This is a genomic window from Deltaproteobacteria bacterium, assembly GCA_026388545.1.
In the GTDB taxonomy this organism is placed as follows: domain Bacteria; phylum Desulfobacterota; class Syntrophia; order Syntrophales; family UBA2185; genus JAPLJS01.
On sequence record JAPLJS010000114.1, the window covers coordinates 1 to 56,729 of the forward strand.

68 protein-coding genes, 6 tRNA genes and 1 pseudogene (1 of these 75 running past the window's edge) are annotated in these 56,729 nt (G+C 44.1%); 66 read left to right on the forward strand and 9 right to left on the reverse strand.

Annotated features, from left to right (window positions below; genetic code table 11):
• From NTW12_13900 to NTW12_13925, 6 genes are all read left to right on the forward strand, one after another.
• Positions 1-340, forward strand: a 340-nt coding sequence (locus tag NTW12_13900; protein ID MCX5847429.1) for a DUF1732 domain-containing protein, incomplete at its 5' end; no start/stop codon positions are given.
• A gap of 25 nt (positions 341-365) precedes the next feature.
• The gene (gmk, locus tag NTW12_13905) at positions 366-956 is read left to right on the forward strand and encodes a guanylate kinase (GenBank protein ID MCX5847430.1); all 591 of its coding nucleotides are present in this window, start codon (positions 366-368) and stop codon (positions 954-956) included.
• A gap of 16 nt (positions 957-972) precedes the next feature.
• Positions 973-1,248, forward strand: coding sequence for a DNA-directed RNA polymerase subunit omega (gene rpoZ / locus NTW12_13910; GenBank protein ID MCX5847431.1), 276 nt, complete (start codon positions 973-975; stop codon positions 1,246-1,248).
• Positions 1,226-1,990, forward strand: a complete 765-nt coding sequence (pyrF, locus tag NTW12_13915) for an orotidine-5'-phosphate decarboxylase (protein ID MCX5847432.1) — start codon at positions 1,226-1,228, stop codon at positions 1,988-1,990. Before rpoZ ends, pyrF begins: the two co-directional genes overlap by 23 nt.
• Positions 1,991-2,066: 76 nt before the next feature.
• Positions 2,067-2,804, forward strand: coding sequence for a 23S rRNA (guanosine(2251)-2'-O)-methyltransferase RlmB (gene rlmB / locus NTW12_13920; GenBank protein ID MCX5847433.1), 738 nt, complete (start codon positions 2,067-2,069; stop codon positions 2,802-2,804).
• Positions 2,805-2,828: 24 nt separating this feature from the next.
• Positions 2,829-4,040 (forward strand): type II secretion system F family protein, encoded by a 1,212-nt coding sequence (locus tag NTW12_13925; GenBank protein ID MCX5847434.1) that lies wholly within the window; start codon positions 2,829-2,831, stop codon positions 4,038-4,040.
• 31 nt (positions 4,041-4,071) lie between these two features.
• On the opposite strand, the gene NTW12_13930 is transcribed toward NTW12_13925, so the two are convergent.
• A tRNA-Pro gene (locus NTW12_13930) sits at positions 4,072-4,148 on the reverse strand.
• 87 nt (positions 4,149-4,235) lie between these two features.
• On the opposite strand from NTW12_13930, the gene NTW12_13935 reads away from it, so the two are divergent.
• The 60 genes and pseudogenes from NTW12_13935 to cysS (NTW12_14230) all read left to right on the forward strand — a co-directional run bounded on the left by NTW12_13935 (position 4,236) and on the right by cysS (NTW12_14230) (position 50,164).
• The gene (locus tag NTW12_13935) at positions 4,236-4,652 is read left to right on the forward strand and encodes a DUF1178 family protein (GenBank protein ID MCX5847435.1); all 417 of its coding nucleotides are present in this window, start codon (positions 4,236-4,238) and stop codon (positions 4,650-4,652) included.
• Between the two features lie 265 nt (positions 4,653-4,917).
• Positions 4,918-7,227 carry a cysteine--tRNA ligase gene (gene cysS, locus NTW12_13940; protein MCX5847436.1) on the forward strand — a complete coding sequence of 770 codons (2,310 nt, stop codon included), beginning with the start codon at positions 4,918-4,920 and terminating at the stop codon, positions 7,225-7,227.
• Positions 7,228-7,318: 91 nt separating this feature from the next.
• Positions 7,319-8,155 (forward strand): AmmeMemoRadiSam system protein B, encoded by an 837-nt coding sequence (amrB, locus tag NTW12_13945; protein ID MCX5847437.1) that lies wholly within the window; start codon positions 7,319-7,321, stop codon positions 8,153-8,155.
• A gap of 39 nt (positions 8,156-8,194) precedes the next feature.
• The gene (gene amrA, locus NTW12_13950) at positions 8,195-8,752 is read left to right on the forward strand and encodes an AmmeMemoRadiSam system protein A (protein ID MCX5847438.1); all 558 of its coding nucleotides are present in this window, start codon (positions 8,195-8,197) and stop codon (positions 8,750-8,752) included.
• Positions 8,753-9,088: 336 nt separating this feature from the next.
• Positions 9,089-9,164, forward strand: a tRNA-Thr gene (locus tag NTW12_13955).
• 19 nt (positions 9,165-9,183) lie between these two features.
• Positions 9,184-9,268: transfer RNA gene (locus NTW12_13960), tRNA-Tyr, on the forward strand.
• A gap of 62 nt (positions 9,269-9,330) precedes the next feature.
• A tRNA-Gly gene (locus tag NTW12_13965) sits at positions 9,331-9,406 on the forward strand.
• Between the two features lie 117 nt (positions 9,407-9,523).
• Positions 9,524-9,599 (forward strand) — tRNA-Thr (locus NTW12_13970).
• 22 nt (positions 9,600-9,621) lie between these two features.
• Positions 9,622-9,771: a 50S ribosomal protein L33 gene (gene rpmG / locus NTW12_13975; GenBank protein MCX5847439.1), complete on the forward strand. Its 150-nt coding sequence runs from the start codon at positions 9,622-9,624 to the stop codon at positions 9,769-9,771.
• Between the two features lie 40 nt (positions 9,772-9,811).
• Positions 9,812-9,888: transfer RNA gene (locus tag NTW12_13980), tRNA-Trp, on the forward strand.
• 35 nt (positions 9,889-9,923) lie between these two features.
• Positions 9,924-10,127, forward strand: a complete 204-nt coding sequence (gene secE, locus NTW12_13985; GenBank protein ID MCX5847440.1) for a preprotein translocase subunit SecE — start codon at positions 9,924-9,926, stop codon at positions 10,125-10,127.
• 5 nt (positions 10,128-10,132) lie between these two features.
• Positions 10,133-10,660: a transcription termination/antitermination protein NusG gene (nusG, locus tag NTW12_13990; protein ID MCX5847441.1), complete on the forward strand. Its 528-nt coding sequence runs from the start codon at positions 10,133-10,135 to the stop codon at positions 10,658-10,660.
• Positions 10,661-10,706: 46 nt separating this feature from the next.
• Positions 10,707-11,132 carry a 50S ribosomal protein L11 gene (gene rplK / locus NTW12_13995; GenBank protein ID MCX5847442.1) on the forward strand — a complete coding sequence of 142 codons (426 nt, stop codon included), beginning with the start codon at positions 10,707-10,709 and terminating at the stop codon, positions 11,130-11,132.
• A gap of 117 nt (positions 11,133-11,249) precedes the next feature.
• Positions 11,250-11,948 (forward strand): 50S ribosomal protein L1, encoded by a 699-nt coding sequence (gene rplA, locus NTW12_14000; protein MCX5847443.1) that lies wholly within the window; start codon positions 11,250-11,252, stop codon positions 11,946-11,948.
• A 389-nt stretch (positions 11,949-12,337) separates the two neighbouring features.
• Positions 12,338-12,862 (forward strand): 50S ribosomal protein L10, encoded by a 525-nt coding sequence (gene rplJ / locus NTW12_14005; protein MCX5847444.1) that lies wholly within the window; start codon positions 12,338-12,340, stop codon positions 12,860-12,862.
• Between the two features lie 19 nt (positions 12,863-12,881).
• Complete coding sequence (rplL, locus tag NTW12_14010) at positions 12,882-13,268, forward strand: 50S ribosomal protein L7/L12 (protein ID MCX5847445.1); 387 nt, start codon at positions 12,882-12,884, stop codon at positions 13,266-13,268.
• A 132-nt stretch (positions 13,269-13,400) separates the two neighbouring features.
• Complete coding sequence (gene rpoB / locus NTW12_14015) at positions 13,401-17,492, forward strand: DNA-directed RNA polymerase subunit beta (protein ID MCX5847446.1); 4,092 nt, start codon at positions 13,401-13,403, stop codon at positions 17,490-17,492.
• A gap of 99 nt (positions 17,493-17,591) precedes the next feature.
• Positions 17,592-21,746 carry a DNA-directed RNA polymerase subunit beta' gene (rpoC, locus tag NTW12_14020; GenBank protein MCX5847447.1) on the forward strand — a complete coding sequence of 1,385 codons (4,155 nt, stop codon included), beginning with the start codon at positions 17,592-17,594 and terminating at the stop codon, positions 21,744-21,746.
• A 61-nt stretch (positions 21,747-21,807) separates the two neighbouring features.
• Positions 21,808-22,179: a 30S ribosomal protein S12 gene (gene rpsL, locus NTW12_14025; GenBank protein ID MCX5847448.1), complete on the forward strand. Its 372-nt coding sequence runs from the start codon at positions 21,808-21,810 to the stop codon at positions 22,177-22,179.
• Positions 22,180-22,193: 14 nt separating this feature from the next.
• Positions 22,194-22,664, forward strand: coding sequence for a 30S ribosomal protein S7 (rpsG, locus tag NTW12_14030; protein ID MCX5847449.1), 471 nt, complete (start codon positions 22,194-22,196; stop codon positions 22,662-22,664).
• Positions 22,665-22,692: 28 nt separating this feature from the next.
• The gene (gene fusA, locus NTW12_14035) at positions 22,693-24,783 is read left to right on the forward strand and encodes an elongation factor G (protein ID MCX5847450.1); all 2,091 of its coding nucleotides are present in this window, start codon (positions 22,693-22,695) and stop codon (positions 24,781-24,783) included.
• A gap of 42 nt (positions 24,784-24,825) precedes the next feature.
• A complete protein-coding gene (tuf, locus tag NTW12_14040) occupies positions 24,826-26,019 on the forward strand; it encodes an elongation factor Tu (GenBank protein MCX5847451.1) in 1,194 nt (397 codons plus the stop codon).
• A 26-nt stretch (positions 26,020-26,045) separates the two neighbouring features.
• The gene (gene rpsJ, locus NTW12_14045) at positions 26,046-26,366 is read left to right on the forward strand and encodes a 30S ribosomal protein S10 (GenBank protein ID MCX5847452.1); all 321 of its coding nucleotides are present in this window, start codon (positions 26,046-26,048) and stop codon (positions 26,364-26,366) included.
• A 100-nt stretch (positions 26,367-26,466) separates the two neighbouring features.
• Positions 26,467-27,099: a 50S ribosomal protein L3 gene (rplC, locus tag NTW12_14050; protein ID MCX5847453.1), complete on the forward strand. Its 633-nt coding sequence runs from the start codon at positions 26,467-26,469 to the stop codon at positions 27,097-27,099.
• 21 nt (positions 27,100-27,120) lie between these two features.
• Positions 27,121-27,744 carry a 50S ribosomal protein L4 gene (gene rplD / locus NTW12_14055; protein ID MCX5847454.1) on the forward strand — a complete coding sequence of 208 codons (624 nt, stop codon included), beginning with the start codon at positions 27,121-27,123 and terminating at the stop codon, positions 27,742-27,744.
• Positions 27,744-28,031 (forward strand): 50S ribosomal protein L23, encoded by a 288-nt coding sequence (gene rplW / locus NTW12_14060; GenBank protein MCX5847455.1) that lies wholly within the window; start codon positions 27,744-27,746, stop codon positions 28,029-28,031. Before rplD ends, rplW begins: the two co-directional genes overlap by 1 nt.
• A gap of 21 nt (positions 28,032-28,052) precedes the next feature.
• Positions 28,053-28,874 carry a 50S ribosomal protein L2 gene (rplB, locus tag NTW12_14065; GenBank protein MCX5847456.1) on the forward strand — a complete coding sequence of 274 codons (822 nt, stop codon included), beginning with the start codon at positions 28,053-28,055 and terminating at the stop codon, positions 28,872-28,874.
• Between the two features lie 3 nt (positions 28,875-28,877).
• Positions 28,878-29,159 carry a 30S ribosomal protein S19 gene (rpsS, locus tag NTW12_14070; GenBank protein MCX5847457.1) on the forward strand — a complete coding sequence of 94 codons (282 nt, stop codon included), beginning with the start codon at positions 28,878-28,880 and terminating at the stop codon, positions 29,157-29,159.
• A 39-nt stretch (positions 29,160-29,198) separates the two neighbouring features.
• Positions 29,199-29,531, forward strand: coding sequence for a 50S ribosomal protein L22 (rplV, locus tag NTW12_14075; GenBank protein MCX5847458.1), 333 nt, complete (start codon positions 29,199-29,201; stop codon positions 29,529-29,531).
• A 19-nt stretch (positions 29,532-29,550) separates the two neighbouring features.
• Complete coding sequence (gene rpsC / locus NTW12_14080) at positions 29,551-30,204, forward strand: 30S ribosomal protein S3 (GenBank protein MCX5847459.1); 654 nt, start codon at positions 29,551-29,553, stop codon at positions 30,202-30,204.
• Between the two features lie 157 nt (positions 30,205-30,361).
• Positions 30,362-30,778 (forward strand): 50S ribosomal protein L16, encoded by a 417-nt coding sequence (gene rplP / locus NTW12_14085; GenBank protein MCX5847460.1) that lies wholly within the window; start codon positions 30,362-30,364, stop codon positions 30,776-30,778.
• Positions 30,775-30,972, forward strand: a complete 198-nt coding sequence (rpmC, locus tag NTW12_14090) for a 50S ribosomal protein L29 (GenBank protein MCX5847461.1) — start codon at positions 30,775-30,777, stop codon at positions 30,970-30,972. Before rplP ends, rpmC begins: the two co-directional genes overlap by 4 nt.
• Positions 30,969-31,226 carry a 30S ribosomal protein S17 gene (rpsQ, locus tag NTW12_14095; protein MCX5847462.1) on the forward strand — a complete coding sequence of 86 codons (258 nt, stop codon included), beginning with the start codon at positions 30,969-30,971 and terminating at the stop codon, positions 31,224-31,226. Before rpmC ends, rpsQ begins: the two co-directional genes overlap by 4 nt.
• Before the next feature lie 71 nt (positions 31,227-31,297).
• Entirely contained in the window at positions 31,298-31,666 is a 369-nt protein-coding gene (gene rplN, locus NTW12_14100) for a 50S ribosomal protein L14 (protein ID MCX5847463.1), read from the forward strand.
• A gap of 23 nt (positions 31,667-31,689) precedes the next feature.
• Positions 31,690-32,010 (forward strand): 50S ribosomal protein L24, encoded by a 321-nt coding sequence (rplX, locus tag NTW12_14105; protein MCX5847464.1) that lies wholly within the window; start codon positions 31,690-31,692, stop codon positions 32,008-32,010.
• Between the two features lie 11 nt (positions 32,011-32,021).
• Positions 32,022-32,561 (forward strand): 50S ribosomal protein L5, encoded by a 540-nt coding sequence (gene rplE, locus NTW12_14110; protein MCX5847465.1) that lies wholly within the window; start codon positions 32,022-32,024, stop codon positions 32,559-32,561.
• Between the two features lie 34 nt (positions 32,562-32,595).
• Positions 32,596-32,781, forward strand: a complete 186-nt coding sequence (locus NTW12_14115) for a type Z 30S ribosomal protein S14 (protein MCX5847466.1) — start codon at positions 32,596-32,598, stop codon at positions 32,779-32,781.
• Positions 32,782-32,801: 20 nt separating this feature from the next.
• Complete coding sequence (gene rpsH, locus NTW12_14120; GenBank protein MCX5847467.1) at positions 32,802-33,203, forward strand: 30S ribosomal protein S8; 402 nt, start codon at positions 32,802-32,804, stop codon at positions 33,201-33,203.
• 44 nt (positions 33,204-33,247) lie between these two features.
• Positions 33,248-33,787, forward strand: coding sequence for a 50S ribosomal protein L6 (gene rplF / locus NTW12_14125; protein ID MCX5847468.1), 540 nt, complete (start codon positions 33,248-33,250; stop codon positions 33,785-33,787).
• A gap of 54 nt (positions 33,788-33,841) precedes the next feature.
• Positions 33,842-34,207, forward strand: coding sequence for a 50S ribosomal protein L18 (rplR, locus tag NTW12_14130; protein ID MCX5847469.1), 366 nt, complete (start codon positions 33,842-33,844; stop codon positions 34,205-34,207).
• Between the two features lie 30 nt (positions 34,208-34,237).
• On the forward strand, positions 34,238-34,732 hold the full coding sequence (gene rpsE, locus NTW12_14135) for a 30S ribosomal protein S5 (protein ID MCX5847470.1): 495 nt from the start codon (positions 34,238-34,240) through the stop codon (positions 34,730-34,732).
• An 89-nt stretch (positions 34,733-34,821) separates the two neighbouring features.
• Positions 34,822-35,019, forward strand: a complete 198-nt coding sequence (gene rpmD / locus NTW12_14140) for a 50S ribosomal protein L30 (GenBank protein ID MCX5847471.1) — start codon at positions 34,822-34,824, stop codon at positions 35,017-35,019.
• Positions 35,016-35,459, forward strand: coding sequence for a 50S ribosomal protein L15 (rplO, locus tag NTW12_14145; GenBank protein ID MCX5847472.1), 444 nt, complete (start codon positions 35,016-35,018; stop codon positions 35,457-35,459). The genes rpmD and rplO overlap by 4 nt, the downstream gene beginning before the upstream one ends.
• A gap of 1 nt (position 35,460) precedes the next feature.
• Positions 35,461-36,768 carry a preprotein translocase subunit SecY gene (gene secY / locus NTW12_14150; GenBank protein ID MCX5847473.1) on the forward strand — a complete coding sequence of 436 codons (1,308 nt, stop codon included), beginning with the start codon at positions 35,461-35,463 and terminating at the stop codon, positions 36,766-36,768.
• Positions 36,769-36,787: 19 nt separating this feature from the next.
• On the forward strand, positions 36,788-37,537 hold the full coding sequence (gene map / locus NTW12_14155) for a type I methionyl aminopeptidase (GenBank protein MCX5847474.1): 750 nt from the start codon (positions 36,788-36,790) through the stop codon (positions 37,535-37,537).
• A gap of 210 nt (positions 37,538-37,747) precedes the next feature.
• Positions 37,748-37,966, forward strand: coding sequence for a translation initiation factor IF-1 (gene infA / locus NTW12_14160; GenBank protein MCX5847475.1), 219 nt, complete (start codon positions 37,748-37,750; stop codon positions 37,964-37,966).
• A 106-nt stretch (positions 37,967-38,072) separates the two neighbouring features.
• Positions 38,073-38,186: a 50S ribosomal protein L36 gene (rpmJ, locus tag NTW12_14165; GenBank protein ID MCX5847476.1), complete on the forward strand. Its 114-nt coding sequence runs from the start codon at positions 38,073-38,075 to the stop codon at positions 38,184-38,186.
• A gap of 37 nt (positions 38,187-38,223) precedes the next feature.
• Positions 38,224-38,592, forward strand: a complete 369-nt coding sequence (rpsM, locus tag NTW12_14170) for a 30S ribosomal protein S13 (protein ID MCX5847477.1) — start codon at positions 38,224-38,226, stop codon at positions 38,590-38,592.
• Between the two features lie 22 nt (positions 38,593-38,614).
• On the forward strand, positions 38,615-39,007 hold the full coding sequence (rpsK, locus tag NTW12_14175) for a 30S ribosomal protein S11 (GenBank protein MCX5847478.1): 393 nt from the start codon (positions 38,615-38,617) through the stop codon (positions 39,005-39,007).
• A gap of 113 nt (positions 39,008-39,120) precedes the next feature.
• Complete coding sequence (rpsD, locus tag NTW12_14180) at positions 39,121-39,747, forward strand: 30S ribosomal protein S4 (protein ID MCX5847479.1); 627 nt, start codon at positions 39,121-39,123, stop codon at positions 39,745-39,747.
• 46 nt (positions 39,748-39,793) lie between these two features.
• Positions 39,794-40,813: a DNA-directed RNA polymerase subunit alpha gene (locus NTW12_14185; protein ID MCX5847480.1), complete on the forward strand. Its 1,020-nt coding sequence runs from the start codon at positions 39,794-39,796 to the stop codon at positions 40,811-40,813.
• Between the two features lie 35 nt (positions 40,814-40,848).
• Positions 40,849-41,229: pseudogene (rplQ, locus tag NTW12_14190) on the forward strand (50S ribosomal protein L17).
• Between the two features lie 212 nt (positions 41,230-41,441).
• Positions 41,442-41,702 carry a translation elongation factor-like protein gene (locus NTW12_14195; protein MCX5847481.1) on the forward strand — a complete coding sequence of 87 codons (261 nt, stop codon included), beginning with the start codon at positions 41,442-41,444 and terminating at the stop codon, positions 41,700-41,702.
• A gap of 238 nt (positions 41,703-41,940) precedes the next feature.
• Positions 41,941-42,708, forward strand: a complete 768-nt coding sequence (locus NTW12_14200; GenBank protein MCX5847482.1) for a 3',5'-cyclic-nucleotide phosphodiesterase — start codon at positions 41,941-41,943, stop codon at positions 42,706-42,708.
• Between the two features lie 40 nt (positions 42,709-42,748).
• Positions 42,749-44,008 (forward strand): bifunctional folylpolyglutamate synthase/dihydrofolate synthase, encoded by a 1,260-nt coding sequence (locus NTW12_14205; GenBank protein ID MCX5847483.1) that lies wholly within the window; start codon positions 42,749-42,751, stop codon positions 44,006-44,008.
• Positions 44,009-44,049: 41 nt separating this feature from the next.
• Entirely contained in the window at positions 44,050-46,296 is a 2,247-nt protein-coding gene (gene lptD, locus NTW12_14210; GenBank protein ID MCX5847484.1) for an LPS assembly protein LptD, read from the forward strand.
• An 88-nt stretch (positions 46,297-46,384) separates the two neighbouring features.
• Positions 46,385-46,813 carry a 50S ribosomal protein L13 gene (gene rplM / locus NTW12_14215; protein ID MCX5847485.1) on the forward strand — a complete coding sequence of 143 codons (429 nt, stop codon included), beginning with the start codon at positions 46,385-46,387 and terminating at the stop codon, positions 46,811-46,813.
• An 83-nt stretch (positions 46,814-46,896) separates the two neighbouring features.
• Positions 46,897-47,289: a 30S ribosomal protein S9 gene (gene rpsI, locus NTW12_14220; GenBank protein ID MCX5847486.1), complete on the forward strand. Its 393-nt coding sequence runs from the start codon at positions 46,897-46,899 to the stop codon at positions 47,287-47,289.
• Between the two features lie 278 nt (positions 47,290-47,567).
• A complete protein-coding gene (argC, locus tag NTW12_14225; protein MCX5847487.1) occupies positions 47,568-48,605 on the forward strand; it encodes an N-acetyl-gamma-glutamyl-phosphate reductase in 1,038 nt (345 codons plus the stop codon).
• A 77-nt stretch (positions 48,606-48,682) separates the two neighbouring features.
• Positions 48,683-50,164 (forward strand): cysteine--tRNA ligase, encoded by a 1,482-nt coding sequence (gene cysS, locus NTW12_14230; protein MCX5847488.1) that lies wholly within the window; start codon positions 48,683-48,685, stop codon positions 50,162-50,164.
• A gap of 64 nt (positions 50,165-50,228) precedes the next feature.
• Here cysS (NTW12_14230) and NTW12_14235 read toward each other — a convergent pair whose 3' ends face one another.
• The 8 genes from NTW12_14235 to NTW12_14270 all read right to left on the reverse strand — a co-directional run.
• A complete protein-coding gene (locus NTW12_14235; GenBank protein MCX5847489.1) occupies positions 50,229-51,026 on the reverse strand; it encodes a PhzF family phenazine biosynthesis protein in 798 nt (265 codons plus the stop codon).
• 72 nt (positions 51,027-51,098) lie between these two features.
• Positions 51,099-52,034 carry an iron transporter gene (locus NTW12_14240; protein ID MCX5847490.1) on the reverse strand — a complete coding sequence of 312 codons (936 nt, stop codon included), beginning with the start codon at positions 52,032-52,034 and terminating at the stop codon, positions 51,099-51,101.
• A gap of 29 nt (positions 52,035-52,063) precedes the next feature.
• On the reverse strand, positions 52,064-53,206 hold the full coding sequence (locus NTW12_14245; GenBank protein MCX5847491.1) for a glycosyltransferase: 1,143 nt from the start codon (positions 53,204-53,206) through the stop codon (positions 52,064-52,066).
• A gap of 38 nt (positions 53,207-53,244) precedes the next feature.
• Entirely contained in the window at positions 53,245-53,754 is a 510-nt protein-coding gene (locus NTW12_14250) for a hypothetical protein (GenBank protein MCX5847492.1), read from the reverse strand.
• Positions 53,755-53,789: 35 nt separating this feature from the next.
• Entirely contained in the window at positions 53,790-54,029 is a 240-nt protein-coding gene (locus NTW12_14255) for a hypothetical protein (protein ID MCX5847493.1), read from the reverse strand.
• 41 nt (positions 54,030-54,070) lie between these two features.
• Positions 54,071-54,958 carry a glycosyltransferase family 2 protein gene (locus NTW12_14260; protein MCX5847494.1) on the reverse strand — a complete coding sequence of 296 codons (888 nt, stop codon included), beginning with the start codon at positions 54,956-54,958 and terminating at the stop codon, positions 54,071-54,073.
• Between the two features lie 5 nt (positions 54,959-54,963).
• On the reverse strand, positions 54,964-56,106 hold the full coding sequence (locus NTW12_14265) for a glycosyltransferase family 4 protein (protein ID MCX5847495.1): 1,143 nt from the start codon (positions 56,104-56,106) through the stop codon (positions 54,964-54,966).
• Between the two features lie 37 nt (positions 56,107-56,143).
• A protein-coding gene (locus NTW12_14270) for an O-antigen ligase family protein (GenBank protein MCX5847496.1) crosses the window boundary here: on the reverse strand, positions 56,144-56,729 show its 3' portion. Its footprint extends 419 nt past the window's final position; 586 of the gene's 1,005 nt are visible here — the last part of the coding sequence; its start codon lies off the right edge, out of view; its stop codon occupies positions 56,144-56,146.

Sequence of the window (56,729 nt, forward strand, 5' to 3'; positions counted from 1 at the left end):
TACCGTAGAGTATCAAAAACGACTTAGTGAGCGGGTAAAAGAGCTTACGGGAGGGATGGTACTCGATGATCTGCGATTATGCCAGGAGGTAGCCATCATGGCTGAAAAAAGTGATATAACGGAGGAGATTGTCCGTTTTAAGAGCCATATACATCAGTTTGGGGATCTATTAAAGAGTATTGATGCCGCCGGAAGGAACATTGACTTCATAATTCAGGAGATGATCAGAGAGATTAATACAATAGGTTCCAAAAGCAGTGATGCGGATATATCCCGCAAGGTCATTGAGATCAAAAGTGAGCTTGCCAGAATAAGAGAACAGGTACAGAACATTGAATAAAAGCGATTTCAAGGATTCGGACGGATTGTACATTGTTGTTTCTGCACCTTCAGGTACCGGTAAGACTTCTATTTTGCGAGAGGTCTTAAAAATGTGCCCGAATATGCTTTTTTCCGTTTCCTATACTACCAGGCTTCCCCGTCCCGGAGAGGAGGACGGAAAGGATTATTATTTTATTTCCGATGAGGCGTTTAGAGACCGAATAACTCAGGGAGAATTTGCTGAGTGGGAAGAATATTCCGGCAACCTTTACGGGACATCGGCGAAAACAATGAAGGCGTTTTTAGAGAAGGGCCTTGATCTTATCCTGGATGTTGAGACGCGAGGTGCAAAGGCATTAAAAAACAAATACTCGGGCGGAGTATTTGTTTTTATCCTGCCCCCATCGATAGGGGAGTTAAAAAAAAGGTTGAACAAAAGAGGGTTTGAAAGCGAACAAATGATGAATAAACGCACGGATAAGGCTTTAGATGAAATAAAGGAAAGTATATGGTATGATTATGTGATTTTTAATGATCGAATAGAGACTGCCATTGATACTCTAAGGGCAATATATGTGGCAGAAAAAAGTAGAAGGGAAAGATCAGCAAATAAAATAAAGTGTTTTCTTGTATGAGGAGGTTATTGAATATATGGCAAGGATTACTGTTGAAGATTCATTGAAGGCGGCTAAAAACAGATTTGCTCTGGTTGTGCTGACGGCAAGAAGGACAAGACAATTATTGAAGGGTGTGAAACCTCTGACGGATACTAAAAATAACAGGGAAATCGTATCAGCCCTCAGAGAAATAGCCGCCGGAAAAGTGACGTATGTCAATCCTGAATATTTACAGGGCATCAAAATTGATTATAAACCCATCTTGGATGATACTGAATTTATTGATGATGATGAAGAGTACCTTGAATAGAAATCCACGGGAGATGCTTATTTTTGCCCTTGACGTTGGGGAAGGGATAGAAGAAGCAACTTCGTGGGTCGAACGCCTCAGGGATCATGTAGGAATATTTAAGGTAGGCAAGGAATCCTTTACCCGACATGGTCCCCGTATCCTAGAAATGATACGGGATAGAGGCAAGAAAGTCTTTCTTGATCTGAAGTTTCATGACATTCCGAATACAGTCGCTGGAGCCGCTGTCGGGGCTGTAGAGCACGGGGTTTACATGTTTAACGTTCATGCCCTCGGCGGGAGAGAGATGATGGAGGGAACCGTTGCCGCTGTCAATCGGGTAGTGCAAGAAAGCGGCTTGTCCATGCCCATAATCCTTGCTGTAACCGTATTAACGAGTTTGAACGACGGGGATCTCAAGCAGATGGGATTTAACTGCTCAGCGGGTGAACTTACATTCCATCTTGCAAAAATTGCACAGGAGTCCGGCGTTTCCGGTGTAGTAGCATCGGCCCGTGATATTGATACTATTCGGAGTACCTGTGGACGTGATTTTATCATTGTAACACCTGGTATGAGAGAGGCGACAGCGGCGGATGATGATCAGAAAAGGACATCTACAGTCAAAAATGCCATAATGCGGGGCGCTGATTACATTGTTGTCGGCAGACCCATCAGGAACGCCGCGGATCCGGTTCATAAGGTCGAAGAGATTGTAAACGAGATCACCGAAGGTCTTGCAATGCGAGAAAAAGTAGTATAATATCATAGCGCTTTTAATCAAAAAGCTCATTGTCATATTCAGGGTTCCTTAAAACGGAGATTAATGGAGCGAGAGTGTGCAGCTAATCTTTGGTATTAATCCCCTGCTGGAGGCTCTCAAGAGTCAGAATGGGAGGATTAAGAAAATCGTTATTGCCCAAGGAAGGGGAGGAGAGGCTGTTCAGAAAATTCTGAATCTCGCGACACTGAGGGGGATTCCTATAGAGTTCAGAGAAAGGGGCTATTTAGACAGACAGGCGCCTCAGAAAGTTCATCAGGGTGTTTTTGGTCTTTGTGAAACCTTTGATTATTCCAGCGTGGATGACATTATTGCAAATCGCCGTGACGATTTTAAAAAAAATTTGATCCTCATTCTCGATAGTATTACCGATCCTCAAAACCTGGGCTCCCTGATAAGGACAGCTCATTGTTGCGGGGCTAATGGAGTTATTATACCTGAGAATCGTTCGGCATCTGTAACAGCATCTGTGATGAAAGCATCCGCAGGGGCTGCCCACCATATACCCGTTGCTGTGGTGGTAAACTTGTCTAATACTCTTCTCTATTTGAAAGAAAAAGGGTTCTGGATATACGGTACGGATCCTGTATCAGGTAAATACGTTAGTACCCTTGATTATGAGGGTCATATCGGCCTTGTGATGGGGAGCGAGGGAAAGGGTATGAGGCCACTCATCAAAAAAAAATGTGATTTTCTTCTTTCGATTCCCATAATGGGCAAAATAGACTCACTAAATGTTTCGGTAGCGGCGGGAATTATCCTTTATGAGATATTGAGAGCGTGGGGAAAAGTTTAAGGGTTTGAAGGAGGAATGGATGTTATGGCGGTGTTCATATGGGAAGCAGCGACAAAAAGGGGTGAGGTAAAAAAAGGAGAGATGGATGCTGCTGATGAGTCTGTAGTCAGGGGATTTCTTCGTCGGCAGGGTTTCAAATCGATCACCGTAAAGAAAAAGCCAAAGGATATTAAGGAATATCTGCCCTTTCTCAAACAGAGGGTTAAGCAGAAGGACGTTGTTGTCTTTGCTCGAATATTTTCCACCATGATCAATGCAGGTCTTCCCCTTATCCAGTGTCTCGATTTATTGGCCCAACAGGAGCAGAACAAGACCTTTGCTAACATCATAACATCAGTAAAGGAAGATATTGAAGGTGGCTCGACCTTGCACGATGCCTTGAATAAGCACCCTGCGGTCTTTGATGAACTTTTTGTCAATCTTGTTGCTGCGGGGGAAAGTGGCGGTATTCTTGACGTTGTTCTCAATCGTCTTTCAAATTATATGGAAAAAGCTATGAAATTAAAGAGCAAGGTCAAGGGTGCGATGACCTACCCTGCCAGCGTACTCGTTATCTCCATAGCTGTCGTTGCACTTCTGTTGATGAAGGTTATTCCTGTTTTTAAGAAGATGTTTGAAGGCATGGGCGGTGAATTACCGGGTCCCACACAATTTCTTGTCAATGCAAGCGAATTTATGCAAAGTTATTTCCTTATTATGCTTGCCGGTGTTGCCTTGGCTATATATGCATTCCGAAGATTTTACCTCACGGAAAAGGGGAGGTTCACCGTTGATGCTCTTGTGTTGAAGTCACCGGTATTCGGACCGTTGCTTAAGAAAGTTGCTGTGGCGAAATTTACGCGAACCCTTTCAACTATGATGGGAAGTGGTGTTCCGATTCTCGAGGGACTTAATATTGTTAGTAAAACCGCTGGAAATGTAATTGTAGAAAACGCTATAATGAAAACAAGACAGAGTATCAGCGAGGGAAGAACCATTGCAGAACCCCTTGCGGAAACTAAAATCTTTCCTTCCATGGTGGTTCAGATGATCGCCGTTGGTGAAGCTACAGGCGCCCTCGATGCGATGCTGGAAAAAATTGCGGATTTTTATGATGATGAGGTGGACGTGGCGGTGGAAGCCATGACTGCCTTGCTTGAACCGTTTATGATGGTTTTTCTCGGGGGAGTTGTGGGAGGAATGATCATTGCGATGTACCTTCCGATCTTTAAGATGGCTTCAGTGGTCGGTGGTTAAGAACATCGCCCGCCGCAGGAGGGATTGATAATGGTCGGGATGGCGCGATTTGAACGCGCGACTCCTGCGTCCCGAACGCAGTGCCCTACCGGACTGGGCCACATCCCGACATTTGGCGAACGATATATAATTTACCTGCAAATGTCCATAATTATTTTTTGTGAAGTTTTTGTCGAATTGGGGGGAACATAACCCTTGATAATATATGATCTAAAATGTGAAAAGAACCATAAGTTTGAGGGATGGTTTAAGGACAGACATGCATTTGAAAACCAGAAGTCACAAAAGCATATAAACTGTCCCGTTTGCGGAAGTTTTGATATAGCGATGGTACCCTCTACAATTTCCATCATGGGAAGAGACATCAAGACATCGAACAGAAAAAACGTCGAGGAATTATCACTGCCGAAGGCCCTACAATTATTTCATGAATACATCAATAAGCATTTCGATGACGTCGGCGACAAATTTGCCGAGGCAGCCATGAAGATACATCATGGAGAGGAAGAAAAGAGAAATCTCAGAGGGACCACAACGGAAAGTGAAGAAGAAACCCTGAAGGAAGAAGGTGTTCAATTCTTCAAGATTCCCGTGCCCAAACTTGACAGTTAAGGTGTTGAATGATCTTTGATGATTTTGTAAAAAAAAGTTGTAAACCGGTTGAATAATGGCGGTTTGGTGAAAAGCCCCGAGGCAAGATGGGTGAGTCCTGAGCAATTGAGTGGACAGCGACGTAAGCTGAAGTGGCAAAGGATGCAGCATAACTCAGGCGGGCGCCTGCCCATGCGAAGGCAGGGGGACTTATTACGAAGCCGTCATCTTTTACGTTGTAAAATCTGCCATATCTATCCATTTGTTTGTATCAGTTAGTTTAATCATGAAAAGAATATATAAGAGCATTATAGATACTATCGGGAATACCCCCCTCGTAGAAATCCGCAGGCTGAATCCAAACGAGAAGGTTAAAATTTATGCAAAACTTGAGAGTTTCAATCCTGGTGGGTCTATAAAAGATAGAATAGCACTTTATATGATCAACAGGGCCGAAGAGAGGGGTGAGTTGTCGAAGGACAAGATCATCCTGGAGGCCACCAGTGGCAATACAGGTATCGGCCTTGCGCTTATTGCTGCTGCAAAGGGTTACAGGCTGTGTTTGGCCATGTCTGAGTCGGCCAGTGAAGAGAGGAAGAAAATCCTTAAGGCCATGGGCGCAGAACTATACTTTACCCCGGCGAGCCTCGGTACAGACGGCGCCATTGAGGTGGCATATAACATGATGCTGCAGAATCCGGGAAAGTATTTTGGGACCGACCAGTTTAATAATCCCGATAATATGTTGGCTCATTATTATGGTACCGGTGAAGAAATCTGGCAACAGACTGGCGGGGCTGTGACGATGGTAGTGGCAACCCTCGGGACGACAGGTACCGCTATGGGGATTTCGAAGCGGCTAAAAGAATATAATCCTGATATTAGAATTGTCGGGGTCGAGCCCTACCTGAAGCACAAAATTCAGGGGTTAAAGAATATGAAGGAATCCTACCGGCCGGGTATTTATGATAAAAACCAGCTGGATGAGAAGATCAATATCCTCGACGAAGACGCATTTGAAATGGCAAGGAGACTTACCCGGGAAGAGGGTATCCTGGTTGGGATGAGTTCCGGTGCTGCCATGCATGTAGCTATCCGGAAAGCCAGGGAGATGGAAGATGGAATCATTGTTGTGATATTACCTGATGGAGGAGAGCGGTATCTCAGTACCGAACTCTTTACCGATAAGGAACAATCTACACTGCGTCTGTATAATACATCGACGAGAGAAAAGGAATTCTTCAAACCAATCAATCCGGAAGAAATCCTGATGCACTCGTGTGGACCTACCGTTCATGAAGTTCCCCACATAGGGAACTATCGCCGTTTTGTTGTTTCTGACATGATCCGACGCTACCTTGAGTTTAAAGAATATAAAGTCAGGCATGTAATGAACATCATTGATTTGGATGACAGGTCCATCAAGGAAGCTGAACGGGCCAATATGGAACTGCCCCTGTATACGGAAAGGTGTACAACGGAATTTCTTCGCGATATCAAAAAGTTGAATATTAAAGAGGAAGATGCTTATCCACGGGCCAGTGAAAATATCGAGGCCATGGTAAAGCTTGTTGAGAAACTCGTGGAAAAGGGTCATGCCTATGAAAAATTGAGGTCTGTTTACTTTGATATATCAAAAATCGATGACTACGGTTGCCTGTCCAACATTGACCTGAAAAAAGTTAAGTCCGGCAAGACGATTGATTTGGATGATTATGAAAAAGACAGCCCTGTGGATTTTACACTTCTCAAAAGATCTACGTTGAATGAATTAAAGAGGGGAATTTATGTCAAAACCCGTTGGGGAAATGTAAGACCGAGCTGGCACCTCGAATGTGCAGCTATTTCCCTTAAATATTTATCTGATACTTTTGATATCCATGCGAGCGGAACTGATGTCGTCTTTCCGCACTGTGAAAATGTAATGGCAATAGGGAGGGCTGCAACGGGGAAACGATTAGCCAACTACTGGATCAATACGGAATTGGTTATGGTGGGTGGCAAGAAAATGTCCCGCTCTTTGAACAATGCAGAGACTATAGAAGATATGGAGCAGAAGGGATATGGCGGTAAAGAAATCAGATTTTTTCTCTTGAACACTCATTACCGCAAGCCTCTCAATTTTTCTTTTGGCGCCCTGGAGACATCAAAAAATACCGTGAGAAAGTTGGATAGATTTATTCAAAGGCTGATCCGTTTTGCCCCCGGAAGCGGATATCCCGACGCTGATCAACTTATATATGACGTTAAACAAGGATTTTCCTCTGCCATGGATGATGATTTTAATATATCCGGAGCACTGGCTTCTCTTTTTGAATTTGTGGGAAAGATCAGCCCCTCTGTCTCTCAGGGGCTATTGAGTGAAAAGGAAAGGGATAATGTGCTCGACATAATGAAAAATATTGACACTGTGCTCGGTGTTATGAATTTTACGGAGGAGACATTGAGCGAAGAGGCATTACTGCTTCTGGAGGAAAGAAAAGTTTTGAGAAATGCCGGCAATTGGAAAACTTCCGACGAGATCAGGGAAAAGCTCCTTGATTTGGGAATTGAGGTTTCAGATACCGCACAAGGAATGACATGGAGATTGAAATAGATTTTGCGTTTATCTGAAACTCAATCGCCGGTAGATCATTGGGGATATATGCCGGCAGTCGATAACTGACAGGATTGAAAGGAGGGGTGTCGTGGATAAAGACATTAGAAAGTCAGTTATTGCCGGGACCTGGTATCCTGGCAGTCCAAAGATTTTACGGGCGGACATTGAAAACTATTTTCATAATGTACCTGATGGGAAAATAGACGGAAGGATTATAGGTCTTATTGTTCCCCATGCGGGTTATGTTTATTCAGGCCAGATTGCCGCACATGCATATAAAATCATAAGGGGAGAAGACTTTGATGCGGTTATCGTTGTGGGACCGAGCCATAGAACATTTTTCCACGGTGTTTCCATATATAACAGGGGTGGATATGAAACACCATTGGGTGTTGTTCCTGTAGATGTGGCATTAGCGAACGATATAATGGCTCAGAGTGAAATGATCTCCTCCATGCCTGCTGCTCATTATCAGGAACATTCCCTTGAGATACAGATTCCCTTTCTCCAGGTTGCCCTCGGAGAATTTCGCCTCGTTCCTCTTGTCATGGGGGAGCAGGACCATCAAACCTGCGAGAACCTCGCCAAGAGCATCTTCAGTGCTATTGGTGATCGGAAAGTCCTTATTGTGGGAAGCTCCGATCTTTCACATTTCCATTCTTATGAGAAGGCAGTGAAACTTGATTCTGTCGTGCTGAAGCACATAGAAAAGATGGATGGCAGGGGGCTCTTGAAAGATCTGGAAAATAATACATGTGAGGCCTGTGGCGGTGGACCGGCTGTTGTAACCATGATGGTTTCAGAAAAATTAGGTGCAAATAGGGCAAAACTTTTGAAATATGCTCATTCAGGGGATGTGACGGGAGATACAAGAAGCGTTGTAGGGTATGCTTCTGCAGTTTTTTATAAGATCCACACATCATAGGGCATATTAATGAAGAGATATGTCGGGGAGGGAACTGTTATGGTGCTGACGGAGGTGGAAAAGAAGACACTTATTGATATTGTAAAAGCAACAATAGAATGCAAACTAACGGGCAAGAATATTCCCGAGTTTCATATTGCTTCGGAAATTCTGAAGGAAAAGAAGGGGGCATTTGTAACGCTTAAGAAACGTGGACACCTCAGAGGCTGTATCGGTTATATCGAGGCAAGAAAAGCCCTTTACAAAACTGTGGCAGAAATGGCAATAGCAGCAGCCTTCAATGATCCACGATTTCCTCCTCTAAGCGCTGACGAGGTAAAAGATGTAACTCTTGAGATATCCGTTCTCAGCCCACTGAAAGAAATAAAGGATATCAAGGAAATAGAAGTAGGTGTCCACGGCCTTTACATTACGAAAGGCTTTCATTCCGGCCTTCTCCTTCCTCAGGTGGCAGCTGAACATAAATGGGATAAATTGACTTTTCTCGAGGAAACCTGTTATAAGGCCGGGCTTCATCCGGATGCATGGAAAGATAATGATACAAAAATATTCATATTTTCCGCAGATGTTTTTGATCAGCATTCATTGATTTCGTAAATTAATAGTAATTATGACGAGGAACATTTATTTCATTGCATAAAATGATAATGGGGGAAGAAATTGACCGGGAGCGTATCCCGGAAGCCCCGGTATGACTTCGGGGAGTTTTACAAATTTATGAATATATGAGCTTTGCAAGAAAGAGGTTATCGTAGCTCAAAGACTTTTTTCCTATCAGAAAAACTTATGCACAACTTTCACTATAAAAAATGAAATAAAAAAATCTATTGACAAATTATATTATTAAAATTAAAATTAGCAGTTCGTGTTATGGAAGGTGTACGGTTCTTTTGTCAGGGACATAGTAAATTTGAGATTCTGGCTAGTAAGTCTGCTGGCGTAGCTCAACAGGTAGAGCAGCTGATTTGTAATCAGCAGGTTGCGGGTTCGAGTCCCATCGCCAGCTCCAGCTTTTGATGATATTATATGGAGGGGTGCCCGAGCGGCCAATGGGAGCAGACTGTAAATCTGCCGGCGAAGCCTACGGAGGTTCGAATCCTCCCCCCTCCACCAGAATATTGTATCGAAAAGTAATCTATCTATGAATGATAGACTTCAGGATCTTGTTTCAATGAGCGGGAATAGCTCAGGGGCTAGAGCGTCAGCCTTCCAAGCTGAGGGTCGCGGGTTCGAATCCCGTTTCCCGCTCCATAGTTTAATTTACTGCCTAAATCTCCCTATGTGCTTAGCTTTTAAACAATAGTGATCGATTGGCAGAGATTAAGACATGTGACTAGAGTATTGGTGGCTGTTATTAACAACATGTTGGCCCACGTAGCTCAGTCGGTAGAGCACATCCTTGGTAAGGATGAGGTCACCAGTTCAATCCTGGTCGTGGGCTCCATTACGGTGGAAGTAGGTTAATCATGAGAAATATCATTACCTTGGCCTGTACGGAATGTAAGCAAAGAAATTATACTACGACGAAAAATAAGCGTACCATGCAAAATCGTCTTGAATTAAAAAAATATTGTAAGTTTTGTCGGGCTCATAAGATTCACAGAGAGACAAAATAAAATTCTTTATTTTATATAAAGAATATGCAGCCAAACGAACAGGCCAGTAGCTCTAATGGATAGAGCGCCGGACTCCAAATCCGGATGCTGGGGGTTCAAGTCCCTCCTGGCCTGCCATTTTTTTTATTCATGATCAAATAGGGATTGCATTGATGGATAGAATAAAATTAATTACAGAAAAAATAATACGCTTTTTAAAAGAAGCAAAAATTGAATTGAAAAAAGTGACATGGCCGACTCCCAGGCAAACCCTTGCTTCCACATCGGTAGTGATCATTGTTGTGATAATTGTGTCCATATATCTCGGTATCGTAGATTTCGGAGTGGCCAAAGCAATAAGGCTGGTTTTAGGTTAAAAAATATGGCTAAATGGTATGTCGTTCATACGTATTCCGGATTTGAGAACAGAGTTAAACTCTCCCTTCAGGAAAGGATAGAAGCATCGGGAATGCAAGAGTACTTTTCCGATATTCTTATTCCGGAAGAAGATATCGTTGAACTGGTTTCTGGTGAGAAGAAGACATCCAAAAGGAAGTTCTTCCCTGGCTACATCCTCGTTAAAATGGAAATGAATGACGATACATGGCATATCGTCAAGGGGACACCCAAGGTGACAGGATTTATCGGAGGTAAGGATAAACCATCACCAATTCCTGATAAAGATGTCGAAAACCTGAAGACCAGGATTAATGAAGGAACCTTAAAACCCAAACCAAAATTCAGGTTTGAAGTAGGGGATCATGTAAGGATAATAGATGGTCCGTTTACAAACTTTGATGGGGTTGTCGATGAGGTTAAACCGGAGAAGGGGAAATTAAGGGTTATTGTTAGTATATTTGGCAGGTCAACACCGGTTGAACTGGATTTTATCCAGGTTGTTCAAAATTGATAAAAAAACGGGTTACGAATAAAAAAATGTAATTAGGGTGATCACAATGGCAAAAAAGGTTATAGCGAATATAAAACTTCAGATTAAGGCAGGAAAAGCAACTCCATCACCTCCAATAGGGCCTGCGCTGGGTCAGCACGGGGTTAATATAATGGAGTTCTGTAAGGCATACAATGCCATGACACAAAACCAGGAAGGGATGGTTATCCCTGTCGTTATAACGGTATATGCTGATCGGTCATTTACCTTTGTTACCAAAACTCCACCGGCTTCCGTGCTTCTCAAACAGGCTGCCAAGATTGCAAAAGGTTCTGGAGATCCACGGCGAGAGAAGGTTGGTACGGTAACGGCTCGGCAGGTGAGGGAAATTGCTGAATTAAAATATAATGATCTCAATGCCGTTGATATGGGGGGAGCAATTAAAATCATTGAGGGAACAGCACGGTCGATGGGAATTGAAATAGCGGGATAAATTAATGTGGGATGTTTCCAATAAGTCCACTCTGCGGTGACAAGTGTGAAACTTAACATTTTCCCTCACGGGAAGCCCAGTACTATGAGAGGGTAGTGTCAATTAGGGGTTTTTAACATGGTTGAAAGAGGCAAAATTTTTACAGAAGCAAAAAAGAAGGTTGAGTCGGGGAAGCGATATGCTCTAAAGGATGCGGTAGAAATACTTGTAAGCACGGCGAGAACTAAATTTGACGAAACCGTCGATGCAGCAATCCGGCTGGGTGTGAATCCTCAGCATGCTGACCAGATGGTCAGAGGGAGTGTTGTCCTGCCGAATGGATTGGGAAAAACAGTCAGAGTGTTGGTTTTTGCAAAAGGAGAAAAAGAAAAAGAGGCACTCGATGCAGGGGCAGATGTGGTCGGTTCCGACGATATCATTGAAAAGATAAAAGGAGGATGGCTAGACTTTGATCGGGTAATTGCTACACCGGACATGATGGGCAATGTTGGAAAACTGGGGAAGATTTTGGGGCCCCGCGGATTGATGCCCAATCCCAAAGTTGGTACAGTCACTTTCGATGTGGCAAGGGCTGTTAATGAACTAAAAGCCGGCAAGGTCGAATTTCGCGTGGAAAAAGCAGGCATCGTCCACTCACCCGTTGGAAAGGTTTCATTCGGAGCTGATAAATTATGTGAAAATATTAGTGCCCTTTTGGAAGCCATTATAAAGCTGAAACCGGCATCGAGTAAGGGGACTTACCTTAAAGGAATATCGCTTTCCACAACCATGGGTCCGGGGGTAAAAGTTGATCCCTTAGAGGTCAGAAACATTTGATCTTAGTACTATATAAAAATTTCCGAATTAATCGGTAAAATATATTTTTAATATGTTGATTTGGAGAAATCGGAGGAGAGTTCCTTTAAAGAAAGATCTTACGTAAAGGTCTCAAGCATATAAACCTGTCCCTGCAGCTTTTAGGTGGGTACAGAATGGATATTTGATGATGCAATAAAAGTCTGAGACAGCAGGTAACAGGGGTTTAAACGATGTGAGTCGGCCTGCCGAGACCAATGGGTGCTTCAAGGCACCTTATCTATGGCCATGTACATCAAGTTTATCGAATTTTCCTGTATGATGCATAGTTCTCTGACTTTCAATAACATTCTTGCTTGTACAAAGGGATTGTAGTTTTAGAAAATCATAGGGTGAAAGGAGGTTAAGGATTGGATCGGAGAACTAAGGAGAAGGTTGTAGCTGAGCTTCATGAAAAACTTAAAGATACCAAGTTGGCTGTTCTTGCCGGTTATACTGGTATGAATGTTGAGAAGATGACTGCCTTGAGGAATGCTTTGCGCAAATCGGGTACCGAATTTCGGGTGGTAAAAAACACACTTCTTGAAATTGCATCGAAGAATACCGATTTTAGTGGGTTAGAAGAGTATTTCAAGGGACCCTTGGCTATTCTTATGAATCGTGGCGATGTGGTTGGGCCGACGAAGGTATTAGTAGAATTTGCCAAAAAGAACGCCGAACTGGAAATCAGGGTTGGTATGCTGAGTGGTAAGTTATTGAGCAAAGATCGGCTCAGTGCGCTGGCAGAATTGCCGGGTAGGGAAGTCCTTCTTGGGAAACTCCTTTCTGTTATGATTGGGGTTCAGACTTCACTCGTTAATGTATTAAGTGGGGTACCCAGAAGTTTTGTTTGTGTTCTCGACGCTTATCGAGCCAAAAAGGAATCAGGAAATTAAAATACAGGAGAGGAAAAAAATGGCCAGTCAGATTACAAAGGAAGATGTTGTAAAATTTATTGAAGGGATGACGGTTCTTGAGCTATCTGAGTTAGTAAAGGAACTGGAGGAAAGATTTGGTGTATCCGCAGCCGTACCTATGGCTGTGGCTCAAGTTTCAGCAGGCTCTGAACAGGCAGCCCCGGCAGAAGAGAAAACAGAATTCGATGCGATACTGACCGGGTATGGTGAGCAGAAAATTCAGGTGATCAAGGTTGTAAGGGCTCTCACCAGTTTGGGACTTAAAGAAGCCAAAGACCTGGTGGATGGTGTGCCAAAGCCGGTTAAAGAAGGTGTTTCGAAAGAAGAGGCGGCAGATATAAAGAAAAAAATAGAGGAAGTTGGAGGTACAGTGGAAATTAAGTAGAACGCAGGCGAGACTAAAAAGCTTTTATAAAAGTTTACGGTTGAGCCGATTGAAAGATTACCACTCTTAAGGTGATAAGAATAATTGATGATGTGATTGTAAGTATATGCTTTCGTAACACAAAAGGATACTATGAGCGAATTTAGAAAATATTTTGGCCGTATAAAAAAGATCCTGGAAATACCCAATCTGATAGATATCCAGAAGAAGTCCTACGAGAAATTTCTTCAGAAGGATATTCATCCATTGAAACGAGGCGCCTTTGGACTTCAGGGTGCATTCAGGAGCGTTTTCCCAATCTCTGACTTTAGCGGGAAATGTTCCCTCGAATTCGTAAGTTACAAGATTGGGAACGTGAGATATGACGTGAAGGAATGTATCCAAAAGGGTATGACCTATGCGGCGCCTCTGAAGATTGTGGTGAGGCTGGTTGTCTTTGATACCGATCGAGGTTCCGGGCATAAAACAATCCGGGATATCAAGGAACAGGAAATCTACTTCGGAGAAATCCCATTGATGACGGATAATGGTACCTTCATAATGAACGGTACGGAAAGGGTCATCGTCAGTCAGCTTCATAGATCGCCGGGTATATTCTTTGATCATGATAAAGGAAAAACTCTTGCCAGTGGGAAACTCATTTATTCGGCAAGGATTATACCAATAAGGGGTTCCTGGCTGGATTTTGAGTTTGATTCCAAAGACCTCCTCTATGTCAGGATTGACAGGCGTAGAAAGATGCCTGTGACGATCCTTTTTAAGGCTATGGGAAACTCTATGGATTCCCTCCTCAGTTATTTTTACAACATAGAGAAAGTGTTCATACAGGATAAAAAGATTTTTATTGTGGTGGAAGAATCCCTCATAGGAGAGAAAGCCCCGGAAGATGTCAAAGATCCTGGAACCGGTGAAGTGATAATTAAAAAGGCCAGAAAATTGACCAAAGGCCATATTAAAAAGATGGTCGAACTGAACATCAATCGGATACAGGTTAAGGACGACGATATCATTGGAAAAGTTCTTGCTTCAAATGTAATGGATCCGGAAACAGGCGAGGTATTACTCCGGTGTAATGAAGAATTAACGCTTGATGGTCTGGAGCGGGTGCGCGAAAAAGGGATTCAGGAACTTCAATTTATTTCCATCGATGAGGAAAGGGCCAATGCCTCCATCAGGGATACGCTCCTGATTGACAAGATTGAAAATGCCGAAGAGGCCATAATAGAGATATACAGAAGGCTACGACCAAGTAACCCTCCCACACCAGAGACGGCGCACAAGTTTTTCAACGGTCTCTTTTTTGATCCCACGAGTTACGACCTTTCCGATGTAGGAAGGGCAAAGATGAATTACAAGCTTCGCCTTGACACTCCCATAGATATGACGGTCCTGCGAAAGGAGGATATCCTGGCTGCCGTTAAATACCTGATTGATCTTAAAAACGGTTTCGGTGACTGCAGTGTCGATGATATTGATCATCTAGGTAACCGCAGAATCCGATCGGTGGGAGAACTTATTGAAAATCAATATAGAATAGGGTTGGTTAGAATTGAGAGGGCCATTAAGGAGAGAATGAGTCTCCAGGACATCGAAACTATGATGCCCCACGAGCTTATCAATGCCAAGCCGGTATCTGCTGTCGTAAATGAGTTTCTTGGGAGCAGTCAGCTTTCTCAGTTTATGGATCAGACAAATCCACTTTCCGAAATTACCCATAAGAGAAGGCTTTCCGCTCTTGGTCCTGGTGGTCTCACCCGTGAAAGAGCTGGATTCGAGGTCAGGGATGTGCACCCCACCCACTACGGTCGTATCTGCCCCGTTGAGACACCGGAGGGGCCTAATATTGGTCTTATTGTTTCTCTCAGCACATATGCAAGGGTGAATGCCTTTGGTTTTATAGAAACACCCTACAGGCTGGTTCGAGATGGGAAGGTCCTTGATGAAGTTCGTTATCTGACAGCTATTGAAGAAGAAAAGTCCATAATTGCACCGGCAGACATCCCCCTTGATGGAGAAGGAAGATTTATCGGAGAACTTGTTTCTGCAAGAAAGGGCAGTGATTTCATCTCTGTTCCACCAGCTGAGATCAATTTGATGGATGTATCGCCGGATCAGCTTGTCAGTGTTGCAGCTGCTTCAATTCCATTTTTGGAGCATGATGATGCCAACCGAGCTCTTATGGGGTCCAATATGCAGCGGCAGGCGGTTCCTCTCTTAAGACCTGAGGCGCCCCTTGTGGGTACAGGGATGGAGGCTATTGTTGCGAGGGATTCAGGCGCAGTCGTTTTGGCGAGACGGGCAGGAGTTGTTGAACACGTTGACGCTTCACGGATTGTGATCAAGTGTGATGGAGACGGGCAGGACGAAAGTGATACAGGTGTTGATATCTATAACCTTGTAAAATATCAACGTTCAAACCAGGATACGTGCTTTAACCAGAAGCCCATTATCAAAAAGGGAGATTGGGTCAATAAGCTTGACATTATCGCTGATGGTCCTGCTACCGATACCGGTGAGCTTGCATTAGGACGAAATGTAATGGTCGCTTTCATGTCTTGGGGAGGATACAACTATGAAGATTCCATACTGGTTAGTGAAAGGCTCATAAAAGATGATATCTATACGTCGATTCACATTGAAGAATTCGAGACCATGGCGAGGGACACGAAACTAGGAAAAGAGGAAATCACAAGAGATATTCCTAATGTAGGAGAGGAAGCCCTCAGAAATCTTGATGAAAGCGGGATTGTCAGGATGGGCGTGTTTGTAAAATCCGGGGATATTCTTGTTGGGAAGATCACTCCGAAAGGTGAGACTCAATTATCGCCGGAGGAAAAATTGCTTCGTGCAATATTTGGTGAAAAGGCAAGCGATGTAAGGGACACATCTCTCCGAGTTCCCCCTGGTGTTGAAGGTACCGTGATAGACGCTAAAGTATTTACCAGAAAAGGCGCCGAAAGAGACCACAGATCGCAATTTATTGAAGACGAAGCTATGAAGGATTTATGCAAAGACCGGGATGATGAAATCAGGATAATTACCGAAAGTGTGAAAAACAATATTGCCGGTATGCTTATTGGAAAGACGTCTGCATCGAAGCTGGTCGATCCGAAGAAGAAAAAGATATTATTGAAAAAAGGAGACGCTATTGAGGGGGATGACCTGGAGAAGATACCCTTTAGCTTCTGGAAGGAAATTTCGCTAGTCGATGGGGAGGCCACGGAAGAAAAAATAAACTCTCTCTTTGCAAATTATGAGAGAAAAAAAGAGATCGTTGAAGCGTATTTTGAAGAGAAAATCGATAAACTGAAAGCAGGTGATGAGCTTCCTCCCGGTGTGATCAAAATGGTAAAAGTTTATATTGCCATTAAGAGAGGGCTCTCCGTCGGTGACAAGATGGCTGGCCGCCACGGTAATAAGGGAGTATTGTCAAGGATACTTCCGGACGAAGATATGCCGTATTTTAAGGACGGAACACCCGTTGATATTATTTTAAATCCTCTGGGGGTTCCTTCACGTATGAATGTCGGGCAGCTTCTTGAGACACATTTAGGCTGGGCTGCCAAGGGTTTAGGTGAAAAAATCAGTGCTATGTTAGAAAAACATTACAGCACCGATAAGTTGAAACAAGAATTAAAAAACATCTATTCTTCCTCTGATTTTGATAGTTTTATCGATGGTTTATCCGAGGATAAGCTGAAAGCCTTTGTCCGTAAATTAAAAAGAGGTGTTCTGGTAGCTACTCCAGTTTTCGATGGTGCAGATGAAAGCGAAATCAGAAATATACTAAAAATGGTGGACCTTCCGGAAAATGGACAGACTATTCTTTTCGATGGGAGGACCGGTGAGCCTTTTAGTCAGGAGGTCACGGTCGGCATGATTTATATGTTGAAGCTCCACCACCTTGTGGATGACAAAATTCACGCTCGGTCAATAGGTCCTTATTCTTTAGTGACACAACAACCTCTTGGTGGAAAAGCACAATTTGGTGGTCAGAGACTTGGTGAAATGGAAGTATGGGCCATGGAAGCTTATGGAGCCGCTTATGCGCTACAGGAGTTCCTGACAGTTAAGTCCGATGACGTAGCAGGGAGAACGAGGATATACGAAGCTATTGTGAAGGGTGAGCATACATTTGAACCAGGGCTTCCAGAATCTTTCAATGTTCTTGTTAAGGAACTGCAGAGTCTCTGCCTTGATGTTGAATTGATTGAAGAAGAGTAACAATTGTCTCCCGCCGAAGGCGGGATAAAAGGAAAATATAATTAGATGGTACACTATTACTCGCCGGATGCGGGTGATAATAATCAGGAGATATAAATAGTGGAAGACATTTTCAGTTATTTTGAAAAACCGAAAGACCCCATCAGGTTTAGTGCAATTAAAATGTCAATTGCTTCGCCGGATAAGATCCTTTTGTGGTCCCATGGTGAGGTTAAAAAACCTGAGACGATCAATTACAGGACATTCAAGCCGGAAAGAGATGGGCTTTTTTGTGCAAAAATATTCGGTCCTGTAAAGGATTATGAGTGTCTCTGCGGCCGGTATAAGCGGATGAAATATCGAGGGGTTGTATGTGAAAAATGCGGTGTGGAAGTTATCCAGTCAAAAGTCCGTAGAGAAAGACTCGGTCATATTACTTTGGCAACACCGGTGGCTCACATCTGGTTTCTCAAGAGTCTTCCAAGCCGAATTGGAAATGTCCTCGATTTAAGCCTCAAAGAACTTGAAAAGGTCCTCTATTTTGAGTCTTGGATTGTTATAGATCCGAAGAATACACCGTTGAGGAAAAAGGAACTCCTTTCTGAGGAAGAGGTAAGTGAATTAAAAGAGCAGTATGGTGAAGATGCTTTTGAAGTTGGAATTGGAGCCGAAGCTGTCAGAAAACTTCTTGAAGAAATTGATTTGGTAAAAACCGATGAAGAACTCCGCGCGGAGTTAAAATCAACCATTTCTGATACCAAAAGGAAAAAGATTGTTAAAAGATTGAAGGTAATTGAATCCCTAAAAAAATCCAAGACAAACAGACCTGAATGGATGATTCTTACCGTCTTGCCTGTTATACCTCCAGATTTGCGACCGTTAGTGCCTTTGGATGGCGGTCGTTTTGCCACATCTGACCTCAATGATCTTTACAGGCGCGTAATAAACAGGAATAATCGTTTGAAACGATTGCAGGAATTAAATGCCCCGGAAATCATCGTTAGAAATGAGAAGAGAATGCTCCAGGAAGCGGTTGATGTCCTCTTTGATAATGGGAGAAGGGGGAGGGCCATTACCGGTTCCAATAAAAGGCCCCTCAGATCCCTCTCCGACATGTTAAAAGGAAAGCAGGGCAGATTTAGACAAAACCTCCTTGGGAAAAGGGTTGATTACTCAGGACGTTCCGTCATTACCGTGGGACCGGATCTCCGACTTCATCAGTGCGGTCTTCCGAAGAAGATGGCCTTGGAACTTTTTAAACCGTTCGTCTATAACCGCCTTGAAGCAAAGGGGTATGTGACGACTGTGAAAAGTGCAAAAAAGATGGTGGAAAGGGAAAGTGCGGAAGTATGGGATGCACTGGATGAGGTGGTTCGTGAATATCCAGTTATGCTGAACAGAGCCCCCACCCTGCACAGACTCGGCATTCAGGCATTTGAGCCGATTCTCATAGAGGGAAAGGCGATACAACTCCATCCTCTTGTATGTACTGCATTTAACGCCGATTTTGATGGCGACCAGATGGCTGTGCATGTTCCCCTGTCTATTGAGGCTCAGACAGAAGCCAGAGTCCTGATGATGTCAACGAATAACATCCTTTCTCCGGCAAGTGGGAAACCAATTATTAACCCCAGTCAGGATATTGTTCTCGGGATTTATTATTTAACGAGGGTCAGATCCGGTGTAAAAGGCGAGGGAATGATCTTTTCGGATCCTGAAGAGGTTCGCAGTGCCCTCGACGTGGATGCTGTTGATATTCACGCTAAGATAAAAGTTCGTATTGGGGGTGAACTGAAGGACACAACTGTTGGCAGAGTTGTTCTTTATGAGAGTATACCCAAAGAGATATCGTTTGATTTCATTAATAAATTGATGAATAAGAAAGAACTGGCAAATATCATTGACAATTGTTACAGGATGTGTGGCGCCAAAACAGCGGTGTTGCTGGCAGATCGACTGAAAGATTTAGGATTCAAATATGCTACGACTTCGGGGGCCTCGATTGCCATCCATAATATGGTTATTCCGGAGAATAAAAAAAATATTGTCGCTATGGCCGACGGGGAAGTCTTAAAAGTACAGAAACAGTATATGGATGGTCTTATCACGGATGGTGAACGTTACAATAAGGTTATCGATATATGGGCACAGGCGACAGAAAAGATTGCCGCTGAGATGATGATTGGTATCGGAGCGGAGGAAAGTGAAGACCCCTCCGGGATGAAGAGAAAGGGAGAAAGTTTAAATCCTATCTATATGATGGCCGATTCCGGTGCGAGAGGGAGTGCCGTTCAAATCAGGCAACTTGCAGGGATGAGGGGATTGATGGCCAAACCGTCAGGGGAAATTATTGAAACTCCGATCACGGCGAACTTCCGGGAAGGTCTTACTGTTCTTCAATATTTTATTTCTACCCATGGCGCCAGGAAAGGTCTTGCCGATACCGCCCTCAAAACTGCCAATTCAGGATATCTCACCAGAAGGCTTGTTGATGTAGCCCAGGATTGTATTATCAGTGAGATTAATTGCGGTACTATCGACGGTATTAATGTTTCTGCCCTTATGGAAGGTGGGGAGATTATCGAAACAGCGGGAGAGCGAGTTCTCGGTAGGGTTGCTCTTGAAGAGATAAGAGATCCCTTTACCGCTGAAATCCTCGTCCATGCAAACGAGGAAATTGATGAAGCCCTTGCAGAAAAAATTGATAGGGCCGGTATTGAAAGGGTAAACTTAAGATCCGTTCTGACATGTAAATCAAAGCATGGTGTCTGTGCTATGTGTTATGGGAGAGACTTGGCCCACGGTCATCGTGTCAATATTGGAGAGGCTGTAGGTATTATTGCCGCCCAATCCATCGGTGAACCTGGAACCCAGCTCACAATGAGAACATTTCATATTGGCGGTACTGCAAAGTTTGAGGAACAGTCTACCCTTGAAGCAAGGCATGATGGCACGATAAAGTATGTGAATCTCAATACAGTGAAAAGTCATGGGCAGGATCTTGTTGTCATGAACAGAAATGGAGAAATTCATGTTCTTGATGAACAGCAAAGGAGCCGCGGGAAATACACGGTCCCCTATGGGGCGCACCTTAAGGTCAAGGATGGCAGCAATGTAAAGAGGGGAGATTTGCTTGCTGAATGGGATCCTTTCTCCATACCGATACTTGCTGAGGTTGACGGTATTGTAAAGTATGGTGACATCATTGAGGGAAAGACCATGCAGGAGCAAGTTGATGAAGTAACCGGTCTTTCAAGAAAGGTGATCGTCGAATATAAGGGCGCTAATTTACGTACACGAGTTTCGATCAAAGACGAGAAAGGTAAGACAGCCAGGATTCCTGGTACGAATTCGGTGGCAAGGTATCTTTTGCCTGTAGGAGCCAATATTGTCGTTTCTGAGAATGATAAGGTCAAGGCAGGTGACAGTGTTGCGAAAATTCCAAGGGAAACCACGAAAACCAAGGATATAACGGGAGGTCTTCCCAGGGTGGCTGAACTATTTGAGGCTCGAAAGCCGAGGGAATTCGCAGTCATAAGCGAGATTGATGGTTCCGTATCATACGGCAAAGACGCGAAGGGAAAGAGAAAAATCGTTATTACCCCGGATGTGGGAGAAGAAAAGGAATATCTCATTCCTAAAGGCAAGCATGTCAGTGTCCAGGAGGGAGACAGGGTTCAGGCAGGTGAGGCCCTGATGGATGGTGTTCATAATCCTCATGATCTCCTTGCGATTAAAGGTGAAAAGGCATTGGCCCGGTACCTGGTGGATGAGGTGCAAGAGGTGTACAGGCTTCAGGGTGTGAAGATCAACGACAAGCACATGGAAATAATAGTACGCCAGATGTTGCGCAGGGTAAAAGTAAAAGATCCGGGCGATACATCGTTCATAGCCGATGAGCAGGTAGAGAGACATCGCTTCCAGGAAGAGAATGAGAAGGTCATTGCCAGAGCTGGAAGACCGGCTATCGGTGAACCCATGCTTCTGGGCATTACCAAGGCATCTCTGAGTACGCAGAGTTTCATATCCGCTGCATCCTTCCAGGAGACAACGCGTGTTCTTACAGAGGCTTCTCTTGCTGGAAAGATAGATTACTTAAGGGGGCTCAAGGAGAATGTCATAATGGGGAGACTGATACCGGCTGGTACTGGTCTTTCTATGTACAGGAAGCTGGGCATCAAAACAGTAGAAGATGAAAGTTCCCTCGAAGTGGAAAACCATGAATTGGATGAAAAATTAATTGAGAAAAAGCTTGACATCCAAGCTGCGAATTGATACTTATATTCCTTTTACTGCAGAGGATAGTTAATTAGTTGAGAAGATTCTGGGAGGAGTGATGCCGACAGTAAATCAATTGGTTCGCAAGGGAAGAACAAAGATACAAAAGAAAACTACAACACCCGCTTTAGCCGGGTCCCCGCAGAGGCGAGGAGTTTGTGTCAGGGTTTATACATCTACGCCCAAAAAGCCAAATTCTGCTTTAAGAAAAGTCGCAAGAGTTCGTCTCGCGAGCGGTTACGAGGTAACATCATATATACCGGGAGTGGGCCATAACCTTCAGGAACATTCCGTTGTTTTAGTGAGGGGTGGCAGGGTAAAGGATCTTCCTGGTGTTCGGTATCACATCATCAGGGGTACGCTGGATGCCGTCGGAGTTCAGGACAGAAAGCAGGGAAGATCAAAATACGGGGCTAAAAAGCCGAGCTAAGTGAGAGTCAGGTTATGCCGAGAAGAAGAGAGATTACCAAAAGAGAAGTAATACCAGATCCCAAGTATAACAATAAACTTGTGGCGAAATTTATTAATAGTCTTTTGAGGAAGGGCAAAAAAAGCATTGCGGAGTCTATTTTCTACGGGGCCTTCGATATCATTGAAAAGAGGACGAAAGAACAACCGGTGGAAGTTTTTGAAAAGGCTGTAAATAATGTCAAGCCCGTGATAGAAGTAAAATCAAGGCGTGTAGGTGGGTCTACGTATCAGGTACCAACGGAAGTTATGCCGGGCAGAAGGGTTGCTCTGGCAATTCGCTGGTTAATTCTCCATTCAAAAGAACGTGCCGAAAAAACCATGAGAGAAAAGCTGGCAGCAGAGTTGATCGATGCCGCCAACAACAGAGGTACTTCTGTCAAAAAGAAAGAAGGCGTTCACAAGATGGCAGAGGCAAACAAAGCGTTTGCCCATTACCGGTTTTAGCTTTTCTTGAAGGTTTTGGTGAATATAATTGGCACGTACTGTTCCTTTACATAATCTTCGCAACATCGGTATTATGGCACATATCGATGCCGGGAAGACAACAACAACAGAGCGGATTTTATATTATACCCGTGAGTCCTACAAGATGGGAGAGGTCCATGATGGTACAGCCACCATGGACTGGATGGAACAGGAACAGGAGATGGGAATTACCATTACCTCAGCGGCTACCACATGTACATGGAGAAATCATCGCATAAACATCATAGACACGCCCGGTCATGTGGACTTTACAATTGAAGTTGAAAGATCTTTGAGAGTTTTAGATGGTGCTGTTGCCCTGTTCTGTGCCGTCGGTGGGGTAGAACCCCAGTCCGAAGCAGTGTGGCGTCAGGCGGACAGGTACCGTGTTCCGCGGATTATCTTAGTCAATAAAATGGATAGGGTGGGGGCCGATTTCGGGAAGGTCGTTGCTTCTATCAAGGATCGGTTGGGTGCGCATCCAATTCCGATTCAGATTCCCATTGGAGCCGAAGATAGCTTTCGGGGGATTATAGACCTTGTCCGCATGGAAGCCGTTACCTATGATGACCGTTCTTTAGGTGCCGAATTTACCGTTGGTGAAATTCCTCCTGAACTCATTGATGTATCCCGCGAGGAAAGAGAAAAACTCATCGAGTTTCTCGCCGATTATGATGAGGGCCTGATGAGAAAATATTTAAATGAAGAAGATCTTTTACCTGAAGAAGTCATGAGTGTCATAAGAAAAGTCACATTGTCCTTGAAAGCGACTCCGGTGTTGTGTGGTTCTGCCTTCAAAAACAAGGGTGTTCAACCTCTTTTAGATGCGGTTATCGCTTATCTTCCCTCCCCCTTGGATATGCCTCCGGTGGTTGGTAAGGGTACAGGAGGGGAGGATATTGAAAGGGCTGCCAGCGATGAAGCCCCGTTTTCAGCTTTGGCCTTTAAGATTATGACAGATCCCTATGTAGGACAGTTGACCTACTTCAGGATTTACTCAGGTGTCATGAAGGCAGGGTCTTATGTATACAATGCGTCCAAGAAAAAAAGAGAGCGAATGGGACGCATACTTAAGATGCATGCCAATAAAAGAGAAGATATTAAAGAGGTCCGCACCGGTGATATTGCTGCGGCTGTGGGATTGAATCTGACGACAACGGGGGACACCCTTTGTGATATGAGCCATTCCCTTACGCTCGAGACCCTGGTGTTTCCGGATCCGGTTATCGCTATAGCCATAGAACCAAAAACGAAAGCAGATGAGGAAAAACTGGGTGTAGCGCTGGGGAAAATTGCCCGTGAGGATCCTTCTTTCAGGATTAAGGTCGATAAAGAGACAGGTCAAACCCTGATATCGGGGATGGGGGAATTACATCTTGAGATTATTGTCGATCGACTTTCACGAGAGTTTGGATTGGGCGCCAATATCGGTAATCCGCAGGTGGCATATAAAGAGACAATCAGAAAAAGTGTCAGGTCAGAAGGCAAATTCGTTAAGCAGTCCGGGGGCAGGGGGCAGTATGGCCATGTTTGGCTGGAGATTGAACCCAACGAACCTGGAAGTGGTTTTGAATTCAGGAATAGAATTATTGGGGGGGTAATCCCCGGTGAATATATTTCGGCGGTGGGAAAAGGTATTGTCGAGGCGATGGAAGAGGGTGTTCTGGCAGGCTTTCCCATGGTTGATGTGATTGTAAGTGTTGTAGATGGTTCTTATCATGATGTTGATTCTTCGGATATGGCGTTTAAAATAGCGGCCTCCATGGGATTTAAAAGTGGGGTAAAACGCGCGCACCCGATCCTTCTGGAGCCAATAATGTCTGTTGAGGTGGTGGTTCCCAAAGAGTACATGGGTGATGTTATTGGTAATCTTACGTCAAGGCGGGGAAAGATTGTCAGCATTGAGTCAAGACCTTCTTTAGAAGCCATTAATGCTGAGGTTCCTCTGGCTGAGATGTTCGGTTATGCCACTGATCTCAGATCAAAAACACAGGGAAGGGCGACTTTTACCATGCGTTTTCTGAATTACCTTGCCGTATCCGAAAGTCAGGCAAAGCTGGTTATTGACAGAATAAAGTCATTCGATGAGGGATCATAAGTATAGTGAACAAACGAAGTATTTAAAAAGGAGGTAATGGAGATGGCGAAGAAGAAGTTTGAAAGGAAGAAACCACATGTGAATATCGGGACCATTGGGCACGTCGATCATGGCAAAACCACTCTGACGGCTGCAATTACGAAACACTTGAGTAAAAAGGGATTCGCCGAGTTCAGACCTTTTGATTCTATAGACAATGCACCGGAAGAAAGGGAACGAGGAGTTACCATCAATGTTGCCCACGTAGAGTATGAAACAGAAAAAAGACATTATGCCCATGTTGATTGTCCGGGTCACGCGGACTATATCAAAAACATGATCTCCGGGGCTGCTCACATGGATGGAACTATTCTCGTTGTGGCTGCATCAGACGGTCCCATGCCCCAGACAAGAGAGCACATACTTCTCGCAAGACAGGTTCGGGTTCCCTATATTGTGGTCTATTTGAACAAGATTGATCTTGTGGACGACCCGGAACTCCTTGATCTGGTGGAACTGGAATTAAGAGAATTGCTGACCCAGTATGAATTTCCCGGTGACGAAATCCCCATCATAAGAGGGTCATCCTTAAAGGCTCTGGAGGCCGAGAATCCGGATGATCCCGATGTCAAGTCTATTTGGGAGTTAATGGATGCCGTCGATTCGTATATCCCCGAGCCTGCTCGTGATCTGGATAAACCGTTCCTTGTGCCCATTGGAGATGTATTTTCCATAGCAGGTCGGGGCACGGTGGTGACCGGCAGAATGGAAAGAGGTATTATCAGAACGGGAGATGAAGTGGAAATAGTTGGTTTCAGACCGACGTTTAAGACAGTGTGCACAGGGGTTGAGATGTTTCGCAAAACCCTCGACGAAGGCAGGGCAGGCGACGACGTCGGTGTTCTCTTGAGGGGTACCAAGCGTGAAGAGGTTGAAAGAGGCCAGGTTGTAGCAAAACCGGGATCAATAACCCCCCATGTAAAATTTAAAGCAGCTGTTTACATCCTTACCAAAGAAGAGGGTGGGAGGCATACACCCTTCTTTAACGGTTATCGTCCCCAGTTCTATTTCAGAACCACTGACGTTACGGGAATTTGTACGCTGCCTGAGGGTGTGGAAATGGTAATGCCCGGCGACAACGTAGAGATGGAAGTAGTGTTAATTACCCCGATTGCCATGGAAGAGCAGCTCAGGTTTGCCATCCGGGAAGGCGGAAGGACTGTTGGGGCCGGTGTGGTTAGTAAAATAATTGAATAAAAACATATTATAAGTAGAAAGAGTCTATGAAAGATCAAAAGAAAGATCAAAAAATAAGAATCCGCCTCAAGGCATATGATTACAAACTCCTTGACCGGTCTGTTGAGGATATTGTTGAGACGGCAAAAAGAACCGGTGCTCGTGTGGCTGGACCAATACCGCTGCCGACCGAGATCAACAAATATTGCGTCAATCGGTCGCCCCATGTGGATAAAAAATCAAGAGAGCAGTTTGAGATCAGGACGCATAAAAGACTCATCGATATCATTGAGCCGACGCAATCGACGGTAGATGCTCTTATGAAACTGGACCTGTCCTCCGGAGTGGATGTCGAGATAAAATTATAGATCACATGCATAAGGCACCAGAATAACGAGTCATCTGTCGTTTTACTGTCTCGTGTAATGGGTATAAATGTCATTTATTTAAAAATACTGTGGGAAGAACATGAAGAAGTTACTGATCGGCAGAAAGTTAGGCATGACACAAATTTTTGCAGAAGACGGCGGATCTGTTCCGGTAACGGTCATCGAAGCGGAACCATCCGTTGTTATTCAGAAAAAAACACAAAAGACAGATGGCTATGATGCAATACAACTGGGTTATGGCCGTAGTCGGCAGAAAAATGTGACAAAGCCCATACAGGGCCATTGCAAAAAAGCGGATAAAGGATTTTTCCGCGTTCTCAGAGAGTTTAGAACTGCAACGGCGAGTTATGAGTTAGGGCAGGAATTGAAGGTCAATATGTTTCAGGTTGGCGACCAAGTGGATGTCGTGGGAACCACGAAAGGAAAGGGGTTCGCCGGTGTTATAAAGAGACATGGCTTCAGCGGCGGCCGGGCAACTCATGGATCGATGTTTCACAGGGCGCCTGGCTCCATTGGAGCAAGTGCAGAACCATCAAGAGTCCTCAAGGGGAAAAAGCTTCCTGGACATATGGGAGATGTGAGAAAAACGGTACAGAATTTGTTGGTTATGGGCATAAGGCCGGAGAGGAATCTGATTTTAGTTAAGGGATCGATTCCGGGATGCAAAAATAGTGTTGTCATCATCAGGCAAGCTATCAAAATGGATGGTTAAACAGGATCTGGAGTGGATAAAATGCCGGTTGCCGGGGTATATGATATTGAAAATAACAGGGTGTCGGAGATCGAATTGAGTGATGCTGTCTTTGACGTGGAGGTCAATGAAGCGGTCCTGTATGATGTCGTGAGAATGCAGATGGCGGCAAGAAGGCTTGGAACCGCATCAACGAAAAGAAGACAGGAAATCAGGGGTGGCGGTAGGAAACCGTGGCGCCAGAAAGGTACAGGAAGGGCAAGAGTCGGCACAATAAGATCCCCCCTGTGGAGAGGTGGCGGAGTTGTGTTCGGACCCCAACCGCGGAGTTATGCATACAAAGTTCCGAAGAAAGTCAGGAAACTGGCCTTAATGTCGGCACTCAGTATGAAGGTCAAAGAGGGGCGGATGTTGATTTTGAAGGATTTCCCCATGGATGAGATCAAGACAAAGAAATTCAAAGAGGTTATTGATCGATTCGGTTTGAAAAAAGTCCTGCTTGTTATGGATAAATCGAATCCTGTTTTGGAGAAATCGTCAAGAAATATACAGGGAATCAAATTGATACGATCAGAGGGAATTAATGTGTATGACCTTCTGAACTATGATCACGTGGTTCTTTTTGAACCATCTGTGAAGATGATTGAAGGGGCGTTATTATCATAATGGATATGTATCACATTATTAGAAGGGCGCTGATTACTGAAAAGAGTACCATTGCAAAAGACGAAAGCAATAAGTATATCTTTGAAGTGGATCGAAGGGCAAACAAGATAGAGATTGCCAAAGCGTTGGAAAAGCTCTTTAAAGTAAAGGTCTTGGATGTTCATGTCATGAATGTGACGGGAAAGAAAAAGAGGGTTGGGAGGATTCTGGGTGAGAAGCGTTCATGGAAAAAGGCGGTTGTCACCCTTGCCCCCGGCAGTCGTATTGAAATACATGAAGGTGTCTAAAAGGAAGAGAGATAGGGTCGGATGGCTATAAGGAAATATAAACCCACATCACCGGGCAGAAGGTTTCAGACATGCTCAGACTTCGAGGAAATTACACGAACAGAGCCTGAAAAGAGTTTGCTTCTTCCTCTGAAAGGAACAGGGGGACGTAATTGCTATGGAAGGATGACGAGCAGGCACATTGGTGGTGGTCATAAGAGGCGGTTTAGGATAGTTGATTTCAGGCGTGACAAAGTGGAAATTCCTGCCAAAGTAGCATCAGTGGAATATGATCCCAATCGAAGCTCAAGAATTGCATTGCTGCATTATCTCGATGGTGAGAAGAGGTATATCATTGCCCCCTCAAAACTCGTGGTAGGGGATACTATCATAAGTTCTGAAAAAGCGGACATTAAACCGGGAAACACGATTCCTCTGAAAAATATCCCACTCGGTTCTCTTATTCATAACGTGGAACTCAAGGTTGGCCGTGGAGGCCAGTTGATCCGATCTGCGGGGACATATGGGCAACTTATGGCCAAGGAGGAAGGGTATGCCCAGGTGAGACTCCCTTCCGGAGAGGTGAGAAAAATCTTGCTCCAGTGTAAGGCAACCATCGGGCAGGTAGGGAATATTGATCATGAGAATATAAGTATTGGCAAAGCCGGACGGTCAAGGTGGTTGAGAAAGCGTCCCAAGGTGCGGGGCGTGGTTATGAATCCCGTCGACCATCCTATGGGCGGGGGGGAAGGCAAATCATCGGGAGGAAGGCATCCCTGCACACCGTGGGGTGTTCCGACAAAGGGGCATAAAACGCGGACAAATAAAAAGTCTGATAAATACATTGTGAAGAGAAGGGGTTAAAAGGTGGCGCGTTCAATTAAGAAGGGGGCATATATCAATGAGAAACTTCTCGGAAAGGTCAGGAAAGCTGAAGAATCGGGAAGTAAAAGTGTTTTGAAGACCTGGTCTCGCCGTTCAACAGTTACTCCTGAATTGATAGGGCATACCTTTGCAGTGCATAACGGGAAGAAGTTTATTCCGATCTTTGTCACGGAAAACATGGTGGGACATAAACTCGGCGAGTTTGCACCAACGAGAACTTTTTTCAGCCATGCAGGTGATCGGAAAACAAAGGTGCGTAGATAATAAGCTTAAGCTGAGATCAGCGGTCTGGAGTTTAGTGTTATGGAAGCAAAAGCAATTGCCAAATATATTCGGGTTTCTCCTCAGAAGGCGCGATTGGTGGTGGATTTAGTCAGGGGGAAGAATATTGAAGAGGCGAAGAAGATACTCCAATTTACCAGAAAATATTCTGCGGGTGTTGTCAATAAAGTTTTGAAATCCGCCATTGCCAACGCAAAGCAGAATCCTAACATAGATGAGAGCATCCTTTATGTTAAGGAGATTTATGTGGATCAGGGGCCTTCGCTGAAGAGATGGAGGGCAAGGGCTCAGGGAAGAGCAGCAGCGATAAGAAAAAGAATGAGTCACATAACCGTTATTTTAGATGAAGAGTAGAATTTGAGGAGGTGAGAGGTTGGGGCAGAAGGTAAACCCGATCGGTTTCAGGGTGGGCGGTATAAAGACGTGGCGATCACAGTGGTTTTCGGAGAGGAATTATGCTGAGTTGGTACATGAGGATATAAAGATCAGAAAATATTTGAAAAAGAAACTGTATCACGCGGGTGTTTCAAGGATAGAGATAGAAAGGGCTGCCAACAAGGCTAAGGTCAACATCTATGCAGCTCGTCCGGGAATTATTATAGGCAAGAAGGGCTCAGAAATTGAAAAGTTGAAGAAAGAGCTTGAAGGGGTTTCAACAAGCGAGATTATTATCAACATCCTTGAAGTGCGCAAACCGGAAGTCGATGCACAGCTTGTTGCTGAGAATGTTGCCCTTCAGCTTGAACGACGTATTGCCTTCAGAAGGGCCATGAAAAAATGTGTAACCTCTTCGCTTAAATTCGGTGCCAAAGGAATCAGAGTAGGTTGTGCCGGCAGGCTCGGTGGGGCTGAGATGGCGAGGTCGGAATGGTACAGAGAAGGAAGAGTACCCCTGCACACCCTGCGGGCCGATATTGACTGGGGGTTTGCAGAGGCGAGTACGGCCTATGGACTTATTGGTGTAAAAGTATGGATATTCCACGGAGAAGTATTGCCAGGCAAGAAAAAGAAAGAACGATCGGTGTGAGAGGTTTGAAGATCACATCGCATTGAGAATTTCGCTAAAGGGATTCATTGTGGCTTAATTATATTCTCAGAACCTCTTTAGCGAGTTTTTCAAAGGTCTCGCAATTTTTTTAGGTAAGAAGAATCGAGTGCGGGAGAGGTAAAGAGGTTGTTGAATTATGTTGATGCCAAAGAGGGTTAAGTACAGAAAGATACAGAGGGGTCGCATGAGTGGCAAGGCCACCAGAGGAAGTTCTGTAGCCTTTGGTGAATATGGCCTTCAGGCCACCGAGTGCGGCTGGATCACGGCCCGGCAAATTGAAGCTGCGCGTGTTGCCATGACCCGACATGTAAAGCGGGGAGGGAAAATCTGGATAAGGATATTTCCTCATAAGTCAATAACCAAAAAACCGGCTGAAACCCGTATGGGAAAGGGAAAGGGAGCACCGGAAGCGTGGGTTGCAGTTATTAAACCGGGAGTTGTACTCTATGAAATGGAAGGGGTTTCGGAAGAAGTTGCCCGTGAGGCCTTCAGGCTGGCCTCTCATAAGCTTCCCATCGCGACTAAGTTTCTATCAAGGGAGATGGTTGGGTGAAGATTAAAGAGATAAAAGATATTGGTAACGATGAGTTAGTACAGAAAAATAAAGAGCTTGTTGAGGAACTTTTCAAGCTTCGGCTGCAACATACGTCTGGACAGCTGGAATCTCCTGCCATGATGCGCTCTGTGCGAAAGAACATTGCGCGTATAAAGACGGTACTGAGGGAAAGGGAGGTTCAACAGACATGAGGGAGCGCAGTAATAAGAGAGTTATTAAAGGTGTGGTAGTCAGCAATAAGATGGACAAGACAATTGTTGTCCGTGCGCAGAGGCTGGTCAAGCATTCCGAGTTTCATAAGTATATAAGACGATATGTCAGGTATAAAGCCCACGATGAGGAAAATAGCTGTAATATTGGTGATAAGGTACTCATCGTCGAATCGAAGCCATTGAGTAGGGAAAAGCGGTGGCGAATGCGTGCAATACTCGAAAGGGCCAAATAATTAAAAGCTGAAAGCTAACAGGAAATATTCTGGTCAGTGAGAAAGATTACTGAACGGGGCAGGGTGATATCATGATTCAGATGCAGACTATCTTAAATGTGGCAGATAATTCAGGTGCAAAGAGAGTTGCATGCATTAAGGTTCTTGGCGGGTCGAAAAGAAGGTATGCAAGCGTTGGTGATATAATTGTCGTGTCTGTCAAGGAGGCACTTCCGAATTCGAAGGTCAAAAAAGGGGATGTTATGAAGGCGGTTGTCGTACGTACCGCAAAAGAAGTAAGGAGACCTGACGGATCGTACCTGAAATTTGACGATAATTCCGCTGTCCTGATAACTAATCAACTGGAACCTGTCGGGACGAGGATTTTTGGTCCGGTGGCTCGAGAGCTGCGGGCTAAACAGTTTATGAAGATCATTTCTCTTGCACCCGAGGTGTTATAACGGGAGAGAGTGGGGTATAGGAAATGCAGGGCAAACGACTGAAAAAAGGCGATATGGTGAAAGTTATAGCCGGTAAAGAAAAGGGAAAAACCGGTAAGGTTATGAAGATAGTGAGCGATAAAGACCAGGTGGTTGTCGAGAAGCTGAACTTCATTAAGAGGCATAAAAAGCCGGATGCGAAGGGGAAAGGGGGAATTGTTGAGAAAGAAGGGCCGATCAACATCTCTAATGTAATGTTCCTTTGCAACAAGTGCGATACAGGTGTCAGGGTGGGATACAAAATCCTGGAAGATGGAGGAAAGTCCCGAGTTTGTAAAAAATGCAACGAGATATTGGATACATAGGTCAAGAAAAAATGGCTAGGCTGAGAGATTATTATATAAAAGAGGTTGTACCCGCGTTAATTAAGGAGTTTAATTATAAAAACCGCATGCAGGTACCGAAACTTGAAAAAATTGTGGTAAACATGGGCGTTGGTGAGGCGATTCAGAATATAAAAGCCCTTGATAGTGCAGTTGCAGATCTCTCCATGATCGTCGGGCAGAAACCTGTGATAACAAAGGCGAAAAAGTCAATTGCCACATTTAAGCTTCGGCAGGGAATGTCTATAGGATGTCGGGTTACTCTGCGGGGAGACAGGATGTATGAGTTTTTTGACAGACTTGTGAACGTTGCTTTTCCAAGGGTCCGTGATTTCAGGGGAATATCGCCGAAATCGTTTGATGGGAGAGGGAATTTCGCTGTTGGATTGAAGGAACAGATCATCTTCCCTGAGATAGATTATGACAAGATTGATAAGATAAGAGGAATGAATATTGTAATCGCAACATCGGCTAAGACGGACGATGAAGCGAGGCAACTTCTGAAGCTCATGGGTGTAGCGTTCAGAAATTGATACGGAAAACGGAAAAATATTTGGAGGAATACGTGTGGCAAAGAAATCCCTGATTGCAAAAGCGAAAAGGAATCCAAAATTTTCAGTGAGGGTTTATAACCGTTGTCCCCTTTGCGGGAGGCCGAGAGCTTACTATAGAAAATTTGATATGTGTAGAATATGTCTGAGAACCCTCGCCCTAAGGGGTGAACTTCCCGGAGTTATTAAGTCGAGCTGGTAATTTTTTATAAGGAGTAATATATGGGGATGACAGATCCTATTGCTGATATGTTGACAAGAATTCGTAATGCCAACAGGGTACGATTTAAAAGTGTGGATGTCTTATTGTCCCGGATTAGTCTCAATATTGCCAAAGTCTTGAAAAAATCGGGATACATCAGCGGGTATGATATAAAGAAAGATGCACGTGGACATCAGGTATTGAAGATATACCTTAAATATGCTGACGCGAAGAAGTCAGTCCTTACCGGTATTCAAAGGATCAGTAAACCTGGAAGAAGGGTTTATGTGAAAGGTGAAAAGATCCCGAAGGTATTAAATGGTTATGGTATCGCTATCCTTTCCACATCGAAGGGAGTATTGACAGATAAAGAAGCGAGTGAGTCGAAGGTGGGTGGCGAAATTCTCTGCAATGTTTGGTAGAGAAATTATTGAACGTGGTTACTTAGTCTCTGGAGATTTATTCAATGTCAAGAATCGGTAAGAAACCCATTGCAATTCCTGAAGGGGTGAGTATAAGTCAGGACAAATCGACCATTAAGGTTCAGGGCCCCAAGGGGAATCTGTCTTTGGAAATACCCCACGGCATCGAGGTTACGGTTAATAATGGGGCTATAGAGGTGAAGACGCTTTCTGAGAGCAGAAAAGAAAAAGCGTATCATGGTCTTGTGAGGACACTGACGGCAAATATGGTGATGGGTGTTAGTGTTGGCTTTCAGAAGAGTCTTGAACTGTCCGGTATTGGATACCGCGCGGAGAGAATAGACGACATCCTCAAGTTGCTTCTGGGATATTCCAGTCCCGTAGAATTCAAGATTCCTCAGGGAATAGATGTAAAGGTTGATAAACAGGTGAATGTTGTCGTCACCGGCATTGATAAGCAACTTGTGGGGAGAGTTGCCGCCGAAATAAGGGACTTGAAAAAACCGGAACCTTACAAGGGAAAAGGGATACGGTATGCTGGTGAAAAGGTAAGAAGGAAAGTAGGTAAGTCCGTTGGTGCTTAAATCATTTAAAAGCGTGGTGAACGGCATAGTACTGAACGTATAAGGGGTAAAGCATTGGCATCGAAGAAAATAGAAAAGATTAGGATTAAACGTAAAAAGAGGGTAAGAGGGAAAATATACGGTACGGAGACGAGGCCGCGTCTTTCTTTGTTCAGAAGTGCTCAACATATATATGTTCAGGCCATTGCAGATGACGTTGGGAGGACACTGGCTGAAGCCTCAACTCTGAGTAAAGAAATAAAGGGCACCCTTGATGGATTAAAGAAAGTTGATGCAGCGAAGGAAGTTGGGAAGCTTGTTTCGGAAAAATTGAAGGCCATAGGTATCGAACACGTTGTCTTTGACAGAGGAAGGTACCTCTACCACGGGCGTGTTGAAGCGCTTGCTCATGCAGCCAGGGAGTCAGGGTTAAAGTTTTAGATTTTTAGGCTCAATACTTGAAGGGAACGGTTGTTGAATAAAGATATGGAAGAATTAGAACTTCTTGACAGAGTAATAGCGATTAACAGAACTGCTAAAGTTGTTAAAGGCGGGCGAAGGTTCAGGTTCAGTGCGATAGTTGTTGTAGGCGACGGAAAAGGATCTGTGGGGGCCGGTCTCGGAAAGGCCCATGAAGTTCCGGAGGCGATTAGAAAGGGCATGGAAAAGGCCAAGAAGAGCATGATCAAGGTTGCTCTTTCTAATAGAACGGTTCCCTATGAGGTCATTGGGAAATTTGGTGCAGGGAGAGTTCTCCTAAAGCCTGCTTCCGAAGGAACTGGTCTCATTGCGGGAGGAGCTGTAAGAGCGGTTCTTGAAGTTGCGGGAGTCCATAACATATTGACAAAATGTTTAGGTTCGCACAATCCACATAACCTGGTCAAGGCTACTATCGATGGTTTGTGTCAATTGAAAGACCCGGCGGAAATATCATCAATGAGAGGGAAAAGTAGCTCTGAAAATTGATTGCCTCGTAAAAAGTCGTAACCACCGCTAATAATGGACTTTTTTGCGAAGTCGTCAAATTCAGCATGTGCTATAGTGAGGAGTAAGTCGTGGAGAAAAAGCTTAAGATAACGCTGGTGAAAAGTTATATAGGCAGGCCACAGAAGCAACGGCAGGTACTTCGCGGGATGGGGCTGGGAAAATTGAACAGGACCGTTCTGCTCAAGGATACACCTGAAATTCGGGGCATGGTTAGTAAGGTCAGTCATCTGGTGTTCATGGAAGAGGTTGAGGGGATCAAGGAATGAATTTAGGCACATTAAAACCGCCAGAGGGTTCAAGGAAAAAGAAAAAAAGGGTTGGCCGGGGTGATGGATCTGGACATGGAGGCACATCCTGCAAGGGACATAAAGGTCAGAATGCCCGTTCAGGTGGAGGAGTCAGACCTGGATTTGAGGGGGGACAGATGCCCCTTTCAAGAAGGTTGCCAAAAAGAGGATTTCGCAATCCCTTCCGTAGGGAGATTGTTATCGTCAATATAGAGCAGTTGAAGAAATTCCCCGAGGGTTCTCTCATTGATAAAGATTCCCTCATAAGTTCTGGGCTGATAAAGAGAAAAGGGGACACTATCAAAGTATTGGGCAAGGGAGACATAGATTATCCTCTGTCAATAAAGGTTGACATGATAAGTCGTGGAGCAAAAGAAAAGATAGTGAACGCCGGCGGTTCGATCATAGAGGTTATTTGATTTGCTCGATGGCTTAAAAAATATCGCGAAGATTCCGGAGCTTCAGAGGAGAATCCTTTATTCGTTCCTCCTTTTAGCTGTTTATCGGATAGGTGCACATGTGCCCACGCCCGGTATCGATACGGCAGCCTTGGCTGCTTATTTTGAACAGGCGAAGAACTCATTACTGGGATTTTTTGATATGTTTGCCGGCGGGGCTCTTTCCAATCTATCAGTCTTTGCTCTCGGTATCATGCCCTATATCAGCGCCTCCATTATTCTTCAGCTCCTGACTATTGCTATTCCCCATCTCGAAAGACTTTCCAAGGAAGGTGAAGCGGGGAGAAGAAAAATAACTCAGTATACGCGTTACGGGACGGTGGTTTTAAGTCTCATTCAGGGTTTCGGTATTTCCGTTGGACTGGAAAATATGGCCGGACCTACAGGGGTTTCCATTGTCATGGAACCCGGCTGGAGCTTTCGTCTGATGACCGTGATTACATTAACGGCAGGCACAGCATTCATCATGTGGCTGGGAGAACAGATTACGGAAAAAGGTATAGGTAATGGAATATCGCTGATAATCTTTGCCGGTATCGTGTGCAGGGGACCCGCAGCGATCTATCAGACATTCACACTCCTTTCTGCAGGTGAGATGGGTATTTTTTTCATCGTGATTCTTATTGTCATGATGGTTGCCGTCGTAGGAATAATTGTTTTTGTTGAGAGTGGTCAAAGGAGAATACCTGTACAATATGCAAAACGGGTTGTCGGAAGAAAGATGTACGGTGGACAGACGACTCATTTGCCCTTGAAGGTCAATACTGCAGGGGTTATCCCTCCGATATTTGCGTCCTCAATTATAATGTTTCCGGCTACGATCGCTAACTTCATTGATCATCCATGGATGAAGGTAGTTTCGGATGCCTTGATTCCGGGAAAGATGATTTACGAGTCGCTCTATGTCGTCTTCATCGTATTTTTCTGTTATTTTTATACGGCGGTAGTCTTTAATCCTACGGATGTTGCGGATAACATGAAAAAATATGGTGGATATGTTCCCGGGATAAGGCCTGGTAAAAAAACAGCGGACTATGTTGATGACGTCTTATCAAAACTGACCTTTAGTGGAGCTATATACGTATCGGCTGTTTGTGTCCTTCCCAGTATACTGATAAGTTCTTTTAATGTACCCTTTTATTTTGGCGGGACAGCACTCTTGATTGTGGTTGGTGTTGCTCTTGACACGGCAGGTCAGATAGAAACCCATTTGTTGACGAGACAATATGAGGGGTTTATGAAGAAGGGTCGCATTGCAAAAAGGCGTTAATAATACTATATTGAGTAGTATGATTATCCTGAAACTGCCAGAAGAAATTGAAAAAATGAGAGCGAGCAACTACATTGTTGCTGAGATATTAAGTATACTGAAGGAAAAGGTTAAAGCTGGCATATCCACCGATGAACTGGACAGGTGTTCGGAAGAGCTTGTGCGAAAGAGGGGGGCGGTACCGGCATTTAAGGGGTACATGGGTTATCCTTATTCCCTGTGCATATCAGTTAATTCGGAAGTCGTTCATGGATTGCCTTCAAACAGGGTTTTAGTTGAGGGGGATATTGTGAGCCTTGATTTTGGGGCATATTATAAGGGATACTATGGTGATGCCGCTATAACGGTTCCTGTAGGTGACATTTCTGAGGAGGCGGCAAGGTTGATTCACATTACTGAACAGGGACTTTACCATGGCATCAGGGAGGCGAAAGCCGGGAATCGCCTTGGTGATATATCGGTTGCTGTTCAGAATTGCGTCGAGGAGGCCGGATTTTCCGTCGTAAGAGATTTTGTGGGTCATGGGATTGGGAAAAAACTTCATGAGGAGCCACAAATACCGAATTACGGGAAAAGAGGGAGAGGAATAGAATTAAAGGCCGGTATGGTTTTGGCTATCGAGCCGATGGTCAATGAAGGGACGTACAAGGTCAAAGTTACTGATAACGGCTGGACGGTTGTGACAGAAGATGGAAAATTATCAGCCCACTTTGAACATTCTATTGCTATTACCAAGGACGGCCCGGATATCCTCAGCATGCCGCATTGAAAGGGGTAATAATGAATCGGGATTTTAGAAAAACGTTTTTTTCAAATGTCTCGAATCATACAGAATGATAAAGACGATAGTCGGGAAGTAAAGCTACCGTAGAGATAGGCAAAGCTCTTTGCCAAGAAAACTGTTATGGTGGTAGCGCTTGCTGTTTACGCTCCACGTTAATTGTTTGAGAAGTTTAGTAATGAATTGAGATAGGTTGTTATGGCAAAAGAGGAACCAATCGAGGTTGAAGGTAAAGTTGTTGAAACTTTGCCAAATGCAATGTTCCGAGTTGAGCTTGAAAATGGACACCGAGTGCTCGCCCATATTTCGGGGAAGATGCGGATGCATTTTATCAAGATATTGCCGGGTGACAAGGTTACCGTTGAGCTTTCTCCCTATGATTTGACGAGGGGCAGGATCATATACCGGACAAAATAAATCAGCAAAATAGTGTGCATTAAGCGATATCTATAACGCGCCGCTTCACAATAGATAGTTTGGTGTGTTACGGTTCGCTGACGCACCCTGTTAAGGAGTAAGAATCGTGAAAGTGCGGTCTTCTGTAAAAAAGATTTGTGATAAATGTAAAATTATCAAAAGGCGCGGCGTGTTGAGGGTTATTTGTGAGAATCCAAAACACAAACAGCGACAAGGGTAAATAAGACGAGAGTGCTTTATTATCAGGAGGTTATCAGGTGGCAAGAATTGCAGGCGTGGATTTACCAAAAAACAAAAGAATGGAAATTGCGTTAACGTACATATATGGAATTGGAAGGAGTAAATCGCGAGATATCCTTGAAAAAGCCGGCGTCAGTTTCGATAAAAAAACAGATAATATTGCCGATTCGGAAATAACCTCCATAAGAAATATTATCGATAAGGAACTTAAGGTTGAAGGTGATTTAAGGCGGGATGTGTCTATGGCAGTGAAGCGACTGATGGATCTCGGTGCTTATCGTGGATTAAGACACAGAAAAGGACTTCCTGTCAGAGGTCAGAGAACGAGTACGAACGCGCGGACGAGGAAAGGACCGAGACGGTCAATTGCCGGTAAGAAGAAATAAAGAGTGCTGATCCGGAGGAGAAATGGCAAAACAAGCAAGGAAAACGGGAAAAAAAAAGGAAAAAAAGAACATTCCTGAAGGAGTTGTACACATTCAATCTACCTTTAATAATACGATTATTACAATCACAGATCTCAGTGGCAATGTAGTCGCCTGGTCTTCTTCTGGGACACAGGGATTTAAAGGTTCGAGAAAAAGCACACCTTTTGCGGCACAGGTGGCGGCCGAGGATGCAGTGAAGAAGGCGAAGGAAAATGGGATGAGGCGGGTTCAAGTATATGTAAAGGGGCCTGGTTCAGGCCGGGAGTCTGCATTAAGATCTCTTCAGGTCGCCGGGCTAAGCATCAGTCTTATAAGGGATGTTACACCGATTCCCCATAATGGGTGCCGTCCTCCGAAGAGAAGAAGAGTATAGAGAGAGCGACACGAAACTAAAGCATAAACAGTATCCAAATCCAAATGTCCAAGAATTTTAAGTTTCGATATGAGGATTGAGAATTTTGAATATTAAATAAGGGGAGGTTTTTTTTGGCAAGATATAAAGAATCCGTGTGCAGATTATGCCGAAGAGAGGGCTTAAAACTTTTCCTCAAGGGGGACAGGTGTTACGGTGAAAAATGTGCCTTTGAAAGAAGAGGGTATGCTCCGGGGGATCATGGTCAGTCTCGGAGGAAATACTCCGATTACGGTGTACAATTACGGGAAAAGCAGAAACTTAAAAGGATGTATGGCCTGTTGGAAAGACAATTCAGGGGTTATTTTGAAAAGGCTGACAGACAGAGAGGGATAACAGGTACCAATCTGTTACTTTTTTTAGAAAGACGTCTTGATAATATGGTCTTCCGGATGGGTTTTGCCAATTCAAGAAATGAGGCGAGGCAACTGGTAAGACATGAGCACTTTTTAGTGAATGGAAAACCGGTAAACGTACCATCCTATCTGGTTAATGTAGGGAGTACGATCCAGGTAAGAGAGAAGAGCAGGAAGGTGGAACGGATAGTGGAGGCAATGGAAATAGTTGCCAGACGGGGCATACCACAATGGTTAGAATTTGATAAGGACAATTTTATAGGCGTGTTAAAAGCTCTTCCTTCCCGTGAAGAATTAGTTATGCCCGTTCAGGAGCAGTTAGTCGTTGAACTATACTCTAAGTAACACTATGATAATCTAAATAAAGACCCGAATGGTAAGGAACTAAAATATGCAAAAGAGCTGGCGCAGTTTAATACGACCGAAGCGAATTGAAATTGATGAAAGCACCCATACGCGCTTTTATGGCGAATTTACCTGTCAGCCTTTAGAGAGGGGATTCGGTATTACCCTCGGAAATGCCCTGAGAAGGGTGTTGCTTTCATCTATTCAGGGATCGGCTATTGTCTCTATGAAAATTGATAGTATCCTCCATGAATATTCAACGGTTCCAGGAGTTAAAGAAGATGTAACCGATATTATACTGAACCTCAAAGGCGTTCGTTTAAAACTCAATCAGGAAGGACCGAGAGTCGTTTATATTGACACTTCACAAGAGGGGATCGTAACTGCGGCGGATATTATTACCGATGGAACGGTTGAGATTCTCAACCCTGATCACCATATTGCGACCCTTTCCGGGGGTAATAAATTTAAGGCAGAACTTGTTGTGAAGACGGGAAAGGGGTATGTGCCTGCTCGAAGGGAAAGAGCTGCAGATCAACCTGAAGGAACGATCAATATTGATGCAGCTTTTTCACCGATTAAAAAAGTAAACTATACGATTGCCTATGCGAGGGTGGGGCAGATTGCCGATTATGACCGCCTTGTTATAGAAGTATGGACCGATGGTAGTGTTCTTCCGGAAGATGCTCTTGCTTTTGCAGCGAAAATATTGAAGGGGCAATTGGACATATTTATCAACTTTGATGAGGTTGATGAGGAAGAACAGCTTGAGGTGGTAGAAGAAAAGGAAAGTGTTAATGAAAACCTGTTGAGACATGTTGACGATCTGGAACTATCAGTAAGGTCGGCTAACTGCTTAAAAAATGCCGGTATTAACCTGATCGGAGAGCTTGTTCAGAAAACTGAGGCGGAAATGCTTAAGACCAAAAATTTTGGCAGGAAGTCTCTGAACGAAATAAAGGAAATACTTGCAGAGATGAGGCTCAGTTTTGGCATGAAATTAGATTTTCCTCCCTGGAATAAAGAAGAGAAGAAAGAAAACGGGAGCGTCAGCGTAAAAGAATAAAAGATCATTAGTCGGCTGAGAAGGGAGATATTTAAATGCGTCACAGGAAATCAGGAAGAAAGCTGGGCAGAACTTCAAGTCACAGAGAGGCTATGTTAAGAAACATGGTCACTTCCTTGTTGAAATATGAGAAGATTACGACAACTGATGCAAAGGCAAAGGAATTGAGAAAAGCTGCTGAAAAAATGATTACCCTTGGCAAAAGAGGCGATCTTCATGCACGGAGACAGGCCCTTTCTTTTGTTCGGGACAGGGAGGTCGTGGGGAAACTTTTTGATAAGCTTTCGGCACGCTATCGAGACTGGACAGGTGGTTATACGAGGATCGTCAAGATGGGTAATCGCGCAGGTGATAATGCTCCCGTGTCTATAATTGAATTTATCCAAGAAGCAGGGCAGGACCAAAAAAAAGGCAGGGATCTTTCGCAAACGTAACATAACACTTCAAAAGTATTTTTGATGTCTTGAAGAAGCAGGGATTTTTCTTTAACCCTGCTTTTCTTTTTTTCCCTCTTGTTTTTTTATCAAAAAAAATATACTTCATACTGGACTGTCGATTTTCCTAATAATCATATCTTATTAGTAGTTCTTTCTCAATAATTTAAGTAATGAGGGGAGGATGATTCGTCATGGCAGAAAAAAAAATAGGCGAAGTGGTAAAATTTTTTGCAAAGCCGTGTGTTGCGGCGATAAAAGTTACCGATGGAGAATTGAAGTTAGGAGATACAATTAAAATTACCGGTCATACTACGGATCTAACAAGCGCGATTGAATCGATAGAGGCCAACAATCAACAGATTGAAAAAGCTGTTGCAGGTGACTTTATCGGTCTCAAGGTTCCTGATCGTGTTCGTCCGGGCGATGAAGTATTTAAGGTTGTACCGGAATAATCTATTACCTTAGAAGGCCAGTGGGGCTTTTTTCAAGCTGTGGATTCCACTGCTGATAAAGTTATTGCCTGAACAGTAAAGCTATGCTAACGTTCCGCCGCTATCTGATGAAGAAAGCAAAGCATGCAATTCCTGTTTCTTAGGCGTGATGAAGGGCTGCAAGGTTAAATAAATGTCTTCCTTACCAGGGTAATTCCGCCCTTCTTCGTCCATGACATCACTGAGAGGATGGAAAGAGATGCAAATCAGAGTATTGGGTTGCCATGGATCACAGACACCCGGATGCAATACGACGAGCTTTTTATTGAATGGGAAGATTCTGGTCGATGCCGGAGTTATTACATCTTTACTCACTATCGAAGAACAAGTTAATATTGATTATGTCTTCGTCACCCATGCGCACCTCGATCATGTAAAGGATATTATGTTTCTGGCTGATAATATTTGTTACCTGCAGAAAGATAGTCCCCTCATTGTTGTGGGTACCCGTAACGTTATTGATACCCTCAAGACGTATCTTTTTAATAATATTATTTGGCCGGATTTTTCCTTGCTTCCGAGCCCTGAAAATCCGGTTTTAAAATTTGAGACTATTAATCCCCGGGAAAAGATCATGTTCGATAATATCGATGTGACAGCCATCCTCGTTCATCACGTCGTTGAGACAGTTAGTTATGCCATAGAATCTAAAGAAGGATCTGTTATTATTATCGGAGACACTGGCCCCACTGAGGAGGTATGGGATGTTGCTAACAGTATCAGTAACTTAAGGGCCGTATTTATTGAGACATCCCTTCCTAATAGTATGCAAGATGTTGCGGATATGACGGGTCACCTGACACCTTCAGGTCTGGAAGAAGAATTGAAAAAACTGAATATTCCCCATCCCGATATTTATCTCTATCACATGAAACTCCAGTATCGTGAATCTATTCAAAGTGAGATCGCTATGATAAAAGACAGAAATATTCATATTCTTAAAGACGGCGAGGTCATTGGCATCTAACTCCTGTGAAAAGACCACAGGCAATCAATATGCAAATTAAATGCAAGATCCTCTTGAACATCTCCATGGATTGAAAAGTGTAGACATCCGTCTTGGTCTTGGTCCTATCTCGCGACTCCTTGATCGCCTCAATAATCCCCAGAATGCGTACGGGACTATTTTAATCGGTGGAACCAATGGGAAGGGTTCTATTGCGGCTATGGTGGCATCAGTCCTTTCCCGTGGCGGTTTTCGTGTTGGTCTTTATACATCTCCTCATCTGATCGATGTTCGAGAGCGGATAAAAGTGAATGGTAACATGATTACCCCAAAGGAGATGAATGAGAGGATAGAAGAAGTAAAGGAACATGCTACAGAAAATATAACCTACTTTGAATTTCTTACTGCGATTGCCTTCCTCTATTTTTATCAGAAAAAGGTTGATTTAGCCGTTCTGGAGGTGGGAATGGGGGGGAGACTCGATGCAACCAATGTGGTTACACCTCTCGCATCCGTTATATCCAATATTTCTCTTGACCACCGGGAATATCTCGGCAAACGTCTGGAAAACATTGCCTGGGAGAAAGGAGGCATTATTAAGGATGGCGGGGTGTGTATAACAGCGGCCAAACAAAGGCGCGTGTTAAAGGTATTGGAAGATATATGCAGTAAACGGGGAGCAAAGTTATACAGATTCGGAAGGGAAATAAAGATCGACATGTCCTGTAATGGTTTCTTTTCTTACAGGGGAATACGAAAAAAATATGACCGCCTCGTTTGTCCTCTGAAAGGAAGACATCAGATCGAAAATGCCGCTCTGGCTATTGGCGTCATTGAGTCTGTAGCAATGAAGGGGTTCGAAGTGAACGACGATGCCGTCTTTGCAGGAATACGGGACGTACAATGGGAGGGACGGTTGGAGATCATGCAGTATGCCCCGATGGTGCTTGTAGATGGCGCCCATAATGAAGGCGGCGCATCTGCCCTTTCCAATGCACTAAAGGAAGAATTTTCCTACAAAAAGTTAATTCTCATCTTCGGTGTTCTCAACGACAAGGACTACAGGAGCATGTTAAAAAAACTGGCTCCTCTTGCGGATCGACTGATTATCACACGACCGAATACAGAAAGAGCGATGCCTCCAGAGGCAATCGTGCCGGTCGCACATCCGTACCAGAAGCGAACCGAGGTTGTGGAAAATTCACATGAGGCTCTGAAGCGGGCGCTATCCGTGGCCGATCGAGATGATCTTATCTGTGTAACCGGTTCCCTTTATCTTATTGGTGAGATTAAACGGACATTTTCTACGGCATCTTCTTAATGATTTTCAAAAAAGGAGCAAGAAGACAGGGAAGGCATGCGATGATTTTGCTGTGGGGAAAATGGCGGTGGTCCTTTATTGGTCTGATTATCCTTTTCCATTTCATTTCCGCTCATAACGCAATTGCTGCTAAGGCCGATATTTCAAAAGGACCGGTAACAATTGAAGCAAACAGTATCACCTATGACAAGGATGAGGACACCTATCACGCGAAAGGGAATGTTCTCATAGTCTTTTCGGGTGGTTTTCTGATGGCCGAATCCGTAATCCTGAATAAGATATCAAACGAGGCCCTTGCTGAAGGGTATGTAATGGTAATAAGCGAAAATGATACTCTCGAGGGAGACAGGGTGATATTTAACATAGAAACAAAGACGGGTGTCGCTTACGAAGGCAAGGTGTTTCTTGACAAGAATCATTTTTACCTGACGGGGTCAAAAATAGAGAAAACAGGAGAGGATACATACCATATTGATGATGCCACCGCGACCACATGTGACGGGAATTTCCCGGACTGGCGATTGATGGGCAGTGAACTTGATATAACCATTGACGGTTATGGCACCTTTAAGCACAGCAGGTTTCTGGCAAAAAACCTTCCCGTTTTCTATACCCCCTATTTATTGTTTCCTGCAAAGACAACCCGCCAATCAGGTTTCCTGTTACCGTATCTTACCTATTCCCAGAATAAGTTGGGATGGGATATCGAGCTTCCCTATTACTGGGCAATTTCCAAGAGTTCTGATGCTACATTTTATCAACGGTATATGGATAAGAGGGGATTTAAAGAAGGGGTTGAATTCAGATACTTCATCAGTAACAACTCCTTTGGCACCTTTTATGGTGACTTTATGAATGATGCCGGGCGTGTTAACGAAACAGCAGGAAATATAAGCAGAGGCTGGCAGTCCGACCATAAGAGATGGTCGTACTACCTGAATCACGAGACTACTTTCAGCCCTTCATTTTTCCTCAGAACCGATATCCGAAAAGTTTCCGACAGCTGGTACTTCAAAGACTTTTCCTCGCATAATTACTATCTTGAGAATTATTCAACGAGTGAAGCGCAGAGGTTTAAAAAAGTTCCCTTTGTCGGAGATGAATCCCTCGGTTCGCTTGAATCGACAATCCGTCTGGTTAAAAACTGGCAGTTGTATAACTTAACGGCGCTTGTCCGCTATACTGATGATTATGCAAGCGCCTCAAATGACGCAACGTTACAGAAGTATCCCGAAATTACCCTGAAGGGCATAAAACGTCCCGTTTTTGGTACCCCCCTGAATTTTGAATTCGATACAACGTACGATTATTACTACAGAACTGAAGGACAAAAGGGACATCTTTACGATCTTCAACCGGTTCTCTCCATGCCGTTACGCATGAGTGACTATCTCCAGTTGACGCCGCAGATAGGAGTAAAGGGTACATTCTGGGATCGGAACGACAGTGTTGACACAATCTATAATAATAAACATGGCGATAGGGAAGTGTACACTGCCGGAGCAACCGCTACAACTGAGATCCATAGAATATTTGATGTAGGTGGCCTGGGGATCGAAAAAATTCGACATGGTATCAAACCGGAATTAACGTACACCTACGTTCCCTATACCTATCAGGATGATGCTCCCGACTATGTGACCAGAATACCTGAACAAAGCACCTTAACATACGCGTTGACAAATACACTTGTAGCGAAATGGAAGGAAAAGGGAGGCGGGGGGAGCTACCAGGAATTTCTCCGTTTCAAACTGGCTCAAACATATGATCTCAAAGAGGTAAGACGGGGAGATGTTATACCCCCAAGAGATAAAAAACCGTTTAGTGATATCGATATTGAACTTGATGTCAAACCTTTTCAATATTTTTCATTATTGGCTCGTAACAAATTCAATGTGAGTTCAGGCGAGTGGAAACAAACCAATTATGATATGAACATAAGTGACTGGAGAGGAGATTCGGTCACACTGGGATATCGATATACAAAGTCTGTTTATGAAGAACTCAACCCTTCCGGCTCAACCACGCTATTTTCCCCGTATCGATATACTCAGTCGTCTCTTGAAGAGATAAACCTTACGCTAAAAGCCGTGCTAACGAAATCCCTCTCCCTGATTCATATTCTCAGGAGGAATGAATTAGATAAGAAGACCCTTGAGAGGACATATGGCATCAACTATAGCAAACAGTGCTGGAGCGTTGAGGCAAAATATTCTGAAACTGAGGATGATAAGAGATATACGGTGGGCTTTTCTCTTTATGGACTTGGTAAGCTTGGAGGACGGTAAAGTTATATGATTTGCTAAAGGTTTTTTCTTGACAAATAGTATGAAATTTCGTAACTTCTCTCTTTACATTTTAGACGTGGGTGACTTTATGAAGACATATAATGCAAGAAAAGAGGACATTATCAGGAACTGGTATGTCATTGATGCGGAAGGACAAATTCTGGGCAGACTTGCCAGTGAGATTGCGAGACGCCTGCGGGGTAAGCATAAACCCGTTTATACACCCTATATGGATACGGGGGATTTTGTGATTGTTGTTAACGCCGGGAAGGTTTCCCTTACCGGCAAAAAACTGTCAGACAAGGTCTATTATCATTATTCCGGTTATCCTGGGGGATTGAAAAAGACCTATGCAGGGAAGATGTTGGAGGACAATCCGGAGAAAGTATTGAACTATGCGGTCAAAGGGATGCTGCCGAAAAACTCATTAGGGAGAAAAATGCTGAAAAAACTAAAGATTTACGCAGGTAATGATCATCCTCACGAGGCCCAGTGCCCGCAGATAATAAAGGTATAAAGCTCTATTGTTTCATTGATCAGTAGTGTGATGTTGAATATTTTACAAAGTTCTCATATGAGGATCTTGACGGGGAGAAAAATATAATGGAAAAACGTTTTTATGCCACAGGGAAAAGAAAGTACGCCATCGCCAGAGTATATATGAAGGAAGGAAGCGGGAACCTTATAGTGAATAAAAGGAATTTTGATGACTACTTTACAAGAGATAGCCTTAAAATGCTCATTATGCAACCTCTTGATATTGTGGGTGCAAGGAACAGGTTTGATTTTTTTGTTAATGTTTCGGGAGGCGGTATAGCCGGGCAGGCGGGAGCGATTAAACACGGTATATCCAAAACACTCGTAGAATATGATATTGAATGGCGATCGATGCTCAAAAAAGCTGGATTTTTAACAAGAGATTCGCGTATAAAGGAAAGAAAAAAGTACGGCCAGCCGGGAGCAAGAAAGCGTTTCCAATTTTCAAAGAGATAGGATTACGGGAGGAGGCTTCTTGGCCTCCTTTTTTTTTTGGAGATCAACCGGACAATCTGAGGTCTTGATATTTAGCTTCGAAAGTGCTCACAATCTTCTTTTCGACAACTATAACGTCAAAATCAACAACTCCGCACTCCATGGAGCCAAATTTCATTTTACAATGCTCTCAATGTAATATAAAAAAGCTATTATGGGGGGGTGGAATTTTCTTCATTATACATTCGCCCCTGCCGAATTCATCTTCACTTTTATAAAAAATATCATAGGAAGAATGTATGCTTAAAGTAGGTATATATGGTGCGAGCGGGTATACGGGACAGGAACTTTTAAGACTCCTGCTCAGACATCCGCAAACCGAGATTGTGGCCCTGACTTCGAGGAGATATGCTGGAGTCTCAGTTTCTGATATTTACCCTGTATTTATCGGCCTGACTGATCTGGCCTTTATTGACGCATCTCCGGATGATGTTGCAGGTCTTGCAGATATTGTTTTTTTAGCCCTTCCTCATGGGGTTTCAATGAAGGTGGCGCCCGTTTTTTTAAAGGCCGGGAAGAAAGTAATCGATCTCAGTGCAGATTTTCGTCTGCGTGATGTTGCCGCCTACGAACAATGGTATGGCAGGCACACTGCCCCGGATGTTATTAAAGAGTCGGTTTACGGTATACCGGAGTTATACAGGGACGATGTTGTTACCGCCAGATTGGTTGCTAATCCGGGTTGTTATCCAACCAGTGTAATTCTCGGTCTTGCCCCGTTGTTGAGGGCTGATTGGATAGAAAACACCTCTATTATCGTTGACGCAAAATCAGGTGTCAGTGGTGCGGGGAGGGAACCGCAGGTCGGGACCCTTTTTTGTGAGGTGGATGAAGGATTTAAGGCCTATAAGGTTGGTCAGCACCGGCACACGCCGGAGATGGAACAGGAGATCAGTCTTCTTGCCGGCCATGATGTCAGGATTTCCTTTACACCCCACCTCCTGCCCCTGAAAAGGGGAATCCTCAGCACAATCTATGCGACGCTTCAGAAGGAAGTGACCACAACGGAGCTGATTGATCTTTACCGGGCATTTTATGAGGGTAAGAACTTTGTCAGGGTATACAGAGCGGGTACCTTACCCAATATTTCTTCCGTTCGGGGTTCCAATTACTGTGATATCGGGTTGACCATTGACAAAAGAACAAATAGGGTTATCATCATAAGCACCATTGATAATCTTATTAAGGGTGCGTCCGGACAGGCTATACAGAATATGAATCTCATGTGTGGCCTTAATGAAGATACAGGCCTGAATATGGTGTCTTTGTTCCCGTAAACCGAGGGCATAAGCCTTGTAAAATTTCTTGGAATAACATATCTCTCATTTCCGTATACCTGTTGCAGGAAGATGTAATGTCCATAAAATTATACAACACACTTACGAAGAAGAAAGAAGCATTCGAACCCCTCATTGAGGGAAGAGTAAGCATCTATGTATGCGGCATCACTGCATATGATGTCTGTCACGTAGGTCATGCACGTTCGGCTGTGGTTTTCGATATCATTACGAGGTATTTTAAGTATCGGGGTTATCACGTCACGTATGTGAAAAATTTCACCGATGTGGATGATAAAATCATTATAAAGGCCAATTCGGATGGGAAAACAATATCTGAGATATCCGACAGGTATATCAGAGAGCATGACGAAGATATGGACACACTCCGGATAGCCCGGCCTACATTTGCCCCCAGGGCTACAGAACACATCGATGGCATGATAAACCTGATCAGGATTCTCTTTGATAAAGGTCTGGCGTATGAGGTCGATGGTGATGTGTACTACGCAGTTGAAAAATTTAAGGGATACGGGAAGCTTTCAGGCAGAAGCCTGGAAGATATGTCGGCCGGCGCCCGGGTGGATGTGAGCGAGAAAAAAAGGAATCCCCTCGATTTTGCCCTCTGGAAGGGCAGCAAAGAAGGGGAACCGTGGTGGGAAAGCCCCTGGGGCAGGGGGAGACCGGGGTGGCATATTGAGTGTTCGGTTATGAGTCAGCATTTTCTGGGGGAGACTTTTGACATCCACGGCGGCGGAGAAGACTTGATATTCCCGCATCATGAAAACGAGATTGCGCAGTCGGAAGGCGCAACGGGGAAACCCCTGGCCAACTACTGGATATATAATGGTTTTGTCAAAGTCAGCAGCGAAAAGATGTCGAAATCCCTCGGCAACTTCTTTACCGTGAAGGATATTTTACAAAATTACCACCCGGAAGTGTTGAGGCTCTTCATGCTTCAGAGCCATTACAAGAGCCCTGTTGACTTTTCGGATGAGTCCCTTGCCGAGGCAAGGATGGGTATGGATCGGTTCTACGCAACTTTGAAAGCTATCAAAGAAGTATTGGCAGGTTGTGGGAGTTTCTCCGGGATCACCATTGAAAATCTTTCCGGAAAAGACAGAGATATAGTTGACAGGCTTATATCACTTCCGGATAAATTCAAAGATGCTATGGACGATGATTTTAATACGCCGAGAACCATTGGCTATATCTTCGATATTGTGAGACTTGTCAATGGTTACATGGCAGATGAGAAATTGCCCGTCTCAGCCGAAACATGCTTTGCCCTCTATACGGCAAAAAGAGTTATTACGGCAACAGGTGGGGTCTTAGGGTTATTCTTCGACGACCCTGACGATTATTTCACGCAGGATAGGGACAGGGAAGCCAGAAAACAGGGATTGGATGTGAATGAAATAGATCGTCTGATTGAAGAAAGACGAACCGCCCGGCTGGCAAAGGACTGGAAAAGAGCCGATGAGATCAGGCGTGCCCTTGCGGAAAAAAAGATCATCCTCCAGGACACCCCTGCCGGCACCACCTGGAAAAGTGAATAAATGAAGACGCTAAAAAAGAGGTGAAGAACCTCTGTTGTGCGTTTTCCGAAATAATTTAATTCCCTCAGCAGTGATCCGACAACTCCCCCCGTAACACAGTGACGGCCTGTCCGCCGAGATAAACACGATCCTTATCCATGCGAACCCTCACGATACCGCCTCTGGATGAGGCCTGGTAGCCAACCGTCTCATGCTTGCCGAGCCGGGCCCCCCAGTATGGTCCAAGGCAACAATGTGCCGAACCCGTGACGGGGTCCTCATTGACGCCAACCTGTGGTGCAAAGAACCGGGAGACAAAATCGTATTCCGTGGAGCGGGAAGGGCTTGTGACGATGACGCCCCGCATCGGTATTGTTGCAAGGAGCGAAAAATCGGGATTGATCCGGCGAATGGATTCTTCCGAATCGATTTCCACCAAATAGTCGAAGCGATTTTTCCCCACATAGGTAAATCCGACTCCCAGAGCACGGGAAAGATCCGGGGGCGCTGATGCTGAGGTTTCGGGTTCAACGGGGAAATTCATTTCGATCCAGTCATCCGTGAGTGCTGCCGTCAGCAATCCGCTTTTGGTAAAAAAGCGTGCCTGTTCTTTTGGATTGAGATACCCGATTTCCCATAAGGCATGGGCACTGGCGAGGGTGGCGTGTCCGCAGAGTTCCACCTCGACAGCCGGTGTGAACCAGCGGAGATTAAAACCATCCTCCCTTTTTTCCAGAAATGCTGTCTCGGAAAGATTCATCTCCCGTGCCACACTTTGCATCCACGTATCATCACGATGTCGGGACAGGATACAGACAGCCGCAGGATTTCCCCTAAATGGTCGATCTGTAAATGCATCAATCTGAATAATTATTTCTCCCATAGTTTGCCCCTGAAATTTAAATGAAGATATGTATACACAAGTATCATCATAGTTCGAAATGTTTCCCTGAAATCAACGCCGCATTTTCCGAAAAGCCCGCCATAGAGTAAGCAGCCGCTCTGCGAGGATAGCAACGATCAATCGCGGTATCCAGAGCCAGAAAGGACTGAGACCCAGCGAAAGAAAGAGGCTGGGGTCTTCCACCATCGCATGATTGATGCCGATGGAGAGATGCAGTTCTTCCAGTTCTTCTCTTGACAGGTGACCTGCCTTGACTTCTTCCACAATCACGGCCCCGCCGTATGCCACCCCGAAAATGACAGCGGTGAGCCAAAGGAATCCCATCTTTTGATCGAGGCCCATAATCTTCAAGAGCGGGTTGAGCAATCTTACCATAGGGTTGATCAAGTCAAAGGTCTTCAGGATTTCTAATAACGTCAGGATACACATAATAATCGCAAATATCTTGATACTGAGGATTAGTGTGGTAAATCCCCACTCATGAAATGCCTCAATAAAAGGTCGGGGTGTCTCGTAAGAGAAGTCTGAAGCAGACAATACAGTTGTCGTGATATCAAAAAAAGGCGCCACTGCGATTACCGTAAACAGGGCAGCGGCAAGACGGAATAATGTGGCTTTAAGGGGATGAATTCCTGATTTCGCCTGGACAATGCCTTCCTGAATCAGATTATGGGCGATAAGAAGAAAAATGGCCATCAGAGTCATCTGATCCCTTGAGAAAGGAAGCACCGCCATTGCGGCAATCCCACCATAGATATTTGTGAGCATACCGATAAGGAGAGGTAAAGCAGCCATCGCCGGCAGACTGAGAAGGCTCATTACCGGCTGCAGGAGAAAATCAGCCCGGTTTAGCAAACCGCTCCAGGCAATAATGGCTGTGAAAAAAGAAACGGGGAGGAGGATCTTCATGATCCATATAAAACCGTCCAAACCTTTACGAAGACCTGATATCAGGCCTTCTTTGAGCTGTTTTCTGTCCAGTTTCATGATTGCTTCTTTCAATATAGTCGCAATGACTAGATTAATCCTAGAAGGTGGAATATCTTCTCAAAGCGCATCTCCCAGGAATGTTCACGACGTGCGCGTTCGAATCCCTTCCTTCTGATCTCATCAGCCTTTTCACGACTTGATAAAAGAAAACGGATTTTTTCCACCAGGTCATCAAAATCTTTATAGGTAAGAATCTCTGAGCCAAGGTTATAAAATCTATCCAGCTCAGGATGGTATTCGGTAAGGTAAAGCCCTCCGCTCATGGGTATTTCAAAATCCCTCCCTTTAAGACAATAAGTGTTGCTAAGGCCGATGACACCTCCGAAGCCTAAGCTAATCCGGCTTTTTGAGTACATGCGTACCATATCTTCCGTAGACAGGGGGCCATTCGGCCAGCCGTACCCGTAGGCTTCGACGTGAATGCCGCGAGAGGCAAGTCTTTTGATGATCTCAGATCGATTTCCATAGCACTGGCCTACGAAGGACACATCGATGGTTTTTTCTAGAGTATGTGGTCGATGGATTTCCGGGTTTGCCCCTTCGGGAAAATGGAGGGGAATTGCTCCCTCCACACAATATTTTTTCACGGCATCCTCCGTGCTCGTCCAGCAAATGTCAAAATAACGGCAGATATCCCTGGAGCCCATGGACCGACTTCGTCTGATTTTACCCACAAAATGTTCCTTGTCGTTCAGGGCAAGATTAACCATGGGAACGCCGAAGTTCCTTAATGTACGAACAGTTTCCGGCGTCACCAGCTCCCCGGAAAGATAGGTAAAGATAACATCGGTTGAGTCCTGTTTCATCCACTGTTCTGCCCGTTTTACGAGGTCTCTATTCATTTCTGCCATTACAGCTTTCTGCCAATTTTTTTTCTGGTGGTTGAATTGTTCAAACCAGTCGTAGTGCCGGACCTGCCCGAATTTTTCGAGAGATGGTTTCAATGATTCATTTTCCCAGTTGTAATGGTGATAGATGGCGAGTATTTTCAAACTCCCCTTGTCTTTTCGGCGAATATGGGGGAACCTGTTTTTCATAGCCTGCCGGATGGTTTTCTCGTCGGGAATGGTAAGATTGTGTGAAGTGAATAGAGTGTAATAGTAGCGTTGTTCCCGCTTCAGCCTGAGATCGTTTTTCCAGATCCGAAATTGTTTCCGGTATTTTTTCAAAGGGTCATTCATGGCTGCACAGGAGTTAGATAAGCATGTCATCCTGAAGGTTTTGTTTTTCTGGTTGTATAGAGTCTGGCTCCATTTGACTTGTTCACCCTGTCGTTCATCATGTTCAGGACATGGCCTGCATCGATAGCGGGAATGGAAAACCGCTCTGCTACGTCAACACATATCATGAGGGCTCCTATGCCTGCTCCAACGATACATATGTCCGTATCCGGCGGGATCTGTTTCAGGATATCTTTTTTTATGAACTCCCAGCGTGTAGCAACGTATTCAGCGGGAGTTTCTACGAACGAAAGATCCGGGTGGCTCGAAAACCGGTCAAACCAGGTGCTGCAGGAATCTCTGTTGAATTCTGAGTTAAGGATACAGACTTTTTTGTGATCAACGAGGCGGATGAAATCCTCGGAGGTCAGGTAGGCATAGACCACGTAGAAGGGTGTATAATTATCTGCAGTCAGTTCGATTTCGTTATGAAAGAGAAGTTTAAGAAATGTGGAGGCTGATGACTCCTCTTTTGAGCTGAGGAAAAGCTTAAACACCCCCCTTTTTTTACGAGTACTATTTCCCGGGAAAATCAGGGGTGCAAGCGTTCCCGATGCAGCCATCTTTTTAAGTGCCGTAATGTGTGAGGGCATTGCTTTTTTAATAGCATCAACGGTTTCCGCCTGCCGGTAAGACAGATTTCCTCATCTGCCATTTGAGGAGTGTTCATTTTCAGAACCGGCGTGTTGTCGATCTCCTTCAGCACTAACTTTTCAAAACGGAACTGTCCGCTCTGAATCAAATTGTTAACGTAGTCCGTCTTTGCCGCCATTGTCTGCTATGCCTTTTTTAAAAATCACTGTTTTTTGTGAGTTATTTCTTTTGCTTAATACTATTTTCTATTTTGCAGATTTCGTCCTGAATAGCTTGATATTTAATTAATTTTTCTTTCACATTTGCCTTATCTTTACAGAAGGGAATTGTCAGTTTCAGGGCAGCTATTCTCCACCGTGTCTTAAGTAAATGAGCTCTTTTGATTCGCGCTATGGTTTCGGGAAGATAATGCTTCTGATAAAATAGAAACTCGGCATTTGTTTTCTTTTTCCATACTTCCGATGACGTTGTCGGGCGCTCACTCTGCCCGCCATAATGAACAACAACGGCTGAATTTATATAACCGATTTCGTACTCTGATTTCCTGATTCTCAGACATAGATCCTCATCCTCGCCATAGAGGAAAAAATCCTCATCGAAACCTCTCATATCTTTTATCAACTTTGCGTGTGCTATCATACCGGCGCCGAGGACACAGGCTATTTGCCCTGGGAGCCCTGAGAGTTCACCTGCCGTGTATTTTTCCCCGGGATATCTGTAGGAAACCGAGTCTTGGTGGCTGCCGTCTGGATTGATTATTTTTGTCCCGGCGAGTCCGATGTACGGACATGCATCCATGAACGATACCGCTTCTTTAAAGGTTCCCGGCATTACACTCGTATCCGGGTTGAGGAAAAAGATGTAACGTCCGTTGCACTGTGTAAGTATCTGATTATTGGCGGCTGCGAATCCCCTGTTCTCTGTGTTTTCAATGAGAAGCACAGAGGGGAAATTGTTCCTTATAAAAGCTGCACTTCCATCCGTAGAGGCATTGTCGACGATAAAAATCTCTTTTTTTATCACGTCATCAGATGCAATAACCGATGCGAGGCAGGTTCCAATCAGATCGGATGTGTTATAGGACACTATAATAATCGATAGATCCATGTTTTTTACGAATTTCGCTGCAGTAACTCATCATAAATGCTCTCGTATTTTTTCGCGATACTCTCCCATGTATTATTCAGCGCCGTCTCGCGGGCGGCTTCCCCCATTTGTATTCTTACCTCTTTGTTCAATAAAACACCAATTTTTTCACTGATTGTATCTATATCGGTCCTTTCTTCAATGATAAATCCATTGATACCATGCATTACGAGGTCTTTTGCACCAACATTCCCACTTACAACAACGGGCAAGGAAGCAGCCATGGCTTCCAGGACGGTTATGCCGAATGTGTCGAATTTTGATAAAATGGAAAACACATCGCTGGCAAGATAGATTTGTTCGAGTTTTTCTTTATGGATGCCGGCGAAAATAACATCGTTGCTTATTCCCAGGTTATTTGCCATCCGCCTGTATTTCTTTTCTTCACCTTTTCCCACAATGAGTAATTTGATTTTTGTTGCAAGATCACATTGTTTCAATTTTGCCACAACTGCCATGAGTGTATCGAGGCCCTTGATGTCAAAGTTCATGGAAACGAAAAGAATAACAACGTCACATGGACCTATTCCCCAGAGGTTTCTTATTTCCTGACGGCATTGTTCTCGATCGAAATTTCGAAATCTTTCCACATCAACGCCGGGGTGAATTACCTGTACTTTTTCCGAATCAACATCGTAGACTTGTAGAAATATTTCCTTCGTCAAATGTGATACAGGGAGGAATCTCCTGCATCTCACATTCTTTATTAAAATCTTTTCTACCCACTCTGTAGCATGGTCATGAAGACTCATGTGCTTCTTGCGGACCCCATGGATCCAGAATCGGTGAGGCGTGCCATGCATCGTATACATATCGGCCTCAAATATCCTCTCATGGGTATGTATCAGATCAAAATCCATCTTTGCTATTTTGTTTTTTGCGAAGCAGGCAAAACTGATTGTTGTCAGAAATTTGGGAAAGGTAATAACAGGCACCCTGTGAAATGTAAGATTATCTGAGTTTGTCAGCCATTTGTTGGCGAAGACATGAATATCGTATTGGCGGTTAACGCTCAAACATTTTGTAAGTTCTGAAACGAAATTTTCTGCTCCGCCTACAAGGCCGTATTTGGGAATTACGATGGCTATTTTAGAGATATTATGTGTCATTTATGTGAGAAACGAACCCCTTTTGCTTCACTATTGCTCAGTTGTTAGTATTGTTGGCAGTGTCAGGCTGGTCATGAATAACCCGCTCCTCCTGATTCAGACGCCATAATATTGTAATGATAGCAAGGATTATATAAAACACAGTGGCCGATGCACTAAACAGAAATACGGGTTCCGCCATTCCGATTGTGAAGTAAGCTACAAACGAGATGACCGTAAATCTACCCCACTCTTTGATATCATCGTCTCTTGTTTTTCTAATGGTTTCCCGACACATCTTTCCAAAGACAAAGATTATGGAAAAAAACAATATTAGACCAATTAAGCCAAGCCGCACGGTAATATCTAACAACAAATTATGGGGTGTATAAATTTCTTCTGGTCTATATTTTTCCGGTACTCTATTCATGTATGATTCTTTATCAATATTATTAATAAACGTTTGCATACCGAAACCGATGCCTAATATAGGATGATCTTTGATTACTTCATAGGTGACATAATTAATTGCCAATCGTTGTTTTAAGGATTCTGTTTTTAAGGGTGTAAAAATACCAATAAGCACCATGGCAATTAAAAAGAATAACGCGATCTTCTTTGCTTTTAGCAACAATAGGATGGTT

Bases quoted from the DNA above. Each gene is read 5' to 3' on its own strand.
- rpoZ (MCX5847431.1), top strand. From the start codon at position 973: ATGGCAAGGATTACTGTTGAAGATTCATTGAAGGCGGCTAAAAACAGA.
- pyrF (MCX5847432.1), top strand. From the start codon at position 1,226: ATGATGAAGAGTACCTTGAATAGAAATCCACGGGAGATGCTTATTTTT.
- NTW12_13925 (MCX5847434.1), top strand. From the start codon at position 2,829: ATGGCGGTGTTCATATGGGAAGCAGCGACAAAAAGGGGTGAGGTAAAA.
- cysS (MCX5847436.1), top strand. From the start codon at position 4,918: ATGAAAAGAATATATAAGAGCATTATAGATACTATCGGGAATACCCCC.
- amrA (MCX5847438.1), top strand. From the start codon at position 8,195: ATGGTGCTGACGGAGGTGGAAAAGAAGACACTTATTGATATTGTAAAA.
- rpmG (MCX5847439.1), top strand. From the start codon at position 9,622: ATGAGAAATATCATTACCTTGGCCTGTACGGAATGTAAGCAAAGAAAT.
- secE (MCX5847440.1), top strand. From the start codon at position 9,924: ATGGATAGAATAAAATTAATTACAGAAAAAATAATACGCTTTTTAAAA.
- nusG (MCX5847441.1), top strand. From the start codon at position 10,133: ATGGCTAAATGGTATGTCGTTCATACGTATTCCGGATTTGAGAACAGA.
- rplK (MCX5847442.1), top strand. From the start codon at position 10,707: ATGGCAAAAAAGGTTATAGCGAATATAAAACTTCAGATTAAGGCAGGA.
- rplA (MCX5847443.1), top strand. From the start codon at position 11,250: ATGGTTGAAAGAGGCAAAATTTTTACAGAAGCAAAAAAGAAGGTTGAG.
- rplL (MCX5847445.1), top strand. From the start codon at position 12,882: ATGGCCAGTCAGATTACAAAGGAAGATGTTGTAAAATTTATTGAAGGG.
- rpoB (MCX5847446.1), top strand. From the start codon at position 13,401: ATGAGCGAATTTAGAAAATATTTTGGCCGTATAAAAAAGATCCTGGAA.
- rpsL (MCX5847448.1), top strand. From the start codon at position 21,808: ATGCCGACAGTAAATCAATTGGTTCGCAAGGGAAGAACAAAGATACAA.
- rpsG (MCX5847449.1), top strand. From the start codon at position 22,194: ATGCCGAGAAGAAGAGAGATTACCAAAAGAGAAGTAATACCAGATCCC.
- tuf (MCX5847451.1), top strand. From the start codon at position 24,826: ATGGCGAAGAAGAAGTTTGAAAGGAAGAAACCACATGTGAATATCGGG.
- rpsJ (MCX5847452.1), top strand. From the start codon at position 26,046: ATGAAAGATCAAAAGAAAGATCAAAAAATAAGAATCCGCCTCAAGGCA.
- rplC (MCX5847453.1), top strand. From the start codon at position 26,467: ATGAAGAAGTTACTGATCGGCAGAAAGTTAGGCATGACACAAATTTTT.
- rplD (MCX5847454.1), top strand. From the start codon at position 27,121: ATGCCGGTTGCCGGGGTATATGATATTGAAAATAACAGGGTGTCGGAG.
- rplW (MCX5847455.1), top strand. From the start codon at position 27,744: ATGGATATGTATCACATTATTAGAAGGGCGCTGATTACTGAAAAGAGT.
- rplB (MCX5847456.1), top strand. From the start codon at position 28,053: ATGGCTATAAGGAAATATAAACCCACATCACCGGGCAGAAGGTTTCAG.
- rplV (MCX5847458.1), top strand. From the start codon at position 29,199: ATGGAAGCAAAAGCAATTGCCAAATATATTCGGGTTTCTCCTCAGAAG.
- rplP (MCX5847460.1), top strand. From the start codon at position 30,362: ATGTTGATGCCAAAGAGGGTTAAGTACAGAAAGATACAGAGGGGTCGC.
- rpsQ (MCX5847462.1), top strand. From the start codon at position 30,969: ATGAGGGAGCGCAGTAATAAGAGAGTTATTAAAGGTGTGGTAGTCAGC.
- rplN (MCX5847463.1), top strand. From the start codon at position 31,298: ATGATTCAGATGCAGACTATCTTAAATGTGGCAGATAATTCAGGTGCA.
- rplX (MCX5847464.1), top strand. From the start codon at position 31,690: ATGCAGGGCAAACGACTGAAAAAAGGCGATATGGTGAAAGTTATAGCC.
- rplE (MCX5847465.1), top strand. From the start codon at position 32,022: ATGGCTAGGCTGAGAGATTATTATATAAAAGAGGTTGTACCCGCGTTA.
- rpsH (MCX5847467.1), top strand. From the start codon at position 32,802: ATGGGGATGACAGATCCTATTGCTGATATGTTGACAAGAATTCGTAAT.
- rplF (MCX5847468.1), top strand. From the start codon at position 33,248: ATGTCAAGAATCGGTAAGAAACCCATTGCAATTCCTGAAGGGGTGAGT.
- rplO (MCX5847472.1), top strand. From the start codon at position 35,016: ATGAATTTAGGCACATTAAAACCGCCAGAGGGTTCAAGGAAAAAGAAA.
- map (MCX5847474.1), top strand. From the start codon at position 36,788: ATGATTATCCTGAAACTGCCAGAAGAAATTGAAAAAATGAGAGCGAGC.
- infA (MCX5847475.1), top strand. From the start codon at position 37,748: ATGGCAAAAGAGGAACCAATCGAGGTTGAAGGTAAAGTTGTTGAAACT.
- rpsK (MCX5847478.1), top strand. From the start codon at position 38,615: ATGGCAAAACAAGCAAGGAAAACGGGAAAAAAAAAGGAAAAAAAGAAC.
- NTW12_14185 (MCX5847480.1), top strand. From the start codon at position 39,794: ATGCAAAAGAGCTGGCGCAGTTTAATACGACCGAAGCGAATTGAAATT.
- NTW12_14195 (MCX5847481.1), top strand. From the start codon at position 41,442: ATGGCAGAAAAAAAAATAGGCGAAGTGGTAAAATTTTTTGCAAAGCCG.
- NTW12_14200 (MCX5847482.1), top strand. From the start codon at position 41,941: ATGCAAATCAGAGTATTGGGTTGCCATGGATCACAGACACCCGGATGC.
- NTW12_14205 (MCX5847483.1), top strand. From the start codon at position 42,749: ATGCAAGATCCTCTTGAACATCTCCATGGATTGAAAAGTGTAGACATC.
- lptD (MCX5847484.1), top strand. From the start codon at position 44,050: ATGATTTTGCTGTGGGGAAAATGGCGGTGGTCCTTTATTGGTCTGATT.
- rplM (MCX5847485.1), top strand. From the start codon at position 46,385: ATGAAGACATATAATGCAAGAAAAGAGGACATTATCAGGAACTGGTAT.
- argC (MCX5847487.1), top strand. From the start codon at position 47,568: ATGCTTAAAGTAGGTATATATGGTGCGAGCGGGTATACGGGACAGGAA.
- cysS (MCX5847488.1), top strand. From the start codon at position 48,683: ATGTCCATAAAATTATACAACACACTTACGAAGAAGAAAGAAGCATTC.
- NTW12_14235 (MCX5847489.1), bottom strand. From the start codon at position 51,026: ATGGGAGAAATAATTATTCAGATTGATGCATTTACAGATCGACCATTT.
- NTW12_14240 (MCX5847490.1), bottom strand. From the start codon at position 52,034: ATGAAACTGGACAGAAAACAGCTCAAAGAAGGCCTGATATCAGGTCTT.
- NTW12_14255 (MCX5847493.1), bottom strand. From the start codon at position 54,029: ATGGCGGCAAAGACGGACTACGTTAACAATTTGATTCAGAGCGGACAG.
- NTW12_14260 (MCX5847494.1), bottom strand. From the start codon at position 54,958: ATGGATCTATCGATTATTATAGTGTCCTATAACACATCCGATCTGATT.
- NTW12_14265 (MCX5847495.1), bottom strand. From the start codon at position 56,106: ATGACACATAATATCTCTAAAATAGCCATCGTAATTCCCAAATACGGC.